General features: G+C 41.1%; 52 protein-coding genes and 5 pseudogenes (1 of these 57 only partly in view). 28 read left to right on the top strand and 29 right to left on the bottom strand.

All coding sequences use genetic code 11. The features are described 5' to 3' along the window. The first annotated feature begins 454 nt into the window (after positions 1-454). Complete coding sequence (locus MUS1_RS11865; protein ID WP_036162827.1) at positions 455-1,114, top strand: hypothetical protein; 660 nt, start codon at positions 455-457, stop codon at positions 1,112-1,114. A gap of 338 nt (positions 1,115-1,452) precedes the next feature. Here the strand turns inward: MUS1_RS11865 and MUS1_RS15725 are convergent, their stop codons facing one another. From MUS1_RS15725 to MUS1_RS11810, 10 genes are all read right to left on the bottom strand, one after another. Beyond that, positions 1,453-1,788: a DUF7079 family protein gene (locus MUS1_RS15725; RefSeq protein ID WP_051436239.1), complete on the bottom strand. Its 336-nt coding sequence runs from the start codon at positions 1,786-1,788 to the stop codon at positions 1,453-1,455. Between the two features lie 209 nt (positions 1,789-1,997). Further along, entirely contained in the window at positions 1,998-3,944 is a 1,947-nt protein-coding gene (locus MUS1_RS11855; RefSeq protein ID WP_036162826.1) for a MacB family efflux pump subunit, read from the bottom strand. A gap of 2 nt (positions 3,945-3,946) precedes the next feature. Further along, positions 3,947-5,110 carry an efflux RND transporter periplasmic adaptor subunit gene (locus MUS1_RS11850; protein WP_036162824.1) on the bottom strand — a complete coding sequence of 388 codons (1,164 nt, stop codon included), beginning with the start codon at positions 5,108-5,110 and terminating at the stop codon, positions 3,947-3,949. A gap of 712 nt (positions 5,111-5,822) precedes the next feature. After that, positions 5,823-6,068, bottom strand: coding sequence for an IS66 family insertion sequence element accessory protein TnpB (gene tnpB / locus MUS1_RS11840; RefSeq protein ID WP_051436238.1), 246 nt, complete (start codon positions 6,066-6,068; stop codon positions 5,823-5,825). A 196-nt stretch (positions 6,069-6,264) separates the two neighbouring features. Further along, positions 6,265-7,803, bottom strand: a complete 1,539-nt coding sequence (locus tag MUS1_RS11835; protein WP_051436241.1) for an aldehyde dehydrogenase (NADP(+)) — start codon at positions 7,801-7,803, stop codon at positions 6,265-6,267. Positions 7,804-7,951: 148 nt separating this feature from the next. Beyond that, the gene (locus tag MUS1_RS11830; protein WP_036162817.1) at positions 7,952-9,004 is read right to left on the bottom strand and encodes an Ldh family oxidoreductase; all 1,053 of its coding nucleotides are present in this window, start codon (positions 9,002-9,004) and stop codon (positions 7,952-7,954) included. Between the two features lie 11 nt (positions 9,005-9,015). Next, on the bottom strand, positions 9,016-10,500 hold the full coding sequence (locus MUS1_RS11825; protein ID WP_036162814.1) for a tripartite tricarboxylate transporter permease: 1,485 nt from the start codon (positions 10,498-10,500) through the stop codon (positions 9,016-9,018). 10 nt (positions 10,501-10,510) lie between these two features. Then, positions 10,511-10,975, bottom strand: coding sequence for a tripartite tricarboxylate transporter TctB family protein (locus MUS1_RS11820; RefSeq protein WP_036162809.1), 465 nt, complete (start codon positions 10,973-10,975; stop codon positions 10,511-10,513). 10 nt (positions 10,976-10,985) lie between these two features. Then, a complete protein-coding gene (locus MUS1_RS11815) occupies positions 10,986-11,966 on the bottom strand; it encodes a tripartite tricarboxylate transporter substrate binding protein (RefSeq protein WP_036162806.1) in 981 nt (326 codons plus the stop codon). A 181-nt stretch (positions 11,967-12,147) separates the two neighbouring features. Then, positions 12,148-13,275: an iron-containing alcohol dehydrogenase gene (locus MUS1_RS11810; RefSeq protein WP_036162803.1), complete on the bottom strand. Its 1,128-nt coding sequence runs from the start codon at positions 13,273-13,275 to the stop codon at positions 12,148-12,150. Positions 13,276-13,398: 123 nt separating this feature from the next. Between MUS1_RS11810 and MUS1_RS11805 the strand changes: the two genes are divergently transcribed. Further along, the gene (locus MUS1_RS11805) at positions 13,399-14,322 is read left to right on the top strand and encodes a LysR family transcriptional regulator (protein WP_051436237.1); all 924 of its coding nucleotides are present in this window, start codon (positions 13,399-13,401) and stop codon (positions 14,320-14,322) included. Between the two features lie 122 nt (positions 14,323-14,444). On the opposite strand, the pseudogene MUS1_RS11800 reads toward MUS1_RS11805, so the two are convergent. Next, positions 14,445-14,714, bottom strand: a pseudogene (locus MUS1_RS11800) (transposase); the annotation flags it as partial. A gap of 84 nt (positions 14,715-14,798) precedes the next feature. Between MUS1_RS11800 and MUS1_RS11795 the strand changes: the two are divergent. Together MUS1_RS11795 and MUS1_RS15950 are read left to right on the top strand one after the other, a co-directional pair. Continuing rightward, positions 14,799-15,167 carry a hypothetical protein gene (locus MUS1_RS11795; protein WP_036162798.1) on the top strand — a complete coding sequence of 123 codons (369 nt, stop codon included), beginning with the start codon at positions 14,799-14,801 and terminating at the stop codon, positions 15,165-15,167. Beyond that, positions 15,104-15,425, top strand: a pseudogene (locus MUS1_RS15950) (dihydroxy-acid dehydratase domain-containing protein); the annotation flags it as partial. The gene MUS1_RS11795 and the pseudogene MUS1_RS15950, both read left to right, overlap by 64 nt. 165 nt (positions 15,426-15,590) lie before the next feature. Here MUS1_RS15950 and MUS1_RS11790 read toward each other — a convergent pair. From MUS1_RS11790 to MUS1_RS11770, 5 genes are read right to left on the bottom strand one after another with little or no spacing between them, the layout of a single operon-like run. Next, the gene (locus tag MUS1_RS11790) at positions 15,591-17,168 is read right to left on the bottom strand and encodes an aldehyde dehydrogenase (NADP(+)) (RefSeq protein ID WP_036162796.1); all 1,578 of its coding nucleotides are present in this window, start codon (positions 17,166-17,168) and stop codon (positions 15,591-15,593) included. A 21-nt stretch (positions 17,169-17,189) separates the two neighbouring features. Next, positions 17,190-18,185: an AraD1 family protein gene (gene araD1 / locus MUS1_RS11785; RefSeq protein WP_036162794.1), complete on the bottom strand. Its 996-nt coding sequence runs from the start codon at positions 18,183-18,185 to the stop codon at positions 17,190-17,192. A gap of 6 nt (positions 18,186-18,191) precedes the next feature. Next, on the bottom strand, positions 18,192-19,454 hold the full coding sequence (locus MUS1_RS11780) for a TRAP transporter large permease (RefSeq protein ID WP_036162791.1): 1,263 nt from the start codon (positions 19,452-19,454) through the stop codon (positions 18,192-18,194). After that, the gene (locus MUS1_RS15720; RefSeq protein WP_051436236.1) at positions 19,448-19,942 is read right to left on the bottom strand and encodes a TRAP transporter small permease; all 495 of its coding nucleotides are present in this window, start codon (positions 19,940-19,942) and stop codon (positions 19,448-19,450) included. The genes MUS1_RS11780 and MUS1_RS15720 overlap by 7 nt, the downstream gene beginning before the upstream one ends. A 56-nt stretch (positions 19,943-19,998) precedes the next feature. Then, positions 19,999-21,015 carry a TRAP transporter substrate-binding protein gene (locus tag MUS1_RS11770; RefSeq protein WP_036162789.1) on the bottom strand — a complete coding sequence of 339 codons (1,017 nt, stop codon included), beginning with the start codon at positions 21,013-21,015 and terminating at the stop codon, positions 19,999-20,001. A 189-nt stretch (positions 21,016-21,204) separates the two neighbouring features. Here MUS1_RS11770 and MUS1_RS11765 point away from each other — a divergent pair, with 189 nt between their 5' ends. From MUS1_RS11765 to MUS1_RS16385, 6 genes and pseudogenes are all read left to right on the top strand, one after another. Further along, entirely contained in the window at positions 21,205-22,734 is a 1,530-nt protein-coding gene (locus MUS1_RS11765; RefSeq protein WP_036162786.1) for a UxaA family hydrolase, read from the top strand. 38 nt (positions 22,735-22,772) lie between these two features. Further along, positions 22,773-23,750: a GntR family transcriptional regulator gene (locus MUS1_RS11760; RefSeq protein WP_036162785.1), complete on the top strand. Its 978-nt coding sequence runs from the start codon at positions 22,773-22,775 to the stop codon at positions 23,748-23,750. A gap of 289 nt (positions 23,751-24,039) precedes the next feature. Then, the gene (locus tag MUS1_RS16185) at positions 24,040-24,159 is read left to right on the top strand and encodes an IS66 family insertion sequence element accessory protein TnpB (protein ID WP_211236460.1); all 120 of its coding nucleotides are present in this window, start codon (positions 24,040-24,042) and stop codon (positions 24,157-24,159) included. Continuing rightward, positions 24,110-24,490 carry an IS66 family insertion sequence element accessory protein TnpB gene (gene tnpB, locus MUS1_RS16395; protein ID WP_156924891.1) on the top strand — a complete coding sequence of 127 codons (381 nt, stop codon included), beginning with the start codon at positions 24,110-24,112 and terminating at the stop codon, positions 24,488-24,490. Before MUS1_RS16185 ends, tnpB (MUS1_RS16395) begins: the two co-directional genes overlap by 50 nt. Then, positions 24,375-24,662 (top strand): annotated as a pseudogene (locus MUS1_RS16390) (IS66 family transposase); the annotation flags it as partial. The gene tnpB (MUS1_RS16395) and the pseudogene MUS1_RS16390, both read left to right, overlap by 116 nt. Positions 24,663-24,685: 23 nt before the next feature. Beyond that, a pseudogene (locus MUS1_RS16385) lies at positions 24,686-24,907 on the top strand (transposase domain-containing protein); the annotation flags it as partial. A gap of 259 nt (positions 24,908-25,166) precedes the next feature. Here MUS1_RS16385 and fghA read toward each other — a convergent pair. Together fghA and MUS1_RS11740 are read right to left on the bottom strand one after the other, a co-directional pair. Then, positions 25,167-26,009 (bottom strand): S-formylglutathione hydrolase, encoded by an 843-nt coding sequence (gene fghA, locus MUS1_RS11745; RefSeq protein ID WP_036162781.1) that lies wholly within the window; start codon positions 26,007-26,009, stop codon positions 25,167-25,169. Positions 26,010-26,022: 13 nt separating this feature from the next. Then, on the bottom strand, positions 26,023-27,138 hold the full coding sequence (locus tag MUS1_RS11740) for an S-(hydroxymethyl)glutathione dehydrogenase/class III alcohol dehydrogenase (RefSeq protein ID WP_036162778.1): 1,116 nt from the start codon (positions 27,136-27,138) through the stop codon (positions 26,023-26,025). Positions 27,139-27,348: 210 nt separating this feature from the next. Here MUS1_RS11740 and MUS1_RS11735 point away from each other — a divergent pair, with 210 nt between their 5' ends. From MUS1_RS11735 to MUS1_RS11715, 6 genes are all read left to right on the top strand, one after another. Further along, positions 27,349-28,245, top strand: coding sequence for a LysR family transcriptional regulator (locus MUS1_RS11735; RefSeq protein WP_036162776.1), 897 nt, complete (start codon positions 27,349-27,351; stop codon positions 28,243-28,245). Between the two features lie 141 nt (positions 28,246-28,386). Then, positions 28,387-28,890: a hypothetical protein gene (locus tag MUS1_RS11730; protein ID WP_156924890.1), complete on the top strand. Its 504-nt coding sequence runs from the start codon at positions 28,387-28,389 to the stop codon at positions 28,888-28,890. Positions 28,891-28,953: 63 nt separating this feature from the next. Next, positions 28,954-30,309: a PepSY-associated TM helix domain-containing protein gene (locus tag MUS1_RS11725; RefSeq protein ID WP_036162773.1), complete on the top strand. Its 1,356-nt coding sequence runs from the start codon at positions 28,954-28,956 to the stop codon at positions 30,307-30,309. A 119-nt stretch (positions 30,310-30,428) separates the two neighbouring features. Continuing rightward, entirely contained in the window at positions 30,429-30,692 is a 264-nt protein-coding gene (locus MUS1_RS11720; protein WP_036162769.1) for a DUF3820 family protein, read from the top strand. A 15-nt stretch (positions 30,693-30,707) separates the two neighbouring features. Then, positions 30,708-30,833, top strand: coding sequence for a hypothetical protein (locus MUS1_RS16345; protein ID WP_281171204.1), 126 nt, complete (start codon positions 30,708-30,710; stop codon positions 30,831-30,833). Between the two features lie 9 nt (positions 30,834-30,842). Beyond that, positions 30,843-31,187: a GNAT family N-acetyltransferase gene (locus MUS1_RS11715; RefSeq protein ID WP_342665496.1), complete on the top strand. Its 345-nt coding sequence runs from the start codon at positions 30,843-30,845 to the stop codon at positions 31,185-31,187. A 140-nt stretch (positions 31,188-31,327) separates the two neighbouring features. Here MUS1_RS11715 and MUS1_RS11710 read toward each other — a convergent pair whose 3' ends face one another. From MUS1_RS11710 to MUS1_RS11690, 5 genes are all read right to left on the bottom strand, one after another. Next, entirely contained in the window at positions 31,328-32,704 is a 1,377-nt protein-coding gene (locus MUS1_RS11710) for a class II fumarate hydratase (RefSeq protein ID WP_036162767.1), read from the bottom strand. 15 nt (positions 32,705-32,719) lie between these two features. Further along, the gene (locus tag MUS1_RS11705) at positions 32,720-33,076 is read right to left on the bottom strand and encodes a hypothetical protein (protein WP_036162764.1); all 357 of its coding nucleotides are present in this window, start codon (positions 33,074-33,076) and stop codon (positions 32,720-32,722) included. A 257-nt stretch (positions 33,077-33,333) separates the two neighbouring features. Beyond that, entirely contained in the window at positions 33,334-33,813 is a 480-nt protein-coding gene (locus MUS1_RS11700; RefSeq protein WP_036162763.1) for an FKBP-type peptidyl-prolyl cis-trans isomerase, read from the bottom strand. A 120-nt stretch (positions 33,814-33,933) separates the two neighbouring features. Further along, positions 33,934-34,521, bottom strand: coding sequence for a DUF1439 domain-containing protein (locus tag MUS1_RS11695; RefSeq protein ID WP_036162760.1), 588 nt, complete (start codon positions 34,519-34,521; stop codon positions 33,934-33,936). Positions 34,522-34,526: 5 nt separating this feature from the next. Next, the gene (locus tag MUS1_RS11690; RefSeq protein WP_036162759.1) at positions 34,527-35,393 is read right to left on the bottom strand and encodes a mechanosensitive ion channel family protein; all 867 of its coding nucleotides are present in this window, start codon (positions 35,391-35,393) and stop codon (positions 34,527-34,529) included. Positions 35,394-35,520: 127 nt separating this feature from the next. Between MUS1_RS11690 and MUS1_RS11685 the strand changes: the two genes are divergently transcribed. From MUS1_RS11685 to MUS1_RS11675, 3 genes are all read left to right on the top strand, one after another. Beyond that, the gene (locus tag MUS1_RS11685) at positions 35,521-35,952 is read left to right on the top strand and encodes a YebG family protein (protein ID WP_036162757.1); all 432 of its coding nucleotides are present in this window, start codon (positions 35,521-35,523) and stop codon (positions 35,950-35,952) included. A 103-nt stretch (positions 35,953-36,055) separates the two neighbouring features. Beyond that, the gene (locus tag MUS1_RS11680; RefSeq protein WP_051436234.1) at positions 36,056-37,027 is read left to right on the top strand and encodes an aspartyl/asparaginyl beta-hydroxylase domain-containing protein; all 972 of its coding nucleotides are present in this window, start codon (positions 36,056-36,058) and stop codon (positions 37,025-37,027) included. 208 nt (positions 37,028-37,235) lie between these two features. Then, positions 37,236-39,071, top strand: a complete 1,836-nt coding sequence (locus tag MUS1_RS11675; RefSeq protein ID WP_036162755.1) for an ABC transporter ATP-binding protein — start codon at positions 37,236-37,238, stop codon at positions 39,069-39,071. A gap of 89 nt (positions 39,072-39,160) precedes the next feature. On the opposite strand, the gene MUS1_RS11670 is transcribed toward MUS1_RS11675, so the two are convergent. Together MUS1_RS11670 and MUS1_RS11665 are read right to left on the bottom strand one after the other, a co-directional pair. Continuing rightward, a complete protein-coding gene (locus MUS1_RS11670; protein ID WP_036162752.1) occupies positions 39,161-39,520 on the bottom strand; it encodes a DUF6172 family protein in 360 nt (119 codons plus the stop codon). A 119-nt stretch (positions 39,521-39,639) separates the two neighbouring features. Then, on the bottom strand, positions 39,640-40,710 hold the full coding sequence (locus tag MUS1_RS11665; protein WP_036162750.1) for a zinc-binding metallopeptidase family protein: 1,071 nt from the start codon (positions 40,708-40,710) through the stop codon (positions 39,640-39,642). A gap of 169 nt (positions 40,711-40,879) precedes the next feature. Here MUS1_RS11665 and MUS1_RS11660 point away from each other — a divergent pair, with 169 nt between their 5' ends. The 3 genes from MUS1_RS11660 (at position 40,880) to MUS1_RS11650 (ending at position 44,053) form a co-directional block, all read left to right on the top strand. Next, positions 40,880-41,896 (top strand): LacI family DNA-binding transcriptional regulator, encoded by a 1,017-nt coding sequence (locus MUS1_RS11660; RefSeq protein ID WP_051436233.1) that lies wholly within the window; start codon positions 40,880-40,882, stop codon positions 41,894-41,896. A gap of 199 nt (positions 41,897-42,095) precedes the next feature. Beyond that, the gene (locus MUS1_RS11655; protein WP_036162748.1) at positions 42,096-43,052 is read left to right on the top strand and encodes a sugar kinase; all 957 of its coding nucleotides are present in this window, start codon (positions 42,096-42,098) and stop codon (positions 43,050-43,052) included. A 26-nt stretch (positions 43,053-43,078) separates the two neighbouring features. After that, positions 43,079-44,053 carry a 2-hydroxyacid dehydrogenase gene (locus MUS1_RS11650; protein ID WP_036162747.1) on the top strand — a complete coding sequence of 325 codons (975 nt, stop codon included), beginning with the start codon at positions 43,079-43,081 and terminating at the stop codon, positions 44,051-44,053. A gap of 23 nt (positions 44,054-44,076) precedes the next feature. Here MUS1_RS11650 and MUS1_RS11645 read toward each other — a convergent pair whose 3' ends face one another. After that, on the bottom strand, positions 44,077-44,991 hold the full coding sequence (locus tag MUS1_RS11645; protein WP_036162744.1) for a LysR family transcriptional regulator: 915 nt from the start codon (positions 44,989-44,991) through the stop codon (positions 44,077-44,079). Between the two features lie 133 nt (positions 44,992-45,124). On the opposite strand from MUS1_RS11645, the gene MUS1_RS11640 reads away from it, so the two are divergent. Continuing rightward, a complete protein-coding gene (locus MUS1_RS11640; protein ID WP_036162743.1) occupies positions 45,125-46,273 on the top strand; it encodes an alpha-hydroxy acid oxidase in 1,149 nt (382 codons plus the stop codon). 220 nt (positions 46,274-46,493) lie between these two features. On the opposite strand, the gene modF is transcribed toward MUS1_RS11640, so the two are convergent. Further along, positions 46,494-47,963 carry a molybdate ABC transporter ATP-binding protein ModF gene (gene modF, locus MUS1_RS11635; protein ID WP_036162741.1) on the bottom strand — a complete coding sequence of 490 codons (1,470 nt, stop codon included), beginning with the start codon at positions 47,961-47,963 and terminating at the stop codon, positions 46,494-46,496. A 110-nt stretch (positions 47,964-48,073) separates the two neighbouring features. After that, the gene (gene ilvC, locus MUS1_RS11630; protein ID WP_036162739.1) at positions 48,074-49,549 is read right to left on the bottom strand and encodes a ketol-acid reductoisomerase; all 1,476 of its coding nucleotides are present in this window, start codon (positions 49,547-49,549) and stop codon (positions 48,074-48,076) included. A gap of 209 nt (positions 49,550-49,758) precedes the next feature. Here ilvC and ilvY point away from each other — a divergent pair, with 209 nt between their 5' ends. Together ilvY and MUS1_RS11620 are read left to right on the top strand one after the other, a co-directional pair. Beyond that, positions 49,759-50,643 (top strand): HTH-type transcriptional activator IlvY, encoded by an 885-nt coding sequence (ilvY, locus tag MUS1_RS11625; RefSeq protein WP_036162736.1) that lies wholly within the window; start codon positions 49,759-49,761, stop codon positions 50,641-50,643. 69 nt (positions 50,644-50,712) lie between these two features. After that, complete coding sequence (locus tag MUS1_RS11620; RefSeq protein ID WP_036162734.1) at positions 50,713-50,895, top strand: SEC-C metal-binding domain-containing protein; 183 nt, start codon at positions 50,713-50,715, stop codon at positions 50,893-50,895. A 119-nt stretch (positions 50,896-51,014) separates the two neighbouring features. On the opposite strand, the gene MUS1_RS11615 is transcribed toward MUS1_RS11620, so the two are convergent. Beyond that, the gene (locus MUS1_RS11615; protein ID WP_036162732.1) at positions 51,015-52,085 is read right to left on the bottom strand and encodes a Fe(3+) ABC transporter substrate-binding protein; all 1,071 of its coding nucleotides are present in this window, start codon (positions 52,083-52,085) and stop codon (positions 51,015-51,017) included. 614 nt (positions 52,086-52,699) lie between these two features. On the opposite strand from MUS1_RS11615, the pseudogene cynS reads away from it, so the two are divergent. From cynS to MUS1_RS11600, 3 genes and pseudogenes are all read left to right on the top strand, one after another. After that, positions 52,700-53,141: pseudogene (cynS, locus tag MUS1_RS11610) on the top strand (cyanase). Positions 53,142-53,196: 55 nt separating this feature from the next. After that, complete coding sequence (locus MUS1_RS11605; protein ID WP_036162730.1) at positions 53,197-54,009, top strand: formate/nitrite transporter family protein; 813 nt, start codon at positions 53,197-53,199, stop codon at positions 54,007-54,009. A gap of 106 nt (positions 54,010-54,115) precedes the next feature. Then, positions 54,116-54,605 carry the 5' end (the start) of a bifunctional protein-serine/threonine kinase/phosphatase gene (locus MUS1_RS11600; RefSeq protein ID WP_036162728.1) on the top strand. It continues 1,223 nt past the right edge of the window, so only the first 490 of its 1,713 coding nucleotides appear in the window; it begins with the start codon at positions 54,116-54,118; its stop codon lies off the right edge, out of view.

The following is a 54,605-nucleotide window of genomic DNA, read 5'->3' as shown; positions in this document are numbered from 1 at the left end:
AGTCCAACTATTGGGGGTCACTTCAGAGAGCGTAATTTATACTGATTTTTTATTAAATAGATTGCTTATTAGTGTCACTACTAAAAAACATAATCCACCAGAAACCAAGCCCACAAAGCCGGTTAATATACTGGGTAATATTGAGGCTAAAAGGGCTGGCATCGCAGTGAATACCTGACGAAAAGTATTGGACAGTCACTTGGTTACTTTTACGTAATATCAAATGTATGGATGTCACGTGTTTTTTTAGAATGGCAAGAAACAAGACCTGACCCTCGATTTTTTTCATCTATGGATTTGTTATTTGAAACCTTTAGAGAAAATTATCTACTGGGGAAAGAGCGTAAACAGCTACCCGATGATGCAACGCAATATCGGCTTGCCAAACGATTATAAAACTAAAGTTAATAAGCTTATTATATAATTATATTTTTGTATTTTATGGATAATTAAAATGAATCGATTATTAGGCTTTTTTATATTAACCTTAGCTAGCTTTACGGCAAGTGCTTCAACGTTACCTGTACAATGGAAAGTAAACAATCAAGTTATACCCCCACAATGTTTTACTCGAATTTGGCAATCAAGTGATAACTATGAGGCGTTTGAAGATCAATTTAATATTAAAACAACCAAAGATTTTGAAAGCAACCCAGGAAAATATTTCGGAAAAGAGATCTCATCCCTAGAGCCTATCGACCCAGGTTGGGGTGAGTTGCATAAAGAACTCTCCTTAGCGGTTAATCTAAAAGACTGCTTTGCACGAAACTTAAAAACAACCCTTTATTCAAATCAAGTAAAAAGCAAAGAGTTCTATTCTGCTGACCAAAATGTTGAGTTGAATTATAAATACACTATTATTGATAAATTATCACAAAAACAATGCAAAGCCCTGTCCCCAAATATGCCAGGAACCTGTGTTAATGCTTATGTATTAATCCTTGAGGATTATACGGTAGATTACAATGTAAGCAGAACTTTTGGGCCGTTTACTGATTACGTGGTTTATGCCGAGTATGTTCTTAAAAATAAAGAGCATTATATTATTCCCTTAAAAAACTTATCTAAACAAGTTAACCCTTCTAAATTTTCAGAAACATTCAGTAAAAAATAACGGTTAAAAGCTACTTAACAATTCTATCCTAGGTTGTTAAGTAGCTATCTAACTTCCGGTGCAGTGTCCGCATAAAGGGATAAAATTTTAATGCCACATCAAAGATGGTGATACTAAATACCATGATAAATGGTGCATCGATGTAAATTAACAGCGCACAAAGTGGTAGCACGAAAAGTATTGGACACTCACTTGGCTCATTTTAGTAAAAAGGTATGGATGTCCCATACTTTGTACTTTTACCAGAATAGCCACCATTTTCTATTAGTTAATATTTTGCTACTTGCTAAAAGTAACGGCTCACTGAAGTCTTTTGGTAGGAAGCTACAAACCCTTGATCACTCTTCTTTAGTGAAATCAATAACTGATGCTACTGAAATGAACCCGTAACCTGATAAGGTGGGTTGCTCCTGCGTTACCGATAAAATCCTTTCCTTTAACCATTCAGAATTGAAACCTGCCCACTCGCCAGCAACACACCGAAGATTATCACCAACTGCGGGAAATACCTCTTTCCATAGAATGTTGTGGACTTCTTCTTGTTTGAAGCCGGATTCCATAATTATCCTAGCGATAGACTTGTGAGTAATCTCATCTACTTGCGAGCGTCGCAATCGCTTCAAAGCGAATAGGAAAATCGAATCGCTTGCTAGATTATTTTGCGCCGACTTCATTTCTATTTATTTTGTGTTTTCTTTTCTTGCTCGATCTAGAGCAAGCGAGCTGCTAACGCCGCCAGCCGCCCATGGGTTGAATAATGATCTGGACATCGCGACAAGTCCAAATCGGCCACGGCCCTTTGGGCGCGGCCGATTGAAGCCCATTCTTCACCACCTGAGATGTAAGGCGTTCTCTCCGGACCCGTCACATCACCCGGTTTCTCTCACGCGTGGTTAAGCGCGACCACCGGGTCGAGCCTTGCCGCCGCCCGCGCTGGCAAATAGCCAAAGGTAATCCCGATCAGGGTCGAGGACAAGAAAGCCACAACAATCGCCGTAGCCGAGAAGCTCAACTGCACATCGGTCGAAAAATACACCACCATCTGCCCGCCGATCAGGGCTCCGGCGATCCCAATGACGCCACCTGTCAAGCAAACTAGAACGGCTTCGATCAGGAACTGCGCCACAATATCCGACCGCCGCGCCCCGATCGCGATGCGCACGCCGATCTCTTTTGTGCGCTCGGTGACGGATACCAGCATGATATTCATCACCCCGATCCCCCCGACAATCAGCGAGATCACAGCGATCATCGAAACTAGCAAGGTCAGCGTTTCCGTGGTCGAGGTCATCGTGTCGCGGATCGTGTCAGAGTTTGTTAGGAAGAAATCCTTGGTGCCGTGGCGGGTGGTCAGCAAAGCGTTGATTTCTGTCTCGGCAAATGAGGTGTCGTAATCATCGCTCACCCGCACCTCGATGCTATCAAGGAAATTCTGCCCGGAAATCCGCGTCATCACCGTGGTATAGGGAACCCATACATTCAGTGATTCCGGGCCAAAACTTGCCCCGCTGGACCGCACTACCCCAATCACCCGCACCGGCACGCCACCCAGAAGCAGAACCTTGCCAACCGGGTCGTCGCTCGCGTCGAAAAAGGTGTCGCGCGTATCCTCGTCGATCACCGCGACTTGGCTGCGGTCGATAACATCGTCGGACGCGAATGTGCTGCCGGTCAAGGTGTTGTAATTGTGGACCTGAAAATAATCCCCGCTCACACCGTTGATCGACGCATCCGAAGCGGTACCGCTATAGACAACGTTGCGCTGGGTCGCGACCGAAGGCGAGGTGCTGTCGGCATAGGGTTGCAATGCCAGTGCATCCGAATCCGAAGGCACTAGCGTTTCCACCTTGGCCGCATTACGCGCCCCGAAGCCTGTACCCGAGCGAACGGTGATCGTGCTGGTCCCAAGCGATGAAATACTGTCGAGCACCTTTTCTTTGGTGCCTGTTCCCAACGCGACCACCAGTACCACAGAGGCGATACCGATGATGATGCCCAGCATCGTCAGAACTGAGCGCACCCGATGGGCCAAAAGCGCTTTGAACGACATTTCAAACGCCTCGCGCAGTCGCAACAGCGCAGCCCCGGTGCCCGTTTTCCGCGGGGCGTGCTCCAACCGGTTGGCATCTTTGACATCATTGGCGGCCGCCTGTGTATCCGAGATGATCCGGCCATCACTGATTTCGATCGTGCGATGGGCATGCAGGGCAACCTCGGGGTCATGGGTAACCATGACGATGGTGTGGCCTTTGCGGTTCAATTCCAACAGCAAGTCGATCATTTCTTTGGAACTTTTTGTATCAAGCGCGCCGGTGGGTTCATCCGCCAGGATCACCTCACCGCCATTCATCAACGCGCGCGCCACGGAAACCCGTTGCTGCTGGCCCCCTGAAAGCTCACCGGGGCGGTGATCCAAACGGTCTGCCAAGCCAAGCTGGCCTAGCAGATCAGAGGCGCGCTTGTGCCGGTCTGCTCGGCTCTCACCGGCATAGATCGCGGGCACCTCGACATTGCCCACCGCGTCAAGATCGGACAAAAGTTGATAGCGCTGGAAGATAAAGCCGAAATGCTCGCGCCGCAGTTGGGAAAGCTGATCGGGTCCGAGTTCGCTCACATCCTGACCGGCAAAGCTGTAGCTGCCCGAACTGGCGCGGTCGAGGCAGCCAAGGATGTTCATCAGCGTTGATTTACCCGAGCCAGAAGCCCCGATGATCGCCACCATCTCACCCGACCTAATGTCAACGTCAACATCGCGCAAGACAGTGATGGTTTCATCGCCAGCCTGAAAGCTTCGCGAGATCCCGCGTGCGGAAATCAGCGGTTCGTTCATCTTCACAGCCTCACTTTAGGTGTGCTGGTATTGCTCTGTGAGGCAGAGGGGGCCGTCACCGCGGTGCCCGTTACCACTATGTCGCCTTCAGCCAAGCCCGATTTAATCTCGGCCCTGATCTTGTTGTTCAGCCCGACCTCAACCGGCACAGTCGTCGTTGTGCCGTCTGCGGTATCATACCGTTTGACGGTATAGCCATCAGCGTCTTTGGTCAGCGCCGAGGACGGCACAGTCAACACGTTTTCCGCCTTGTCCAGAATTATCGAGACTTCAGTCGTCATGCCGATGCGCAGCAGATGGTCTGGATTGTCTACCTCCAGCAACCCATTATAATAGATCGCCACATCGGTTGAGATGGTGTCGCTGGTCTCAATTGCCGAAGGCGCAGGCTCGACAGCGCGCACAGTGGCAGAGAATTTGTAATCCGGTTCTCCCAAGATAGTAAAGAACACTTGCTGCTCGGGTTTCACATGCACCACGTCAGCCTCGGATATCTCCGCCTTCACCACCATACTGTCCAAATCGGCAAGCTTGACGATTGTCGGCGCGCTTTGTGAGGCGTTCACCATCTGGCCTTCGTCATTGACGATTGCCACAACCGTGCCGGAAATCGGCGCAACGATATTGGTCCGTTCAAGCTCGATTTGCGCAGTTGAGACGGTGACCTCAACGCTGTCTTGTTGTGCGGCCAGCGCGTCAAGCTCAGCCTTGTAGACATCAACTTCGGCCTGAGCTGACTCAAGATCCTCTTTCGATACATAATCCGAGGTGGTCAGCTTTCTCTGCCGGTCCAGCGTCCATTTGGCCTTGATCAGACTGGCATTCTTGGCGGCGATCTGGGCCTTTATATTGGCCAGGTTCGCCTTCGCCGTCAACACGGCATTCTGCTGGTCCTGACTGTCGATCTGCGCAATCAGGTCACCCCTCTCGACCTCGTCGCCAAGGGCGACCGCCAGTGTTTCGATCTGACCCGAGACACGTGCGCCAACGCTGACCAATTGTTTGGCCTCCATCGTGCCCGACGCCAGCACCGTCTCTTCAACGGTGCCAAGTCTGACAAGAGCCGTCGTCGGAGGGGCCTCGGGTTCGTTCTGGGCCAAATAGAACCAGCCTCCAACTGCGGTCGACAACAACACAATCGGGATCAAGATGCGTAATGTTTTCATAAAAGAAGTCCTTTCTGGCTGAAACTGTGGCAACAAGCCGTTATACGCCGAAGCGTGATAATTCCGTCGTCAGTTTTTCGGGTATCGCCCCTCCAAACGGCAAAAAGCCTACGGACACCCAAGTTTACGCCGCCCGAAATTGCCTGCCCATTGACTATCAGGCTCATCATTCGCACACGTAGCAATGAAATTTTTTCTGTTAAAAAACGCTCTAATACTACTTCTAGATTTAACTTTATTTCATCGATATACATCTACACATTTCCCATTGCGTATCAGCCACCATAACTCATTGCACCCATCATTTTCTCCGACCCCTCACTTCAATCGATGCAATTCTTGATAAACCTGCACACATACCAATCTTGTGATTGTGATCAAATACTGAAATAGAAGCGAGTGTTGGAAAAGTAATTAAAATACCCAGAAACGTTGTAATTAATGGTATTTTCATACCAAGCCCTGAAGATAGTAAAGTTCAATAATATATTGAACGACGACCTATAACATTGATATAAGACATAAAGAGCTTATTGGTTAGGAAAACAGCTAACGAGGCTGTAGAATTTGTCATTCTCAGCCTACCTCATTAATATAAATCCACAATATTTCACATACTTCTAAGATTCAATAGACCATTTTATTTTAAATCATAGATTTCTGATATCGAGTCGTAAATGAAGTGTAGGCTTAAGGATCGAGCTGTGAGTAGCTAAGTTAAATGCGGATGAGCGGCTTGTACATTGAGCGAAAGACCATCCAACAACCAATTTAACTGACGGGGTGATACTTGAATAGACAGTTGTTCGTCATCAATGCCAGGCCACTGAAAATGCCCTTTTTCAAGACGTTTATAATGTCGCCAGAAGCCATTCGACGCCCATTGTAAGGCTTTGACTTTATCGCGTGCGCGACCACAAATGAGAGTCACATTACGTTGAGGGGAAGCGGTAAACATGAGTCTTTTATCCCAATTAAAAAATAAAAGACTTTATCGTTTTTGGAAAGAACTACTATGTGGGGTTTAAGCGACGCTCACTACCAATAAACCCAACTTTTATCTGCTTTTTCATAATCATCGCCTCACTATTGATAATAGTTGAAATAAGAATGCTCCTACATCAACTTTACTTATCATCCACTCTTAGTAGGAATTAACTTTCACGTTTTCCATTAACTAGCCGTTTCAATTTTAACGGATTGCTATTTCTAATCGCATCAGGACGTAACAGATCAGGTAGATCCTGATAACAAACCGGACGAAGAAAACGAAAAATTGAAGCAGTTCCTACTGAGGTGCTACGACTATCCGATGTGGCTGGAAAAGGTCCTCCATGTACCATCGCATTACACACTTCAACTCCTGTAGGCCAGCCATTGACCAGAATTCGTCCTGCCTTTCGTTCCATTATTGGTAAGAGCTTACGTGCAATATCAATATCAAGATTATCCATCTGTAGTGTCGCAGTAAGTTGGCCTTCTAAGTGCTCTGCAATATGAGCAACATCATCATCGTCATCGCATTCTATAATTAGGGACACCGCTCCAAATATTTCCTCCTGCAGATCTTTATCATTAAGAAAATCATGAGCACTAGTAATGAAAAGTCTCGACTGGCACTGATTTAAACTGTTTTTCACCTTTCCACGTGCAACTTCTCGCACTTTACTATTGGATGAAAGACGACTAACTCCTTTTTGATATCCATCATAAATACCTTCTGTCAACATGGTTTGAGAAGTATTTTCTTTAAGTGCCTTACTAGCTACTTGAACAAAACTGTCTAAAGCTACACTTTTATGAGCAATCAACAAACCTGGGCTAGTACAGAATTGGCCTGCACCCATTATTAATGAAGCCACATAGGATTTTGCAATTTCATCACCGCGAGACTCAAGAGCATGTTGAAGTACGAATACTGGATTAATACTACTCATTTCTGCATAAACAGGTATCGGCTCATTACGACTCTGGGCAATCTTCATTAAAGCGCAGCCTCCAGAGCGTGACCCGGTGAATCCGACTGCTTTTATTCGAGCATCTGCCACTAGCGCTGCACCCACTTCCCTTCCCGATCCATACATCAATGAAAAGACGCCTTCAGGCAGCTTACATTCAATAACGGCTTTCTGAATTGCATTTCCAACTAACTCTGATGTACCAGGATGAGCTGAATGTGCTTTTACAATTACCGGACAACCTGCCGCAAGGGCTGATGCGGTATCTCCACCAGCAACAGAAAATGCCAATGGAAAGTTACTAGCACCGAATACAGCAACTGGACCTAATGGAATATGACGTTGGCGTAAGTCTGCACGTGGCATGGGATTACGATCAGCTAGTTGCTCGTCAATACGAACATCCAGCCATTCACCTGATCTAACAACATTGGCAAACAATCGTAATTGGCCGCAAGTACGTGCGCGTTCACTTTCAAGACGTGCCTTTGGAAGCCCACTTTCAGCCATGGCTCTATCAATTAACATTGGGCCTATCATTTCGATTTTATTAGCAATAGTTTCTAAAAATATAGCTCGCGTTTCGAGGCTTATCTCTCGATATATATCGAACGCCTTCCAGGCTAGTTGGCAGGCCTCTTCTACCTCATAAGCACTACCTCCTGGATATGGAGGCTCGAGTTTAAGGCCTGTTGACGGATCAATTGCTAAGATACTAGAACTTTGACCAAACATAGCCTTTTGGCCAATAAGAAGTTTTCCTTGTAGCACACTCAATTTGATCTCCCTTTCATGTGTAATTGTTTTACAAACTATTTATGACTATTTCGTTAGAAACAGAAAGTATTTTGGCAGTAATTTGATTGCATTTATCGAAACAAAATCAGCCATCCATACAACCCTTAAGTGAGGAATTATCTATAGCTTTTTTCAACTCATCTACTACATCACGAGGTAATAACACACCTTCTTCAAGATAATTTCTACGACATTTAAGTCCTGATTGACCAGGCATACGTACAGGAGATTGTGGATTAATTGATCGGCTTTCTAGACATGCTTTCACTAAAGTATCTGTCTCATTAAGAAATGATTCTGTACCAGAAAAAAGTGAGGGATCAATTACTAAAACTGTCACCGATGCCCCCCAACCAGTTGGTTCATCCTTACGCCCGAACCCCCCCAAAGCAGAAGTAAGTGCTTCAACCATTAGGCCCATGGCAAAACCTTTATGGCCAAACTCAACTCCCCCCAGTGGTAAAATACTACCTTGTGGATCACTGAAGAAATCTGCTGGATTGACACTGGTCTTCCCTGTATTTGTCAAGATTACAGGATGCGATAACATCTCATTTTGAAGATTAGCTTTAGCAACACTGCCGTTCGTGACCGTAGACATACTTACATCCATGATGATTGGCTGTTCACGACTAGGTATACCCATTGCTATTGGGTTAGGTGTATAAACTGGAGTTATACCGCCAAAAGGCGCCACTGACTTAACGGCCGGATCTGATGTCATTATTATTGGTACTAAATTTTGATCTACATAGCTCTGTAAATAAGCAGCCAAGCATGCGATATGATGGGAGCGCTTTATAGTTACAATTCCAATCCCATGCTTTCGAGCAGAACTAGCACTGTTTTCTAAGGCTTTTTGTACTAAATATGGACCTAGTATGAAGTTGCCATCAAAAAGTTCGGCGACAGGGCTGATAATTTTAGACGTTAAAAGTTTGTGGTCACCTTTAGCGTGACCCGATTTCAAGTCTTGAAAATACCCATTCGCAAGCTTAACGCCATGAGTATGATGACCTAATAAATCACCCTCAATAAGGATGTTACTTGTGACTTCACTGACTTCTTGTGAAGCGCCAGCCTCCATAAAAAGATTCACTAGTGTGTCGTTTAACCACGTAGTTGTGTAACGTTTCATAAAATTATCCTTTATTTTTTTATTTTTTTATAAGCCATAGCGAGTAATGGAAAAAGCCATAACAATATAACGAGCACCCCAAGAAAAGCACTGATAGGACGAGAAAAAAAACTAAATATATCTCCATCTGCTTTAAGCATTGAGCTCATGAAATTATTTTCTAAAGTAGCCCCTAAGACTAAACCAAGAATTGCAGGAGCCATGGGGAAATTACATCTACTAAGAATTGAAGCAACGAATCCTACCAGTAACATAATCCATACATCAGTTACGGAGCTATTTATAGAAAACGCACCAACAATACAAAAGCAGAGTATTATCGGCATGAGAATTTTACGCGGAGTTAATATAAAAACCTTAGCAAATTTTATTGCAATAAAACCAATCGGCAGCATAATCAAATTGGCTACAAAAAATACGATAAATAAGGCATAAATTAAACCTGTACCATCCATAAAAATAGTTGGGCCAGGGTTCATACCTTTCATATACAGCACGCCAATAACTATAGCTGTTATTGAGTCACCTGGAATACCAAATACTAATGCGGGAACCCAAGCACCACTGATACCAGAGTTATTGGCTGAACTAGCATCAACAATACCTTCAATATGACCTGTGCCATATAAATGCTTTTCTTTAGAGCGGCTTTTTCCAACAGCATAAGAAATCCAAGCTGCAATATCTGCACCTGCACCAGGTAACGCTCCAATTAATGTACCAATAGAACTACCACGTATCATATTTGGCCAATATGCTTTTATATGTCTTGGAGTATTCGCAACAACGCTGTCTTTAGATAAAGGAGGTAATTGTGTCCCTTCTCCGCTTGAGCCATAGAACAACATCAGTTCTTTTAATGCGAACATACCAATCATGACTGGAATAAAATTAATTCCTCCCATTAAATCAGGTACACCAAAAATGAATCTAGGGGTTCCACTCATCATATCTAAACCTACTGTAGAGAGGAGTAGGCCGATCATCAAAGATAAGAAAGCTTTTACTCTTGAACCAATAGCGATAAAAATTGAGCAACTTAACCCAAGTAGTGCCAACCAAAAGTATTCAAAAGAACTAAATTGAAGCGCCACTTCAGCCAACGAAGGAGCGACAAAAATCAGTATAAACGTTCCAAATAAACCACCAAAAACTGAACAAACTAGGTTGATTCCCAATGTTTCTCTAGAGCGACCTTTTTTTGCTAACAAATATGAGTCACCAACATAAGCTGCAGAAGAAGGTGTGCCTGGTATATTCAAATATGTAGATGGAATATCTCCTGCAAAAATAGCCATAGCCGATGTTGTTACAATTGCAGCAATAGCGGGAATAGAATCCATATAGAATGTAATCGGCACTAATAACGCAACAGCCATTGTTGCACTCAAACCAGGAACTGCTCCCACAAATATGCCAAATACAGCGGCAGCCAAAACTACCATTATTGTTTCTATATTAAAAACAAGATGCAATCCTAATAAAAATTCATTCATAAATTAACCCTTAAAAATCTAAAAGCCCTTCAGGAAGTGGGACCAACAAATAATGTGAAAATAAGAAATAAATTATTAATGCTGAACTTATTGAGGTAATTAATGTGAAAATTAAGGGGACTTTCCTAACTATCATTAGTATAAAAATCATAATACTCATGCAAATCAAAGCACCTAGATACTCACTAAAAAGGATATAAAATATCATTAAAGCACAGGGTGAAAGTGACATTAATATGGAGTTTAAATTGGTCTCTTTATTTAAACTAAATTTCATTTCTTTTATGTGTTTTTTTAAAATATGCAATTGGGATACTGATATTACTAGTCCTCCGATAACAATCCCCCCCCCTATGAGGGAGGGAAATAGAGATGGACCATATTGTAAACTAGACATCGTAGGATATTGGCTGGCAACCATAAGAACCACACCACCAAGCATAATAAAAGCTAGTCCTATAAGGAAATCTCTCATTGCTAACCCCTTATTTACTTAGACCAACTTTTTCAACAATAGCGCCATATACAAAATCCATTTTTTCCATTTGTTTAGCGAAATCTTTAGAATTACGCCACTCAACTCCAAAGCCTTGCTTGCTCATAAAACCTTGGTAGATATTACTGTCATAGGCGGCTTTAAGGGCTTTTTCAAGAGTAGCAACAATCTTAGGGTCCATGCCTTTAGGGCCAACGATGCCTCTCCATTCTCCAGCTAGATAGGAACTTCCTATGGCTTCGTTGATAGTAGGTACATTCGGAAAACTGTTAATACGCTCAGGAGACATTATTCCTAGACTTTTAACTCGTCCAGCTTCAATCATAGAACGACCTTCTGGAATGGAACTAGAAACTATACTGATGCCACCGGAAACAAGCTCGACCATAGCTGGTGAAGCTCCTTGACTAGGAATAAATTTAACTCTATTTGCTTCAATTCCCTGGTCCATTAACAGCCCTGCAAAAGCTAGATGCCATACACCACCTAAACCTGTTCCTGAGTTTCTGAACGAACCTTTAGGTTGCTCTCGAATAGCATCAATAAGCTCTTGTACTGTATTGTATGGCGAGTTAGCTGCTACTTGGATTCCTGAGTAGTCAAAGTTAATCTGGCCTATTGGTGTAAAGTCTTTATAAGTTAAATTAGTTAAACCTTGCCAGTGCATCATATTGATTTCACCAGTCGCTAAACCTAAGGTATATCCATCCGGCTTAGCTGTTGCCATAACGGTATGGCCAACAACACCACTACCGCCAGTTCGGTTAACCACATTGATATTCTGTCCCAATTCTTCTTTGAGAGCGGACGCTATCGTTCGGGCAGTGGCATCAGTACCACCACCTGCAGCCCACGGAACAACAAGAGTAATTGGCTTTTCTGGGTAAGCTGAAAATACAGCACTAGAAGTAGCTAGCAATAGCAATGTAGTAAAATTTTTGAACGGTTTATTTATTTTTATAGTTTTCATAATAACCCTTATTTAGTTTTTATTTTTTTACTTTTTTGGTATATATAGCGATTGCACTTAACAGAAATGATCTTATTAAAATTACACGCCAAGTCAATTTAACTCATTCATCAAATCAATTTTAATACGATAAATTCAAACAAGTCTTTTTATATAATATAAACCTCCTTTCACTTTTTCATCAATATACTGTTTTCAGAATTCCAAGATAGTCTTCAATTGTACATTTTCTTGGATTCGTTGGATTGGAATGGTCAAGAATGGCTGCTTTAGAGATATCTTCTAAATCTTTATCCTGTACGCCAATATCACGTAGTTTAATGGGAAGCCCTAATCGGATATTTAAATTTAAGAAGAAATTTGACAGCGATGCATCATTATCTAAATTCAATCTTTCACGAATTATTCTATATTTTTCCTTACAACAATCTTTATTAAAATCGAGAACTGCCGGTAAGAAAATTGCATTAAGAGTTCCATGATGGAGGTTGATGTTTTTTAGACCACCCAGGGGATGCGATAAAGCATGAATGGCCCCTAAACCTTTTTGAAATGTTAAACCTCCTTGTAAAGAGGCCATCATCATCTCCCAGCGACTTTGTCTATCATTGCCATTTAATACTGACTTTTCTATATATCCAACGGCTCGAACAAGTCCATCAAGCGCAATTGCATCTGCCACTGGGTTTACTCTAGGGCTAAGGTAGGTTTCGATACAATGTGAGATTGCGTCTAATCCAGTTGCAGCAGTTAAATACGGAGGTAAGCTGAGAGTTAGCTCTGGATCACATATAGCAGCTTTAGGAATTAAATTTTGCGAAATCAAACCAAGCTTGCGGCCGTCATTTAAAGTAATTAATGTGGCACGACCAACCTCACTTCCTGTTCCTGAGGTTGTTGGTATTGCAATTAATGGTGAAACAGGTCCAATTTTTTCCCCACCGCCGTCAATAGCGGCATACTGTGCGAGTGGTCCTTTATGCGTGGCAAGAATAGATATAGCTTTGGCTAAATCAATAGATGAACCGCCTCCTATAGCAATCAGTCCATCACATCCTTCATCACGATAAAGTTCTAATGCTAATAAAGCTGCCGATTCTGTCGGATTCGAAGGCGTTAGATCAAAGATAACAACTTTTACTAAATCGTTAAGAGCGTGTTTAATATTTTCTATCACACCAAGTGAAACAAGACCTTTATCTGTGATAATTAGAGGTCGGTTGATAGAGTTATTGAGCGCTAACTTTTGAAGCTGGGAAACAGCGCCAAACCCAAACTCAATCTGAGTCAAATAATTTATTGTTATCATTCTAATGTTTAATCCTGCTTATTATTATTTGAATTCATTAATCTTACATACAATGACTAGATGCAGGGATTGATAAGTTATGATACAAGTATAACCAATGGTTATACTTTGAGGTGGTGGAAAATGTCTATTACGCAAAATTTTATTACATCTAGGTTACGTTTAAAGCACTTTCGTTTACTTATCGCAATTGATGAAAAAAAATCATTATTGAAGGCTGCCGACTTCATTTCTATAACTCAACCTGGGGCATCGAAGCTTCTAAAGGAAATTGAAAGTACATTTGGTCACGAACTATTTGTCCGTTCTAAGTATGGCCTTGTAGCAAATGATATCGGTGATTGCGCAGTCAGGTATTCTCGTTTAATTCTCAACGACCTTGATCATCTAAGAGATGAGCTATCAGACATCACAAAGGGTTATGGTGGTTATTTATCGGTTGGAATGACAATGGGTTCAACACCTATTATGTGCGACGGAATATTAAAGTTTCAGAAATCAAGACCAAGTACCAAAATTCAAATACTAGAGGGAACTAGTATCCAATTGTTAAAATGGCTTGATGAAGGGCGAATTGAACTAGCAATTTGTCGAACCAATATCAGCTCAAATCCTAACAACTACTCTGCAGATCAATTAGATTATGAAGATATTATTATTGCAGCAAACAGTAAACATCTGAAAGCGCAATCTTCAAAAATCACATTATCTGAAATATCATCAGATCTATGGTTGATGTTCGGGTCGAACACACCTTTAAGAAATTTTATCACTCGAAAATTCCATCAAATTGGATGTCCTGTACCCTCAAATATAATTGAAACAACATCTATTTTAGTTATAATGCAACTACTTAAAGGTAACACTAAGTGTTGCGTAGCTATCCCGAAGACAGTTGCTCAAAGTATTTTTAATGATTCAAAAATCACACAACTTAATGTAAATATGGATTCAAATTACGAAAGAACTCTATTAGTTCGTCTAGCAAATAGACCTTTATCGCAACAAGCAAAGTTTTTAAGGGATCTCATAATAGAAAATATCTGAATAAATAACCCCCTTTGCTAGGGAAACTGCGATCAAGAAGTCACAATGCACTAAACTTCTTGCATTCAAGGAAAAAAGCACAAGATGTCACTCATTTTAGTATTTTTCCTCACTAAATAAGACTAATTCGGCTTATTTAGTGAGGTTTGAACGCCCCCCCCCCTTGCCGCTCGTATCATCTGGTCAATTTTAAACACATTAGCTAAGGCAAACAGCATGGCCAATTTGTTGTCATTTTTATCCAAGCCCCGATAGATCGCTTTCCTAAAACCAAACTGACGCTTAATGATCCGAAATGGGGGTTCTACTTTTGCTCGAATGCTGGCTTTAATGTATTCCGTTTCGATAGATTGCTTGTTTATTCTCAGGTGCTTCTTGAGAAGACGCACCTTTTTAGCTTGGAAGATATACATTCCTGTGATGTAACACTGAAAGTAGAAGGCGAAGGTGGCAATATTCTACAAGGCCTGTCTTCAATGATTAAAATTAGTCGTTCCCCTTTAAGCCTTGTAAATCAAACTATTAACGAAAACCACCAATATCCAGATGGATTTTTATTATTTTTGGGGACTCTATTCACTCCAACTCAAGATCGTGATCATATTGGCGCAGGTTTTACACATAAGCTAGGTGACTCGGTAACAATTAGCGCTCCAAAACTTGGAACGCTTCACAATACCGTCACCCATAGCAATAGTACAAAACCCTGGGAGTTTGGGATTAGCTCACTTATCAGCAACCTAACTCGTCGCGGTTTACTAAAAAATAAAGAAGCAGTCAAATGGATAGTAAAAACAAACTTCACTTACGTAGCCAGCAATGGATTGATGATCCTAGTCATGTAGACGTGACTGCTCTGTATGTAGAACGCTACATGAACCAAGCGTGAAGAGCTGCAATCAGATCACCCTATAATCGGAATTGCGCAGACAGGTAGTGATCTCACTCCTTGCAACCGCCATTATGTACAGCTCGCTCAGAGAATAAAAGATGGTATTCGTGATGCGGGTGGTATTCCAATAGAGTTCCCAGTACACCCCATTGCAGAACAAAGTCGTCGCCCTACTGCCGCACTAGATAGAAACTTAGCCTATCTAGGATTGGGATAAATACTATGTGGGGTTTAACCGACGCTCACTTGGAACATGTTGAGATGGTTATAGTTAAAAGTGATTATGGTATAAGAAAGACCTAAAACAGAATGACGCTTCTTGCTTGAAACGCCATTCTTCAAGGGCAACTAATTACATTTTGATTACATTGTAGTTTTATCCATTTAGTTTCCCATCTACTAACTGAGGAACACTATCCGGATTTGAACTCTGTAATGAGGAATGCAATAGCTCTTCTGGGAAGTCTTGATAACAAACAGGACGAAGGAACCGATTTATTGCAGAAGATCCTACCGATGTTGTTCTACTGTCTGAGGTTGATGGATATGGTCCACCATGAACCATAGCATGACACACCTCAACACCAGTCGGAAATCCGTTGCAAAGAATACGCCCTGCTTTTTTCTCTAGAATTGGCATTAATGTAGACACTTCACTCACATCTTCTTTATCAAGCTGAATTGTTATTGTCAGTTGACCCTCTAGAGCGAGCGCAACCTTTTTATATTCACTTAGATCATCACAGATAACAATTAAAGAGCTTGCTCCAAACACTTCATTTTGTAAGCTTAGATCTTCTAGAAATGATTTTGCTGTTGTCGAAAACAGTTTAGGCTGGCAAAGATTCTTATCAAGGTTTGGTTTTCCACTGGCAATTTCAACGACAGAATCATGTATTTTTAAAGCGTTTATACCTTCTACATATGCGGCATGAATACCTGATGTCAGCATCGTTTGAGCAACCGTTTCATTCATTGCAAGTTCTGCAGTTGTTATGAAGTCATTCAGAGCATCGCCTTTACAAGCAATCACTAACCCAGGGTTCGTACAGAATTGTCCTGCTCCCATATTCAATGAGCCAACAAAGCCTTTTGCTATTGAAGCGCTTCTGTTTTGTAAGGCATTAGGCATAAGAAACACAGGGTTACTAGCACTCATTTCTGCATATACAGGTATCGGAGTTTCTCTATTGAAAGCCAGTTTCATAAGAGCCTCACCACCGGATCTTGACCCTGTAAACCCAACCGCTGAAATAGCTGGATTCTGAACGAGCTCCGTACCAATCGTTCTACCTGAACCGTAAATAAGAGAAAATACTCCTTCAGGTAAATTGCAGCGTTTTACTGCACGCTGAATTGCCTGACCAACAAGTTCAGACGTTCCTGGATGAGCGGAGTGAGCTTTCACAATAACAGGACAACCAGCAGCAAGTGCCGATGCCGTGTCTCCTCCAGCAACAGAGAAAGCAAGAGGGAAATTACTTGCTCCAAATACAGCAACAGGCCCTAATGGAATATTCTTCATTCTTAAATCTGAGCGAGGTAATGGCATTCTTTCTGGTTGAGCCGGATCGATTCGTGCGTCAAGATGAATGCCATGACGAATTACATTTGCAAACAATTTAAGCTGGCCACAAGTTCGGCCTCTCTCACCTTCGATTCGTGCTTTTGGCAGCCCTGTTTCAGCCATCGCTCTTTCTATTAATTGATCACCAATCAACATAATTTCTTCTGCACACACTTCTAAAAAAATGGCTCTTTTTTCTTCAGGCTGAGCTCTAAATGCATCAAAAGCGTCGCTTGCGAGTTTACAGGCGTGACGCACTTGATCAATGGTTGCACCAGAATATCCTGGTAACAGTTTTTCTCCTGTGGCAGGGTTTTCGCCATAAATCACTAGATCATCATGCCCAATACTTTTTTCCTGCCCAATTAATTGCATTCCGGTTAACATTTTTGGGTTTCCTTAATCTAGTTATAGTTTCGTAATATTTAGTTCGGACTGCTTCAATATACCCACTCCGTTTTTAAGTGGTCGGGTCATAAAGTCACATTGAATGGTAATTTCGTCCCCTTCTTGGATTTTTACTCCATCGGAGAAACTCAGTACAGCGGCACCAAAAAAGTGGATGTGAAGTTGGCCCGGAACACGAAATTGATCGTACTTAAAATGATGATATTCTAAGTTAGCAATGGAATGGCACATGTGCTTTTCACCACTTAAAAAATCACGTTGCCAATAATTTTCACCATCTCTTTTTAAAGTAACAGTACCAGTCACTTCCGTTGGTAAATCATCAATTAAGATTTCTGGTCCAAAACTACAGTTTCGCAGTTTTGAATGGGCCAAATACAGGTAGTTTTGCTTCTCTGTAACGTGATCAGAAAATTCATTCGCCAATGTATAACCGACACGAAATATTTTTCCTGAATCATTAATAATGTAGATACCAGCCAGTTCTGCTTCTTCACCAGCATCGAGAGAAAAGTCAGGCATAGTGATTGTTGAAAATGGGTTGTTTACACTTTCTCCTGTCCCTTTATAGAACCATTCAGGTGCGACACCTGGATCACTCAGAGAGCCTTTTCCACCCTCAACACCTAATTGAAACATACGCTCAGTATCGGTTAATTGATCTTTAACGCTGTTGCTTTCCACAGTAGAGTGCATCTTACTGCGAGGCGCTGCACTACCTAGATGGGTAAGTCCTGTTCCACTTAGAATTTGTTTATGGCTTTCTGGGTGAGAGATAGGAGCTATAATATTTCCTGAGTTTATAGCGTCATCATAATTGATCACTTCTTGTGTTTTATGTGACTCAATTATAGAAGCGATGGACACATTATTATTAGCGGCTTCTAAAGCCAGCTCATAAACACTCACATCAAGTAAGTCTAATGATTCGCCACGAACGATGGCACCGACAATGAATCCAGATTTATTGTTAAGTTGAACAAGATTAAAAGACATTATAATTTACCCAATTAATGTTAATGACAGCCATGGTACATAAGTGATAATCACTAATGCGGCTAAAAGTACAAAGAAGAATGGTGCTGAAGAGCGAATAAACTCGACTGTTTTTAGCTTTGCTATATCGCAGCTTACAAACATAAGAACACCTAAGGGTGGTGTGATTTGCCCAATTAAAAGATTAATCAGCATGATCACACCAAAATGAACCAATGAAATATCCATAGCATGGAGCAAAGGCACAAGTATTGGCACAAGAACAATGATTACAGCAATGGTTTCCATAAACATGCCAATGACGAGCAAGGCGACATTCAATAGCAACAAAGTTACCCATGGGCTATCAGTCAAACTTGTGACAAAACTAATCATTTGCTGAGGTGCTTGAAGAATACTAAGTGACCATGCCAAAGGTGAAGAGGCCGCAATAATAAAGAGAATTGTCGCCGCCTCTCTGCCTGTTTTTGGTAATAACTCGAGCATGTCACTCCAGCTCAGCGTCTTATATATGAACTTCCCGACAATAAAAGAATACACAACAGCAATAGCTGCAATTTCCGTAACTGTAAATATCCCCAGTCTAAAACCAACTATTATTATAATAGGCATCAGTAACGCCCAAACAGATTGCTTAAGCTTTGCATATGCGATTGCTTTACTAAATGAATCATCCTTTGGATAATTTTTTCTAATACTAATAAAGACGATTAATATTGTGAGTGAACACGCGATTAACAACCCAGGTAAAATACCTGCTAGAAAAAGATCACCGATGGATATATTGGCTTGCCAGCCATAGATGATCATTAGAATAGATGGTGGAATAATAGGCGATAAGGTCGCTGAAGACGCAGTAAGAGCAACGGCAAAGCCTTTGTCATAACCATGCTTTACCATTTGTGGAACCATAACTCGAGTTGTTGCAGCACAATCAGCAAGAGATGAGCCGGATATTCCTGCCATTAAGACACTAGACAACACATTTACATGGGCTAACCCCCCCCTTAAATGCCCTACTAAAGACCGACAAAAATCAAATAACCTTTCACTTATTCCGCTTCTATTCATGATGGCACCAGCCAACATAAACATAGGAATAGCAAGTAGAGGAAACGACTCAACTCCTGATGAGACCCTCTGAGCGAGTACATTCATAGGAATATCTAGGGATATAATAGCCATGACAGATGCCCCTAGCATTGCAACAGCAATAGGGGTACCTAAAAGTATAGAGATAAAGAGAAGCGCAATAATTAGAGCTAACATGTCTGAGTCTCCTCAGATTTATCTATATTACTAATGTAATTTACTAGAATATGAAAAACTGAAAATGCGAATAATATCGGCATTCCAAAAGAGAAATACCCTATAGAAATACCCAAAATAGGAGATGTTGACGTTATGGTGGTTTCAAAATAAATAAAGCCTAGATACCCCATGTATGCAACAATAGAAACAGTAAACAGTTCAACAATGTGCTTTATTATTTGTCGAGCCTTAAAAGGAAAGTAATCAACCAACGAATCGACTCGAATGTGACTCTTTTCAGAGAAGGCGATGCTCGCTCCTAAAAAAGTCATCCAAACAATTAATAATTTGGCAATGCTCTCACTCCATACAATAGGGTCATTCAAAACGTATCTGAAGAAAACCCCAGCAGACAGTAAAGTAACCATCAAAGCTAAAGAAAGACCAAGAAAAATTTTCTCAAGACGAAAAACTATGTTATTGATTACAATGAGTTGTGTTTTCATACATTATCTCCATTAGGCTCTTCCGATCTAGAAAGAGCCTAAAATTTGATGAATTATTAATTGCGATATTGTTTTATCGAATCCAACACTCTCATATAGTTTTCTTTCCCCCAGCGGCTGACTAAATTCTCACGACCTAATGAAGCAGCGTCTTCAAATGACTTTCTATCAATATCGGTAACAACATTGATCTCACCGCCATCTTTAAGCTCCTGCAACATGGACTCTTCATTTGAAGTTTGAAGTGTATAGTTTTCCTGAGCCGCTTCTGAAATAGACTCTTTAAGGATACGTTTCTCTGTATCAGTCAAAGAATCCCAGCGCTGGGAATTCATCAATACAACCTGACTTTGAAGCATGTGTTTAGTCATGATGAGCTGATCTTGAACCTCGTAGAACTTACGAGAATAAATAGTAGGAATTGGGTTTTCTTGACCATCAACCGTACCTTGTTGAAGAGCCAGGTATACTTCGCTAAATGGGATTGGAGACGGTGAGCCATCAAATGACTTGATCATTTCAACCCAAATTGGAGATTCAGGGACTCTAATTTTCAAACCTTTTAAATCTTCAGCTTTATTGATTGGCTTCCCATTTAACGTCAGATTACGCCAGCCCCAATACCATGTTTTTGAGATTGGGATAAGGTTACTGTTTGCTTTGAGCTCATCGAACATCGGAGTGTATGCATCACCTTCAATGACATATTTGGCCTCTTCCCAACTTTGGAACATAAAGGGTGCATTAGATATTTCTAAGGCTGGAACCAAAGTACTTGCACCTGAGTACCCAGGCACAACAATATCAATTGAACCATTTTTGGCCTGTTGAAGTAGTTGTACTTCTGAACCTAGTTGCTCACTTGGAAAAACTTGAATTTTAAAATCTCCGTCACTTTTCTTTGCGACGGTATCACTTAATCTTTGAAGAACTTCATAACTGGCCTCACCTGGATTAAACGTGTGAGCCAACCTAAGCGTAGTTGCTTGTGCTTGAAAAGAAGATAAAAGGAGCGCACCAGCTAATGCAGAAGCACCTATGTTGAGAACGATTTTATTAGTTTTATTGTTCATGATTTAACCTATTGTCATTATTATTCAATCATTTTTACGTCAGTGACTGCACCGAGTAATTTCAAAGTTACAACAAATGAACATTGTACGCAATAGACATTTATGCAATCATTGCTTTGAAAAGTTTTCGCCAAAATTTTTGGTGAAAGGTCAAAGCCATTAAAAACAATTAAAATAAGAGGTTTTAAAATGAAACAAATTGCGTCGACAAGTGTGGTTAAAAGACTCAATGAAATTGATAATGTAGCAATCGCTGTTACCTCATTACCTTGTGGTGGGGTGGTTGAAATAGACAATATTGTTTCTAAAGAAAATATTCCTGCAGGACATAAATTTGCACTTCAAGACATAGGCGAAGGCGAAGATATCGTCAAATATGGACAAGTAATTGGTTATGCTACTCAGCCAATTAGTACTGGCTCTCATGTTCATACTCATAATGTATCAATGCGTGAGCGCTCGTCATCATTAGATAATTTTAAACCAGCTAAAGAAACTCAGATTACTTCAGGCGATAGAACATTTCAGGGTTATGTAAGAAGCAATGGACAAGTAGGAACTCGAAATTACATTGGTATATTATCTACCGTCAATTGTTCCGCCACGGTCTCAAAAGTAGTGGCGGATCAACTTAACGCCACTGATGAATTAAAGGCATTAGGTTATGACGGTGTGGTGGCTATAACTCATGGATCAGGTTGTGCAATTAACACTGACGCAGAAGGCTACACTTTTCTCGATAGAGTAATGAGGGGCTATGCTTCTCATCCTAATTTTGCTTTTGTACTGGTCATTGGTTTAGGTTGTGAAACTTACCAAGTGAAGGACATGATAAGCCGACACGAAAGTGAGGGGTATAAAAACGTATCTTACTTCAATATACAAGACGCTGGTGGCACAAGAGCAAGTATAAAATTGGCGAATGAAAAACTTCTTACTCTGGCCAGTAACACTCCTATTGCACAACGCAGTTCAGTATCGTTAAACCACCTTTGTGTTGCACTGCAGTGTGGGGGTTCTGACGGATACTCTGGAATTACGGCTAACCCTGCATTAGGTTATGCTGCTGACTTATTAGTTAAACAGGGAGGTAGCGTTATATTAGCTGAAACACCTGAAATTTATGGCGCAGAACATTTATTAATTGATCGTGCGATTAGTGAAGATGTCGCTTCAAAATTGTTAGCGAGGATAGACTGGTGGAAACACTATACAAGCATTAATAATGCTGAGTTAAACAATAACCCCACACCTGGAAATAAACAGGGAGGACTTACAACCATATTAGAAAAATCATTAGGGGCAGTTGCGAAAGCTGGTACTAGCAGTTTAAACGATGTCCTTCAATATGCTGAAAAACGCGTTGTACCTGGTTTTAATTTTATGGATAGTCCAGGCTACGATCCTATATCTGTTACAGGACAAATAGCTTCCGGAGCAAATATAGTATGCTTTACTACTGGACGAGGCTCAGTAGCAGGATTCAAACCTGCTCCTTGTATAAAGTTAGCAACAAACTCCGTTATGTATAACCGTATATCTGAAGATATGGATATTAACTGTGGACAAATAGTCGATGGTAACAGCACTATATCTCAAATTGGCGAAGAGATTTTAGAAAAAATTATTGAGATTGCCTCTGGTAGCCAAAGTGCTAGTGAGGAACTGGGTTATGGAAACAATGAATTTGTTCCATGGCCAGTCGGTGCAGTAACCTAATTATAAAATATTCTATAAAATAAAGGTGAAAACCAATTATGGCTGAAACTTTAAAAGATCAGCTTTATGAAGCATTAAAAAGCAGTATTCATACTGGTACTTTTGAACCCGGTCTCGTTTTACTTGAAAGCCGCATTGCGCGGCTTTTTTTAACGAGCCGCTCGCCTGTACGTGAAACGCTTCAGCAATTATGCAATGAGGGAATTATTTGCCGTTTTGATGGCCGCGGCTACTTAGTTGGTCAAAAACCAGGGAAAATAATAAGGCGTGAAATAAGTTCAAAAGAGATAAAGAAAGATGGCGATACCTCAATTAACCGTGAAAAATCTTGGTTAGATTTAGTTAGACAAGTCGAGAAGGATACTGTTCTTTGCTCCATGTCCGGTCGATGGGAAGTCAATGAGTTAAAGCTGGCCAAATGTTTAAAGGTAAGTCGAGCTGTTACTCAGCACATCCTTGTTAGCTTACAGTATATAGGTGTAGTCGAGCATGAAAAATACAGTGGTTGGCATGTTGTTCCGTTAAATGATCAACGTTTAAATGCATTGTATGAAGCTAGGATGCTGCTAGAACCATTCATGGTAGAAAGAGCTACTAAGTTAATCCCAACTGAAACGTTAGAGCGTTTTATAAATGAACTAGATAATGTATCCCGAGACTACCCAAACATAAAACCTGACCGTTTAGATGCTTTGGAACAAGACCTACACAATGAGACTCTGAGGTATGGCGGCAATAATGAAATTCTCACAATGCTTGGAAGAACGATACCAATTTTACTTATTAGTAAGCATTTATTAGGTGGGCACGTTCAGCTGCCAACCAATGATCCATTTTTACAAGAGCACCGTATCATATTTGAATTAATGTTGGAGCAAAAAGGGAAGGAAGCGGGCCAAGCTTTACGACAACATTTAGCAGATTCTAAAAATAAGGTTCTAGAACGGTTGGAGGAATATAGGCTAAAAGGTCTGAACCATTCTGCAGAATATTTAAGATGGATTTCATATAACTAGTCATGGTATGACTGAGTACCTTATTCATACAAATTAATTAATCTATTGAAGATTTTCGACCTTTAAAATTTCTTAACTTATTGAATTTATATAAGATATTATCTCATGCGCGGGACTTATTCGCATCTTCCTTAACCGCGAATTCAGCTCCGAAGTGCACCAGCCCTCTAAACGCTTCGTAGTTCATCGAACACGACTGCAGGTTAGTAAGAGCCCGGTAAACCACACCTATTAATTATCCCCAAAAAACATAAAGTCTTTTATTTTCTCTTTCAGGAACAAAAGACTTATGTTTACGGCTTCTTCTCAACTAAATGTGACCCTCATTTGTGGGCCAACTGACATGCGTAAAGCCATTGATGGTTTGTGTAATATTGTCGCGTACGATTTGGAAAAAAGAGCCTTGTAGTGATTATGTTTTTGTCTTTTGCGGTCGAGCACGAGATAAAGTCAAAATCCTCCAATGGTCTCATAATGGTTTTTGGTTGCATTATAAGAGTTTGGAAAAAGGCATTTTTCAATGGCCGGGGATTGACGATGAGAATCTATCGATTCAAGTATCTTCTCGTCAGCTTAATTGGCTGCTAGATGGACTTCCAGCAAACGAGAAAAGCGCAATGTGCGATCGACTTTTTACAAGGCTTCGACGGCTACTTAAATGTGGATGGTTATCAAGCATACGAATCGACCAACGCAACCCTTGCAGGTTGTTGGGCACACGCACGTCGAAAATTCGTTGAAGCAGAAAAAGACATGCCCAAAGGGAAAGCGGGAAAAGCCCAAATGGCGATTAGCTACATCAAAAAGCTCTACGCCATCAAATCACTAGCAAAGCAAGAAGAGACAGTAGAAGACGCGTTCCGAATCAGAACAGAAAAAGCCCCTGAAATACAGGCGGCCTATAAAGCATAGTTGGAGAAATCAGCCCAACAGGATCCATCAAACCCTTTGTTATCGGACGTAAAAACTGGTTATTCTCAAACACAGGCAATGGCGCGAGATCCAGCGCCATACTTTACAGCATCATCGAAGCCGCCAAAGCGAATGGATTAATACCATACGACTATCTGGTGACACTGTTTAAAGAATTACCAAAATTAAACGATGGGAATAAAGAACACGAGTTAGAAAAGTTACTGCCGTGGCATATTAAGTAGAGAGAACTGAAAAGAGTATTTTCCGCTGCCTCCTTGCAGCGCAGTATCATCCTGAAAGCGTCTAAGATCAGAATCAGTACAGAAAACGACCAAGTTCAAGTGCCTATTTAATTAATACGTGTGGTTTATCGGACGCTTACGGTCGGTATAAAACGAGGTACGAGGCGTGATCCGACGCATTGCCAATCGCCATTCTTCAAAACAAAAAAAAGCGAGCCGAAGCTCGCCTTTCTATTACTGATTCAGAACACGTTAACCGTTAACTTAATGCTTTAGAGTGGTGTTCTAAATGCTCATCAATGAAGCTGGCGATGAAGAAGTAGCTGTGGTCGTAGCCTGCTTGACGACGCAAGGTAATGGCGTGTCCGGCTTTTTCACAAGCGGCTTCTAACGCTTCTGGTTTTAGTTGTTCTACCAAGAAGTTATCCGCTTCGCCTTGGTCGATTAGCAGAGGTAAACGCTCTTTTGCGTTCTCACCTAAACTTTCAATCAAACAAGTAGCATCCCATGCTTTCCATGTGGCACGGTCTTCACCTAAATAGCCAGTGAAGGCTTTTTCGCCCCAAGGGCAATCCGTTGGATTAACAATGGGCGCGAACGCGGAAACAGATTGATAAACACCCGGATTTTTCAAGGCACAAATCAGCGCGCCATGTCCGCCCATTGAATGACCAGAAATAGAACGCTTGTCTGTCACAGGAAAATTTTCTTCAACTACTGTTGGCAATTCCTGAACCACGTAATCGTACATATGGTAGGTATTGGAATATGGCGCAACGGTGGCATTTACATAGAAACCGGCACCAGAACCAAAGTCGTAACTTTCATGTTCATTCGGATAATCCGTTCCACGCGGACTGGTGTCTGGACAAACAATGGCCAAACCCAATTCCGCGGCTTTACGAAACGCGCCCGCTTTCTGCATGAAGTTTTCATCTGTACAGGTCAAGCCTGACAACCAATACAACACAGGGACGCTTTGTGTTTCTGCTTGTGGCGGCAAGAAAATCGCAAACGTCATCTCACCTTTTACCGATAAGCTTTCATGACAATAGCGTTTCAGCCAACCGCCGAAGCTTTTTGTACTCGATAGTAATTCCATTGCTCTATTCCTTTTACTTGTCGAAAAGAATAACAGTTCGAATACTCTTACCTTCGTGCATCAAATCGAACGCGTTATTGATGTCTTCCAAGCCCATAGTATGGGTCACGAATGGATCGATTTCGATTTTGCCATTCATGTAATCTTCAACATAACCTGGTAATTGGCTGCGGCCTTTAACACCACCGAATGCTGAACCTTTCCAGACTCGTCCAGTCACTAACTGGAACGGACGGGTTGAGATTTCTTGACCTGCGCCAGCAACGCCGATGATGATGGATTCGCCCCAACCTTTGTGACAACACTCAAGTGCTGAACGCATAAGGTCAACGTTACCGATACACTCAAAAGAGTAATCTACGCCGCCGTCTGTCATGTCGACAATCACTTGTTGAATCGGTGCGTCGAATTTTTTCGGGTTAACGCAATCTGTCGCGCCGAATTGTTTCGCCATTTCAAATTTTGATTCGTTAATGTCGATTGCAATAATACGACCCGCACCGGCCATGCGTGCACCCTGGATAACCGACAAACCAATGCCACCCAAACCAAACACAGCAACGGTTGCGCCTTCTTCAACTTTCGCGGTATTTAATACGGCGCCGATACCCGTTGTGATACCACAACCAAGTAGACAGACTTTTTCTAGTGGTGCATCAACATGAATTTTCGCAAGCGAAACTTCTGCTACAACACTGTATTCAGAAAAAGTTGAGCAACCCATGTAATGAAAAATTGGTTCGCCATTGATGCTAAAACGGCTTGTTCCGTCTGGCATTAAGCCTTTGCCTTGAGTTTCACGAACCGCTTGGCACAAGTTGGTTTTGCCAGACAAACAGAACTTACATTCCTTACATTCTGCTGTGTAAAGCGGAATAACGTGATCGCCAACGCTAAGCGATGTGACTCCTTCGCCGATGGCTTCAACAATGCCTGCGCCTTCGTGACCTAGGATCGCAGGAAAAATGCCTTCTGGATCTTCGCCAGATAAGGTGAATGCATCGGTATGACAAACGCCCGTCGCGACCATACGAACCAATACTTCACCCGCTTGCGGATCTTGTACATCAACTTCTTCGATTTTAAGTGGTTGGCCTGGACCCCAAGCAACAGCTGCTTTACATTTCATAGTGCTCTCCAAAGTATGTGTTTACTTATCAATAAAACCGTTATCAATAGCACAAAGCTTAGTCTTAAATAATTAAAGCGATAATAGCCATTTCAGAAAATGATTATTGTCATACAGCAACAATCATTTCAAAAACGTCAAAAATAGTTATAATGTAACACTATATTTTCTTCACACCTTTACCCTAAACCTAACTGAAAAGAGCCACATATGAAAAATTGGGAAGCAATGGAAGCCTTTGTCGAGGTAGTTCGCCAAGGCAGCTTTTCTGCGGCAGCCATTCAGCTTGGCGTTTCTGCGTCACACATTAGTCGTCTGATTTCTCAGCTCGAAGCGGAGCTCAATACAACTCTATTATTCAGAACCACACGCCGTATTCGTTTGAGTGAATCAGGCGAGTTGTATTATCAACATTGTCGAGGTTTACCCGAAGCCCTCAGTAGTGCCGAAGAAGTGATTTCCTCTCTAAACCAAGCTCCCATTGGTTTGTTCAAAATGACGTGTGCGACGACGTTCGGTGAGCGCTATATTGCCCCACTGATGAATGATTTTTTATTGGATCATCCAAAAATCGAGTTAGATTTTCATCTCACAAACCGCTCTGTAGACTTAATCGAAGAAGGTTATGATTTGGCAATTCGCATGGGGGCAATGAAGGATTCCAGTCATCTGTCTCGTCGATTATGTAATCGTGTGGAATACCTTTGTGCTTCCCGTGACTACATAGATCAACACGGCATGCCACATACGTTAGCAGAACTCAGTAAACACCATTGCTTGATTGGCTCAAAAAATCATTGGTTATTTCAGCAAGATGGACAGCGTAAAGAAGTAAAGGTGTCTAGCCAATGGCGTAGCAATTCTGGCGTAGCCTTGCTAGATGCGGTTAGAAAAGGTTTGGGAATCGCGCAATTACCTGACTATTACGTTGCAGACGATATCGCCAGTGGCAAATTAATCGCCCTGCTTCCCCAGTATCAATACCCTTATAGTGGTGTTTGGTTGGTTTATCCAAAAGCTCGTCAAGCCTCTCCAAAACTAAAAGCTATTTGTGATTATTTAATACAACGATTTAAGCAAGACACCTTTTTCAAAAGCGCGGTCTAATTCACGTACAATCTAATCCACAGACAACCAATAAATCAAAATAAGAAATTAAAATGTGCATATAAAGTGAACAAGTTTGCTTGATCTTTTATACATAGCTAGGTAAATTCGCTGGCAAATCTTCACTTCATGACAGGATTTATGAATCGCAAGACCTTCTATTTACTCACTATTTGTTGGCTGGCCTACTTCACAGTGCCGCTGGTAAACAACATTGGTGTGTTTAATGGTGTCTATGTCATGTTATGTGCGACAAAAGGCGTGATGATTCATGACGCTAACCCTCCAGTATCAAATACCGCTCATTTTCATCATTCTAATCCCCACGCTCACCATCAAATGGGGGAACATTCAAATCACAAAATGAGCCAGAGCACCAATCATCATGCTCACCATATGAGCTTGGTTGATTCAGAACCACAGGCTCAAACAAACGCAGAAGATCATGAGGCAGAAGGCTGCCCTTGTATTCATTTTTTCTTTGACACAAAGTTTCACCTAGAACCCAATAGCGCCTTAGTAAAAGCTTCCCAACCTATTATTGATAGTATTCAGGCCTCGCCTACCTCTACGGTTTATGCTGCTAAAGCCAGAGGCCCGCCGGTTGTTCGTTTCATACATAACCCATTTACAACATTTACATGATGTCCTGATCTGAGATTGGGGCATGATGCTTTTTTATGCCCAAATCTAACAAGGATTTAATAGATGATTGGCTCAAAATCTTTTTACATGTCAGTCTGGCGCTGGCATTTTTTCGCAGGTCTTTACGTCGTTCCATTTTTAATTATGCTGGCGACCACTGGTCTTATTATGCTGTATTCAACGATTCTTGAGCGTTTTCAGAATCCGGATTTATACCAAGTTGAGCATGTCACTGATCAGGCTATTTCTTACGAAGCGCAATATGAACTCGTTATGGCGAAATACCCTGATGACTCGATTTCACGCTTTTACCTTCCAGCGGCACCAGAAGAAGCGACTCGTTTTCAAGTACAAACAGAGGATGGCACTCTTCAGGTGTTTGTCGACCCATATAAAGGTGAAGTCTTAGGAGATCTAAGTATTTCAGAGTCTTTATATTCTTGGGCAGACAATACTCATGGCACTTTTATGATCGGCCTAACTGGTGATCGAATGATCGAGATTGCTGCCAGTCTTACCGTGCTTCTCATACTGACAGGTGTGTTTTTGTGGTGGCCAGCAAAAGGCCAATCAAAACTGAAAGCAGCAACGACGATCAGCAAAAAAAACGGCCGTGTTTTTTGGCGTGATTTACACAGTGTTATCGGTGTGTGGGTTGCTATCATTTTGCTTTTTTTCTGTATCTCAGGCTTGTCTTGGGCAAGTGTCTGGGGCGGAAAACTCACACAAGCGTGGAGCACATTTCCGATGGCGAAAAGTGCATCAAGTGTCTCTTCTACCCTGACTCATGAAGATCTAAATGTTAAAGGTTTGAAGCAAATCCCTTGGGGGCTTGAACAAGCACCCTTGCCTGAATCAACCGCAAAGGGCCCAACCAGTATCACGCTTGACCATGTTATTGCTGATGCAAAAACAATGGGCTTTACGCAATTTCAAGTGCATTTCCCAAGAAATGATGTTGGAGTCTATACCGCCACAGCGTCCACTATGGGGAAAGATATTAAAAATGCGTGGGACGATAGAACCATACATTTTGATCGATATTCAGGTTCTGTTTTAGCCGATGTGGGCTTTATGGATTACAACTGGTTTGCAAAATCCATGGCAGTGGGCATTGCTCTACACATGGGTTTATTTGGTGTATGGAATCTTATCCTTTGTACTATTTTTGCATCATCTGTGATTCTATTATGCGTTTCTGGTTTGATCATGTGGTGGAAGCGCCGCCCAAATGCGAGCCTCACATTATCCCCCCCTCCAATGCCAAAAAATTTCGCTCGTTGGAAACACGCTGTTTGGTTTTTATTACCTATTTCGTTTCTTTTTCCAATGGCGGCCATCGCAATAATAAGTGTGGTAAGTCTGGATAGAATTACCAATTTTGTAGCACCAAAATTTCGTAATCTTTGGGCTAAATAAATTTAAACTGAATTAGAAACATTAAAATGAAAACCGCCTTCTCTTTCATAAGATAGAAGGCGGTTTTTTTTGATCCGTTATGTTTAAATACATCTAACTTTAGACAATTAAGTAACGCTATGTTTTCTCAAGAAGATCTTATCCAAGTCGCTCGCCAAACCATGCCTTTTGGTAAATACAACGGTCGTATTTTAATTGATTTGCCAGAAGAATATTTATTATGGTTTTCTCATAAAGGCTGGCCGAATGGTAATTTAGGACAATGGCTACAGTTAGCTTTGGAAATTAAAATCAATGGATTAGAACAAATTGTTGATCCACTACGGGAACCAACAAAAAAGAAAGCAGACGGTCCCAAAGTCCGCATTAGCTTTGATGATTAAACAGAGAAAGATTATATGGAAATTAAAATCGACAACTTAAGCGGTCCAGAAGTAAAACAACTCCTAACGGAACACCTTGATGACATGTACGCAGCGTCACCTGCGGAATGTGTTCATGCATTGGATTTAACCGAACTTTAAAAGCCGAGCATTACTTTTTGGACAATCTGGGAAAGCGACCAACCTCAAGGAAAAAACCAATTACTCGGCTGTGGCGCACTGAAAAAATTAGATGATAAACATGGTGAAATAAAATCCATGCGCACCACCAGTGCCGCCCGAAATAAAGGCGTTGCTTCTACCCTACTGAATCACATTCTTGATAACGCTAAGCAAAAGAAACTCACACGAGTCAGTTTAGAAACTGGCCCGCAGGACTTTTTTGCTCCTGCTAGAAAGCTCTACAGTAAACATGGCTTTGATATCTGCGGATCTTTTGCGGACTATAAACTAGACAAATACAGCGTATTTATGACGAAAAAACTTACGCCTTAAAACGCTCTTTTCTATTTCAGCCTAAAGCCAACTTAAAGCCCTATTTACCTCTCAAAATACACACAAAAAAAGCCAGCGAAAACGCTGGCTAATTTCATTATTCAACAAGTAAAAAATCAAATAACTTGGTTATGATGAAACTACAACCCACCATGGGTCAGTTTGGCTGGATCAAGTAAAGCCAACAATTCATCTCGACTTAAGTCTGTATTTTCTTCCGCAACATCCACAACGGGTCGCCCTTCTTTATAGGCTTTTTTAGCAATTTCTGCGGCTTTCCCGTAACCAATAATGGGGTTAAGTGCAGTAACCAAAATAGGATTTCGGTGTAATGCTTCGTTCAGTTTATTTTCATTGATCGTCAAGGTAGCAATAGCGTTATCTGCCAATAATTGCCCGCTGTTCGCCAATAGCTTAATGCTGTTTAGTAGGTTCTTAGCAACCATAGGTAACATAACATTCAGTTCGAAATTACCAGACTGGCCGCCAATCGTAATCGCAGCGTCATTACCAATGACTTGCGCTGCAACCATAGCGGTTGCTTCTGGAATCACTGGATTTACCTTACCTGGCATAATGGATGAACCCGGTTGCAAAGCCTCTAAAGTGATTTCACCTAAGCCTGCTAAGGGACCAGAATTCATCCAACGAAGGTCATTGGCAATTTTCATATAAGTTACGGCAACGGCTTTTAACTGGCCAGATAAAGCAACAGCCGTATCTTGTGAGCCAATCAGAGCGAAAAAGTTTTTACCTGGAGTGAACGTTACTTTGGTTAAATCAGATAACTCTTTCGCGAATGCGGCGGCAAATTTAGAGTCAGCGTTAATACCTGTACCTACCGCAGTGCCACCTTGTGCAAGCTGAGTTGTTTTGCTTTCTAGATAATGCAGGTTATCAATATTGTCCTGTAGCTGAGCAGCCCATGCATGGAAGGTTTGATCAAATCGAACTGGCATCGCATCCATTAAATGAGTGCGTCCTGTCTTGGTAAAGCCAGCCAGAGAGTCGCCTTTTTTAATAATGGTTTGTTTTAAATGTTCCAACGCTGGAAGCAGGTGCCCAGTTAATTCCAATGTGGCGCTCACATGAATGGCACTTGGAATTACATCGTTACTGCTTTGGCCAAAATTCACATGGTCATTCGGATTCACTGGCGAACCATGGTATATGCTAGCCAATGTGGCTATCACTTCATTAGCATTCATGTTCGAGCTGGTACCAGAGCCTGTTTGGAAAACATCTACAGGAAAGTGCTGCATTAGATTATCGCCATCTAACAATTCATTACAGGCGTTTTGTATCGCTTTGGAAAGTGCTGGTGTTAAACATCCCAAAGATTCATTAGCTCGCGCTGCAGCAGCTTTGATTAATATAAGAGAACGAATGAAGGCTTCAGGAAGTGCTTCGCCACTGATCGGGAAATTATTTATGGCTCTTTGAGTTTGAGCACCATAAAGGGCTTTTTCAGGTACATCCAATTCACCCATACTGTCTTTTTCAATACGCATTTTCATTATTAAATTTTGTCCTTATTGCTCAAAAGAAGAAATGAAGTAATGGCTCAAAGTGCGAAGACTGTGCTCCATCTTGAAATAATTGCGCGCGTCTTGATAGGTAACGATTAAACGCTTGAGTTGCGATAAAGGCAAATACACTTTGTCCAAACAAGTTTGTCGCCAATGAGGCGCAAGACTGGTGTCACACACTGTGTCGAGTAGTACATTAAACACTCGTTTGTGTAATAAAGCCGCATCAGGGATACTTAGGCGTTCCGCATACTCTTCCGTAAGTTTTAAATAGTGGTAAAGCACTTCTGGTGAGTCTACACACTGACCCGCCTGAATGGTTTGTTCAAGAACTGAGAATGGCACCAAATAGCGAGTCATTATTTTCCCCTTCATAAAATATAAATGATAACTATTATCAATATGTATGTAGATGAGGTTTCTGTCAAGCTGGTTGATAACGATTCTTATTAATTTTTATATATTTACATATCAAGGTGATTTAAATCAAAAAAACTATCGAGCTTCCTTTCATTGCCTCAAAACAAAAAAGCCCTTTCTACTGTATTGGTAGAAAGGGCTTTCAAGGTACATTCTTTTTAAACGTTCAAGTTTAAGAGCTCATTTAAAATCAAAGCTTAGTGGTGATGACCACCTACCCCATGGGCATGACCATGAGCGATTTCATCATTGGTTGCTTCACGAGCATCAACAATTTCAATATTGAATGTTAGATCTTTTCCTGACAACGGATGATTAAGGTCCACAGTTGCATGCTTTAAGCCTGCTTTGATAATCGTTACTTGGCGCATCCCTTTATCTGTTTGAACCATAGCGACCATTCCCGCCTTCCAACGCTTTGCACCTTGTAAATGCTTAATTGGCATCTGTTGAGTACGGTCTTCATGACGTTCGCCATAAGCGTCTGCACTAGGCACTGTCACTTCAAATTCAGCGCCTACTTCTTTACCTTCCATTGCTTTTTCAAGGCCTGGAATAACATTTCCATGACCATGAAGGTAGGCCGCCGGATCTTTACCTGCAGAAGTTTCTAACAATTCTTCGCCGTGGCGTAAAGTGTAGTGAAATTGTACGACTTGATTATCAGCAATCGTCATGGCTGTTTCCTTTTTAAAAATTCAATGATTAAGCGATACCGCTTATTTTATGGCGGCATTATAAAGGCTTGATAGAAAGTTACCTAGAAAAAACACGATAGAAGAACGATAGGAAACGCTTTAGAAAATTGAAAACTCCAACGCGCCTTCCGTGATGACGATGCTTTTCACTAAAGACGCAGCGCTTTTTTCAAATGGCGAATGATCCAGCACATACACAGGATTTTTATCAAAATACTGAACCAATGCCTTTTCAAAATCATCATGTAAGGACCCAAGTGTAGAACGAAGGATTTGCTCATTAAAACTAGAACCCTCAACGCTTATTTGGGTTATTTTTGGAGCGACCAAATAGACTCGATTTTCTTCAAGCCGAACGCCTGATTCAAAAGACGGTTTTAATTGTGTCGTGATAGAGAACGCTTGTCCAAATACCATAAGCTGGCCTGTCATATCAGAGACGAGATCCACCAACACCAAGCCGCCATCACGTTCTGTTAACTGAATATCAGCGGACTTTACCAATAAATCTAAATTTAATGTATTACCTTCTAAGGTTAAGTCAATTTGATTATTTTGAGGTTCTTCCAGACGATTAGCGACTTCTTGATTCAATTCTTCTTCACTAATATGAAAACTGTTACAGCCTATTAAAAACAAAGAACTGAACAATAAAGTACCTAGAGCGAGCTTCTGTGATATTTTCATTTTTCTCATTTACTCTGTTGTTTATTTAGCTCACATCGCTCGTACCAAAACCGCATAAAGTCTTCTGTGACTTTTTGCTCAATTACGACCGCTTCATCTGTCGGACAAAATAACGAGACCGTAAATACATTATAACCATCTTGTGTTGTGGTGATACGAACGCGAGGTTCAGGACCTGAAATATTGATGTCCAGCCGTTTCTCAATAAGACTGTTATAACGAATCGCCACCTCATGAAAATGCTCGCTGTATTCTCGTATGTTAGTCAAAATCTGCTCTTTAATATCGAACAGATTTACTGTGTCTGTATTACGTAAAATAGAAAAAGTATGGGTTACATATCGACGCATGTAATTTAAATTTTGCACTGTATGAACCAAGAGCACACTATTTGGCACAACCGTAGTTCGCCCTGTATAAGCATAACTCCCGCCTTTTAAATCGACCTCAAATAAGGTTGTCGACAGCCAATCACTGTCTGTTACTTCGCCTTCATAATTAGCAATTCGTATCCAATCACCCACTTGATAAGGACGGGTACTAGCGCGATAAAAAGCACCAACAATGCACGCAATAAATTCTTTGGTTGCGATAACCAAGGCCACCATAAAAGCGGCAATAGAAATGGCAATATTTTGCAGTTCGGATGACCAAATTAAAATAAAACCAATGACCAAAAAAAGGTTAAAAATATTATCGACTGTATTGATACGCTGACGTTTTTTGTCGTGCTCAATATTTTGATTCAAGCGAATTAAACGTTTCGTATAACGGCGTACGATATAAAACAACAAAGCCCAAGCAATCGTTAATGCCACTTCAACATGATCTGTAAAGATTGATAAATCTAATTGGGAAAAATCGAATTGCATAAATTGTGTTCCTTTCTCTGGATCGCCACTTTAACAAGCATTCCAGTGTTCAACAAACAAAACCACTAGACAAACCAAAAAACAATACTGTATATTTATACAGTATTATTTTCTCATGAGGTGGATCATGCCTGTAGTTATTCAATATGTTGTAGAACGCGATGGAATCGAAAAAATGACTTTTATTTCAAAAGCAGATGCTGATGCCTACGATAAGCTGCTAGACACAGCGGAAATGCTTTATTCAATTTTAGATCAAAGTAATCTAGCGGGCGATCAGAACCAAAAAGAAGCACTGTCTATGTATCTCGCAAAGAACAAAGACGCGCTTTTAGATGCTTTAGGATCAAAGAAAAAAAACAGCCCGAAAGCAAAAAAGACCGATAACAAAGAAGCAGACACTGCGATACAACTTGATTTAGCTGACGCAGCACCTAAGAAACCATTGGAAGATTTAATCATAGAACCAGATGAAGAAAACCTGTACGAAGAAGAGGAAAACATTGTTCTTTTCGATCAAGATGACACTGATAACTTAATCGAAAGCGATGCTGCGTAACGCAGTATTGCTTTTCTTTTCATAGATTGGCTCAACACTGTTCACATTTAATCCAATTTAGTAAATACTAAGTAAATACTAAGTAAATACATGGATTATTAGAATGAACATTGCAGTCATGTTGCTCATCATCGCTATTTTTAGCGTTTGCTCTATGCTTTATATTTACACATATCGAGGTAATACTCGTTACCTGTCCTGGACTGAATACCTTCGTAAAGGCTGGCCGATTTTTGCACCACTTAACTGCCTTTTGTATTTATTTTCAAACAATAAAGTTCGTCGTCCTATTATTGATACCCTTCAATACAAAGATTTAAATGAGTTAAGAGCAAACTGGGAAGTCATTCGCGATGAAGCTCTAGCGCTTCAGAACGAGGGTAAATTAGAAAGCATTAATGTCCTTGGGTCTGATGCCTATTATGATGTGGGGTTTAGAACATTCCATAAATATGGCTGGCGTAAATTTTACCTGAAATGGTACGGCTATACTCATACATCAGCACAAAATCGTTGCCCAAAAACTGTTGAGATTCTTAGTAAAGTTAAAAACATCAATGGTGCTATGTTTGCCTTTATGCCAGCCAACTCAGAACTCACTCGCCACCTTGATCCTGTTGCTTGTTCTTTGCGCTACCATTTGGGTTTAGAAACACCAAACAGTGATGATTGTTTTATCAACATTGATGGTGAGCAATATTCATGGCGTGATGGTAAAGACCTTTTATTTGATGAAACCTATTTGCACTTTGTAAAAAACAACACAGAGCAAAGCCGACTCATCTTAATGTGTGATTTTAATCGCCCTGTTAATATCTTCGGTAAAATCATTAACTTCTGTTACAAGGTTCTAATGCGAGCTTCGGTTGTACCTAACACCAACGAAGACAAAGGGGGCTTGGCGAACAGAATATTTAAATCTGTAGCGCCTATTCTACAAAGAAGTAAGGAACTCAAAAAAACAAACCGGAAAGCTTACAAACGTCTAAAATGCCTCGTTAACGGCACTATTATTCTGTTGCTAGTTGGGTTGATCATTGGACTCTTCCAGCTTATTTCTTGGCTAGTTTTATAAAACGCATAATAAAGATATATTGAGAGTCATGGGGAAAGCTAAATTGGTGCTTTATCTATGGTTCTCTTTATTATCCTCACAATCAAATACCTTTCCTTTCTCTATTCAGTTCTCCTAATTAGTGCTAAAAGTGTTTTACATAGCTAAAAACACACGTACGACATTATAATATTCACCATCTCATCTCTTTATTACCAGAAGGTCATTCATGAAACCTGCTGCCTCGCCTAAAAATTCTGTCGATAAGAATATGTTAGGTGTTTTCCGTTACAGCCGCCGAGCAATTGAATTGGTTTGGCAAACTTCACCAGCGTTAACGATTGGTTTAGCCATCGCCACTTTCATTGCAGGTGTTTTACCTGCAGCAATGGCGTATGTTGGGCAACTGATCGTTGATGCCGTACTTGCTGCAATGGAAAACTATAAAGAAGACCAAGTCCTGCATTATCAAGCGGCTTTAAATTATGTGGTGCTTGAAGGTATTTTGGTCTTGATCATTGCTGCAGCACAACGAGCACTCACCGCTCAGCAAGCAATCCTGCAAGGTTTATTAGGTCAGAAAGTAAACATGCTGATCTTAGAAAAAGCGCAAAACCTCACTTTATCGCAATTTGAAGATTCCGAGTTTTACGACAAGCTGGTTCGCGCACGCCGTGAAGCATCCAGTCGACCACTTGCCTTGGTTAATAAAACATTCTCTTTACTGCAAAATGCGATTTCTCTTTCTAGTTTTGCGGTTCTTCTCTGGCACTTTTCTCCTTGGGCATTGTTATTACTCTTTTGCGGTGCATTACCTTCTTTTATTGCCGAAGCGAAGTTTTCTGGCGATGCTTTTCTTATGTTTCGTTGGCGCTCTCCTGAAGTACGCCAACAAAATTATTTAGAAACCTTGCTAGCACGAGAAGACCACATTAAAGAGGTCCGTCTTTATCAGTTAGGCGAGCGCTTTTTAAAGCGTTATTCAGATATCTTCCATAAGCTTTTTAAAGAAAGTAAGCGCCTCATTCTTCGTCGAGAAAGTTGGGGCTTTATCTTAGGTGTTATCAGTACTTTGGTATTTTATGGTGCTTATGGCTGGATCGTCAGTGATACCATTATTGGTGCCATTACTTTAGGTCAAATGACCATGTATTTGCTGCTTTTCAAACAAGGTCAAAGTGCTGTCTCGGCATCGCTTACCGCTATCAGTGGAATGTACGAAGATAACTTGTATCTGTCCAATCTCTATGAGTATTTAGAACAAGAAACGCCCTCTTCGACAACAGGTTTAACTGTTGGGCCAAAAGCCAATGACGGTATTCGTTTCGAAAAAGTGTCGTTCGAATATCCTGGCAGCCAGACACCGGCCTTATCGAACATTAACTTACACATAAGACCAGGCCATAGCCTTGCGATTGTTGGTGAAAATGGATCAGGAAAAACAACACTAATAAAGCTGCTGACTCGTCTTTATAACCCAACCGAAGGGCGGATTTTATTGGATGGTTTGGACTTAGTAGAATGGGATGAAACTGCACTATTAAAACGTGTTGGAGTAATTTTTCAAGATTTTGTACGCTATCAGTTTATCCTTGGTGAAAACATAGGCGCAGGCGATAACGATAGATTCGATGATGAGCCAGGTTGGCAAAAAGCGGCTGAACTTGGCAAAGCCACAGATTTTATCGATCAATTAGAAAATGGATATAGCACACAATTAGGACGTTGGTTCAAAGGCGGGCAAGAACTTTCAGGTGGGCAATGGCAAAAGATCGCTTTAGCACGAGCTTTCATGCGACAAGAAGCTGATATTCTAGTGCTCGATGAACCAACAGCAGCAATGGATGCTCAAGCAGAAGCCAATATATTCGAGCATTTTCAAGAACACACCAAGGATAAAATGGCGATTCTCATCTCCCATCGATTCTCTACTGTTCGTCTCGCCCATGAAATCATTGTTATGGAACATGGGGAAATTAAAGAACGCGGCACTCATGAAGCTTTATTGGCTCAACAAGGCCAATATGCACACTTGTTTTCTCTACAAGCTCAAGGCTATCGATAAACATCAAAAAAAAGGCCAGATCAATTACTAATCTGGCCTTTGATATTAAATTTAAACACACGGAAATATTTTAAAAAATCAGTTTTTTTTTACTCGTCTTCACTTTCAATATGATCAATTTCAACGTCGTCATCACCGTCAAAATCATCTTCTGAGTCTGAAACAGAGCGTTTAGTACGTTGAGCTGGCGTTGCCAGAATTTCTAAGTAGAATGCCGACCATTCTTGGCTTTCGGCAAAGCTGATTTTTTCATTTATCTGAGCAACATGAATCACTTCAGCAGCTTCTTCACTTTGACCAAACTTACAATCAAAGCCCCAAAAATCGGCATATTCAGGCAAGGCTTTATTACGCTCTCGCTTAAGGTATTTTTTCACTTCGTTTTTTGTTGCTTCAATTAAACGAGGGTAAGCGATTTTTGGGTGAGATAATTCAAATGTCTTTTTCATTAGGGTCCTAAAAAATTAAATGTTAGAAGGCAGGCTTACCTGCTCCTATTAACGGGCATAATAACGGATCATCCGCGTTACAGCTATGAATAAGTGCCAACACTGAACTAGCATTCAAATTAATTCGACCTAGCATGAAGTAAGCGATGAATAAAAGCCAACTTTTCACGAACGGCAGGCACAAGAATAAATGGGTATAAATCGGGTTGCCCCATGCCTCGATTTAAGTTATTCACAGCAAATGTCAACGGTATATATTGGGCTAAAATTTCGTCAAAATTATCATGATGATAAGGATCAATATTCACCATAATGGCTAGATTTTGTCGATTAGAACCCACTGGCTGAAAACTCAAGCCAAGGTCGCTCGCCGTTTCTAATGTATCAGCAATATGCATGTAATGAGCCCATGTTTCAGCCCAATCTTCCCATGGGTGAGAAGACGCATAAACACTGACAAAACTCTTCTGCCACTCTGTGTTGGGCGTTTCATAATGTGCTTTTAGAGCTTTCCCATAATCAACACTGTCGTCACCAAATAATGCTCTAAAATCAGCCAAGATGTTCTTGTCAGTAAACACTAATTGATCCCAATAATAATGACCAATTTCATGTCGAAAATGACCAATGACCGTTCGATAAGACTCGTTCATGTCTTCTCGCATTTGCTCTCGATCTGCTGCATTCGCTTCCGCAGCATTGATCGTCACTTGGCCAGCAGCATGACCTGTCATGGCATTTGCATCTTCAGGGACTACATTGTTTTCCGATATGAAGTCGAACGATAAGCCTTCCTCTGGTGCATTTTGTTTATTCACTAAAGGTAATTTAAGGCGTAATAATGAATATACTAATCGATGCTTAGCAAATTCCAATTGTTGCCAGGCTTGGCGTTCTTCTATCTGTCCTAAATGAGGAATATGACGGTTCAACTCACACGCCATACAAAATGAACTCCCGCCTTCCTCTACCAACCAATTACACACATTATGTTGATGATTTTCACAGTAGTACCAACGCTTAGCAGGAATCGATTTATCTGCCATGGCATACCAAGTATTATCAACCGATTTTAAGGCACTAATAACCAGCTGTTCTGGTAAAAAACCCAAAGGCGATGAACACTGCTCACAATATGTATTTTCGAATAAAACGGTTTGTCCACATTGCTGGCAACTGAAAATTTTCATAATGCTCCTGCTATCTAAAGACAGCCAATAATGAAGAGAGACAAGGTTCCATCACTATGACGGAATTGCGCCCTACTAGGATCATAGTTTACAGTACAGGCAAAAAACCACCTATATACTTGCTCCTAAAAGAGCATTATTTACTCCTATTTAATGAAGAGACAAGACATTGCTGAAGAAAAAAAACAAAAGTTTCACAACCATTTCTGATGTTGCGAAATATGCAAAAGTCGGCAAAACGAGTGTTTCACGCTACTTAAACGGCGAACAAGATAAGCTATCAAAAGATCTCTGTGCAAAAATAACTGAAGCCATCGCTCACTTGGATTTCCGCCCAAATCATTCTGCACGCATGTTAAGAGCAGGACATTCAAAATTAATTGGACTGATGTTTGCCGATGTCACTAACTCTTATTCTACCGATGTACTTAAGGGCATAGAGCAAGTTTGTCGACGTGAAGGCTATATGCTCATGGTATGCAACACTGACAACGAAAAAGACTTGCAAGATCGCTATTTAAATTTACTGGAAGCACACAGAGTAGATGGCATTATTATCAATACTGCTGGTATGGCAAACGAACAAATCGACAACCTCAACAAACTCACTTGCCCGCTCGTACTTATTGACCGGATTAACACGTCTCTTGGATTCGACTCTGTTGGTTTAGACAACAAAGTGGCGGTAGATGAAGCTGCTGAGCATTTAAAATCGAAGTCTTATGAATCTATTCTTGTGATTACTGAATCCATCATCATTGACCCTCGCCAAGCTCGAATCGATGCAATCAAATCTTTCGTGAGTCAAAACACAGACATGACCTGCGATATTATCGAGGTGGAAAAAATGAGTGGAACAGCTACTATAAACGCCATTAAAACTTTTTTAGAAACTCATTCCAATCGTAAAAAAGCCATTTTCACGACCAATAGTGCAACCACATTACTGGTCGCCAAAGCACTTAAAACCCTCAATATACGAGTAGGTTCGGAGATAGGTTTAATTGGTATTGACGATCCAGAATGGGCGCAACTCTTTGAAGGCGGCATTACTGTGATGAAGCAACCAACTACATTAATTGGTCAAACGGCTGGTGAATGTCTACTCGCCAGAATTCAGGGCAACGATGAGCCGCCACAACATATACAATTGCCAGCAGAATTGATTATTCGTCAATCAACTTAAATTAAAGTACTTACAAAATATAGAACTGTTTGGTCTTATCTGACTTTTTTTGGAATCGTTCCCATGATATCTTTTAGCCAACTGATCTTTGCTAACGATGGTTATTAATTACGAATAACACCCAATGCAAAATAATAGAAGTCTTTGGTCGAAGCAACGAGCGAAGACCTCTAATAATATCTAATAGGAATAAAGCATTATGCAAAATAACCAAACACAATCTTTTGTCACTTTAGGTGAAGCGATGGCGCTGTTTGTTGCAAAAACACCAGGACCTCTTGCTGACGTTGAAGAATTTAGTCGCTCTTTAGCTGGCGCTGAAGTCAATGTGGCAATTGGTATGGCTCGTTTGGGTTTTGAATCTACCTACATAAGCAAAGTCGGCACAGATTGCTTTGGTCAATTTGTTAAAAAAGCCATCAGTAAAGATAACATCCGTACACAGTGGATTTCTGAAAGCAAAGAACAACCGACTGGTTTCATGATGAAAACCAACCAAACAGATGGCAGCGATCCTGCGGTTGAATATTTTCGTCGTAATTCAGCGGCTTCTACCTTAAGTGCAAAGGACATTGATGTTAGCCTTTTTAAAGCAGGTACTCACTTACACTTAACCGGCGTTGCTGCAGCCGTTTCTAGCTCAATGCGCGAAGCCGTTCAACAAGCGTTGGCCTTCGCTAAACAGCAAGGTTGTAGTGTCACATTTGATACGAACCTAAGACCATCTCTATGGCCCGATGCTGAAACAATGGTTTCGACCATTAACGAGCTTGCTTTCGCAAGCGATGTTGTTTTGCCTGGCATTGAAGAAGGTAAAATATTAATGGGAAGCGATCAGCCAGAAACCATTGCGGATTTTTATTTAGCGCGTGGCGTAAAAGCTGTTATCGTTAAACTAGGTAGTGAAGGCGCTTATTACAAAACAATCGATGGTAAATCTGGCACAGTTACAGGCTTCCCAGTTATAAAAGTAGTGGATACTGTTGGCGCAGGTGACAGTTTCGCAGTCGGTGTTATTTCAGCATTGCTTGATGGTAAATCCATTCCTGAAGCCGCGAAACGAGGTAACTTGTTAGGCTCTATTACAGTACAGGTTCGTGGCGATAGCGAAGGTTTACCAACCAGAGCTAAGCTTGAAAGTTTAGAGGCAAACTAACCTTCTACAAGATTTAGGATAAAACGATGAAAAAAGTACTCTTGTACAAACCAATACCCGAACAAGAATTAAAACGGCTTCAAACTCATTTTGATGTCATTCAATTCGACGGGGTAAATACGTTAAACCAAGAGGCTTTTCTCACAGCTCTTTCTGAAACTGAAGGGCTCATTGGCGCTAGTGCTGATATGAGTTCAAGCGTTTTAGAACGAGCACCAAAACTCAAAGCAGCTTCTACTATTTCAGTCGGAACCGATCAATACGATCTGGCTTATTTAGCAAACCGAAATATTCCATTGATGCACACCCCAGGTGTTCTCAATGAAACCACTGCCGACACTATTTTCACTCTTATCATGTGTACTGCTCGTCGAGCTGTAGAATTATCTAACATGGTTCGAGAGGGCCGTTGGACAAAAAGCATTGGTGAAAACCATTTCGGGACAGATATTCATGGCAAGACCTTAGGTATTATTGGTATGGGTCGCATTGGTTATGCCATTGCAAAACGTGCTCACCTTGGTTTTGATATGAAAATTCAATACAGCAATCGAAGCCAAAAACCAGACGCAGAGCAAGACCTCAACGCCACTTACATGGATATGGAATCCTTACTTAAAACGTCTGATTTTGTGTGTGTCATGACACCTTTGACACCAGAAACAGAAGGTTTAATTGGCAAGGCTGAATTTGCCATGATGAAGAAAAGTGCCATTTTCATTAATGGATCTCGCGGTAAAGTCATTGATGAATCCGCCTTAATAGACGCATTAGAAAATGGCGTTATTCGTGCTGCTGGATTAGACGTCTTTGACGTTGAGCCCCTACCAGCAAGCTCACCTTTATGCAAAATGGACAACGCCGTTGTGTTTCCACATATTGGCTCTGCCACATCCGAGACTCGCTTAGCCATGGTGACATGCGCAGTAGATAACTTGATCAATGCCTTGAATGGCGATATTTCTGAAAATTGTGCCAATCTGCATTTACTAGAAAAGTAATTATTTGGGTCTTCTAGAGCCCTTCAAAAATATTCTTTTTTATCTTGATAAGCCTGTCTAATGTGCTCTATGAGTAACTTTAATTTTTCAGGTAGATACTTGGTAAAAGGATAAATGGCATAGACACCCAATTGCCTTGGTTTGTAATCTGTTAAAATGACCTGCAAGGCCCCTTTCTGTAAATCTTCATAAACACAACAACGTGGTACATAAACGATACCAAAGCCTGCTAAAGCCGCTTTGCGTAGCGCTTGAGCATTATTGGTCGCTAAACTACCACTGATTCGAACACTCTCTTCTATTGAATCTTTACCTATTTCATTCTTAACAAAACGCCAATCAAATGAGCCTTGTGCCTGATAAGTATAAGCAAGACAGTTGTGCTCTTTAAGCGCTTCAAGACAGGTGACTTCACCGTATTTCTCAATGTAGCTTGGTGAGCAGCATACAACCCAATTGGATTGAATTAACTTCTTAGCAATCAAGCTTGAATCTTCCAGCTTTCCCGTTCGAACCGCCAGATCTAGACCCTCTTCAACCAAGTTAACAAAATCGTTTTCAAGGCGCATATCAACTGTAATATTCGGGTACATTTGGCAAAATTCAGCAATGGCTTCAGCCAGTAGTAACTCTCCCGATATGGTTGGCACAGAGATTTTTATGTTGCCGCTCAATCCATGGCTAAAAGCCGATACGGAAGCAACAGCATCACTGACTTGCCCTTCTATATTTTTAGCGTGAACATAAAGACTCTCACCCGCTTCTGTTAAGTTGAGCCGCCTTGTTGTACGGTGAATCAATTGCACACCAAGATCTTGCTCAAGACGGCTGATGCGCTTGCTTAAAGCAGGCGTCGACAACCCCGCTTGCTGGGCCGCTTTATTAAACGACCCCGCATCGGCAACATTCACAAATAATGTTAAATCAGCTGCATTCAATTTTTTATCTCTTTTTATTAAGACGTTTTAGGAAATAGTTTATTACTTTGTGTCATATTTATTATAAATCAATCTCGGACTATAGTAGTGATTGGATTCATCAAATGAACAATTAAAAACAAGGGATACAACGATGCGACTAAAAGATTGTCATAATTTTCACGATTTTCGGATTTTGGCTAAGAAGCGTTTACCTAGCCCAATCTTTAATTACATTGATGGTGGCTCTGACGATGAATCCACCTATCGACGTAATACAGAAGCCTTTGAAACGTGTGATCTAGTACCGAGTGTCTTAACAGGCGTAAAAGATGTAGACCTTTCTGTCACTATTATGGGTCAAAAACTCGATATGCCGGTTTATTGCTCACCGACAGCTTTGCAGCGTTTATTTCATCATGATGGTGAACGTGCCGTTGCAGGCGCAGCGGAAAAATACGGCACCATGTTTGGTGTGTCTTCCCTTGGTACCGTCAGCATGGAAGAAATTGCCAAACAAACGAACACACCTCAGGTTTACCAGTTTTATTTCCATAAAGACCGCGAATTAAACCGTGCCATGATGCAACGAGCAAAAGACGCAGGCGTACAAGTCATGATGCTAACAGTCGATTCCATCACTGGTGGCAACCGTGAGCGAGACCTACGAACAGGATTTTCCATTCCTTTTAAATTGAACTTGAAAGGCATGTTGCAATTTGTTTTGAAGCCTATGTGGGGCATTAACTACGTCACACACGAACCTTTCAGTTTGCCACAACTGGATGAACACGTTGATATGGGTAATGGCGCAACTTCGATTGGTGATTACTTTACCAACATGCTCGACCCATCAATGAACTGGGATGACGTAGCCGAAATGGTGAAGTTCTGGGACGGTCAATTTTGTTTAAAAGGCATCATGAGCCGAGAAGATGCACGTAAAGCCGTCGAGATTGGCTGTACTGGTGTCATCATTTCTAACCACGGTGGACGTCAACTAGATGGTTCTCGCAGTTCATTTGATCAGCTTGAAGAAATTGTCGACGAAGTCGGTGATGAAATCGATGTGATTTTTGACAGCGGCGTACAGCGCGGCACTCATGTATTAAAAGCGTTATCCCTTGGTGCAAAAGCCGTCGGTATCGGCCGTATGTATCTTTACCCTCTTGCTGCTGCTGGACAACCAGGTGTAGAAAGAGCCTTGGGATTGATGAAAGCCGAACTCGAACGCGACATGAAACTCATGGGGAAAACATCTGTTGATCAGCTTTCTAAAGAGAACTTACGCTTTAGATCTTAGCCCTCTAACGCGCCTTCTCTTACAGGTAAGAGAAGGCTATTTTCCTATCATTAAAAAGAACCGCTTATTTCTCCTCGACGGTTTATTTTGCTTTCTGTGTGACATCAGAGTCGGAGTCATAAAACACATCAACACCTCGCTTCGACGTTAGGTAAGAAGCTAGAAATCCGTCTAGTGTAGATAATCCACATGGGGTTCTATTTATTATAATTCGTTCATATTACTGCTTCTTCACCAACTCCAAATAATGCTCTATACCGCTAATTCGATCTTCCGCATGATGATTCACATACAAAACCGTAGTTTCTGAGCCTGCGCAGATTTTCTCGATTAGGGCGAGTACTAGCTGGCGGTTCATGTCGTCTAGACCTAGGCAAGGTTCGTCGAGTATTAATAACGGTGGGCGTTTTACCATGGCGCGGGCTATGAGTAATAAGCGTTGGTCACCGTAAGACAGTTTGTTAAAAGGCGAATCCGCGCGGTCTTTCATTCCAAGTAACTCCAACCATTCGTCGGCGATTTTCTTTTGGCTGTCGGTAGCTTTGGAATACATGCCGATGCTGTCGTACAAACCAGAGACAATCACGTTACGACAACTGGTGCTGACACGATATTCCCATTGCAATGATGTGGAAACGTAGCCGATAAATTGCTTAATTTGCCAGATGCTTTCGCCGTTGCCACGCTGGAACCCAAAGACAAAAATATCGTTGGTGTAACACTGTGGATGATCGCCGGTAATGAGTGATAAAACACCCGTTTTACCACTGCCATTGGGGCCACTAAGTTGCCAGTGTTGGTTGGGTTCTATGGTCCAATTTAGTTTATCGACAATGATCGTATCGCCGTATTTGATCGTCGCGTTTTTTAAGCATACAAGTGGTTGGCTTGGATCAAGCTCTGGTAATTTATTGGCAGCATCGATTTCTGGAATGTTCAAATCTGTGGTTTTTAAATGTAGTAACTGATAGAGCTCGTTAAATGCAGTTTTGTCTTGGCGGTCTATGATTAAAGTCAAATGACCTGCATCGTTTTTCCCTTCATTGCCTTTTTTATCAATAACCGTTTTATCCATATAAGCCACATGGGTAATAAAGTCTGGCATTTCATCAAAGCGATTCAGCACCAACACCATAGGAACTGTACTAATTAAGGTTTCAAGGTGCGCTTGCAACATCGCCAAAGCGTCAACATCTAAACCATCAAAAGGCTCATCTAAGATAAGTAAGTCTGGCTTGCTCGACAAAGCACGAATCAACATGACTTTACGAGTTTCACCTGTAGAGAGCTTACGAAAGGCGCGATCTAATAATGCACTTAACCCGAATTTCTCTACTAATTGCGTGGCGAGTTCAGGGTCTGCGCATTGATCAAAAATCATTTCTCGAACAGGTGTGCCGACAGAAATAACATCCATGATGTCAGCATCGTCTTTCTTCAGTTCTTGAGCGATTAGCTCGGCTTGCGCTTCAAAAGACACCAAGCCTACATTTTTGGGTAAGCCTGAGATTTGGCCCGTAGTGATTTCTCCCATACCCGCCAGCACCGCTGCCAAGGCGGATTTTCCTGAACCATTTGAACCTGTGATCATCCAGTGTTGGCTTGGTGTAATGCTCCAATCAATTTCAGTTAACGTAAAACGCTCATCAAACGCCACCGTTGCTTTTTTTAAAGAGATTGAGTTACCCATTACATCGCTCCTAAACACAGATAAAAAAATAAAAATAGAAAATAAAAATAGAAAAACCGAGTATTCGATTAAGAAAACTCGGTTTTTTGAAGTTTAAATTCTAATAGAAATTAAACGATTTTTTTCATGTCAGCCATGTGGCCGCGAAGAACGCTACCAATTGCTTCAACTGGGTGAGAACGTAGTGCTTCGTTCACTTCGATCAAACGAGCATTATCTACACCGTTATCGTCAGTAGAAAGACCTTTACCGATTACGTCGGTTTTGATGTCTTTCATGAAGTCTGCTAGCAATGGTAGGCAAGCGTGGTTGTAAAGGTAACAACCGTACTCAGCTGTATCAGAGATAGTCGCGTTCATTTCGTACAATTTCTTACGAGCGATTGTGTTGGCGATAAGTGGTGTTTCATGTAGAGATTCGTAGTATGCAGATTCCGCAATGATACCCGCAGCCGTCATTGTTTCGAAAGCAAGCTCAACGCCGGCTTTAACCATAGCCACCATCAAGATACCGTTGTCGAAGAATTCTTGTTCAGAAATCTCAACATCACCAGCAGGTGTTTTTTCGAAGTTTGTTTCTGCTGTTTCTGCACGCCAGCCTAAAAGGTTAACGTCGTCATTTGCCCAGTCTTCCATCATGGTTTTAGAGAAGTGACCGCTGATGATGTCGTCTTGGTGTTTGTTGTACAAAGGACGCATGATCACTTTAAGTTCTTCAGAAAGGTCAAACGCTTTGATTTTAGCAGGGTTAGAAAGACGATCAAGCATGTTAGTCACGCCGCCGTATTTCAATGCTTCTGTTACTGTTTCCCAACCGTATTGGATAAGACGAGATGCGTAACCAGCGTCGATGCCTTCTTCAACCATTTTGTCGAAACAAAGGATAGAACCCGTTTGCAACATACCACATAGGATTGTTTGCTCGCCCATAAGGTCAGATTTTACTTCCGCGATGAAAGAAGACATTAGAACGCCTGCTTTATGACCGCCAGTACCAACCGCGTACGCTTTTGCTAGTGCAAGACCTTCGCCTTTAGGATCATTGTCTTCGTGAACAGCGATAAGCGTTGGAACACCGAAACCACGAACGTATTCAGCACGAACTTCAGAACCTGGGCACTTAGGCGCAACCATGATTACTGTTAAATCTTCGCGAATTTGCATGCCTTCTTCTACGATGTTGAAACCGTGAGAGTATGACAAGCAAGCGCCTTTTTTCATAAGAGGCATGATTTCTTTAACAACTGGAGTGTGTTGCTTATCAGGTGTTAGGTTCAATACTACGTCAGCAGTCGGAATAAGCTCGTCGTAAGTGCCAACAACAAAACCGTTTTCTGTTGCGTTTTTCCAAGATTGGCGTTTTTCAGCAATCGCAGCAGCGCGCAATGTGTAAGAAACGTCTAGACCTGAATCACGTAGGTTCAAGCCTTGGTTAAGACCTTGAGCACCACAACCAATAACCACAATTTTTTTGCCTTTAAGCGCATCAACGCCTTCAGGGAATTCAGAAATGTCCATGAAGCGACATTTTGCTAATTGAGCCAATTGCTCGCGTAGTGGCAAAGTATTGAAATAGTTATTAGACATGGTTAAGTACCTGTAATTTTAGTTGTTAGCTTAATGGGTTGACCAATGAGAAGGTATTCTCTAAGTCAGTGGCGCTACTTTATCTAATATAGGTGATTTCGTAAATTGATATATTTGCAATGTAATGTCCCATTTTATGAAACGATAAGGTATTCTCTTTATTATTGTTTTTAATGAAGACAAAACAGATTGTTTAGAATGAGAACGGCATGAATATAAAGATCCTAAAACACTTCTTATCTTTGGCAGATAACCTGCATTTTGGTCGCGCCAGTGATGAATGCCACATTAGCATTTCCGCCTTGTCTCGTAATATACGTCAACTGGAAGATGAGCTGGGTGTGGCGTTATTTAACCGTGATAATCGTACGGTGACATTAACGCAAGAAGGGAGAAGGTTTGTTGATTATGCTCGTGAAACCAGCAGTCAATGGAACTTGATTCGACATGAATTAACCGACAATTCTGATCAGCTTAAAGGTGAGATAAGCTTGTATAGTTCAGTCACGGCCAGTTACAGTTTCTTTTATGATCTACTGAAACGTTTTCGTATTGCTCAACCAGGGATTGAAATTAAACTGCGAACAGGCGACCCAGAACACGCCATTGCACATATTTTAGATGGCAAAGAAGACATCACTATTGCAGCGCGCCCACCGAGCTTTTCAAATAGTTTGGTTTTCAATCAGATTGCCACATCACCATTACTGTTTATTGCACCTATTGAGCAACAAGTCCCCAATGTGCCGACTAATTCGCCGACGACTGTACAAGAGTGGTCTGATATTCCCATGATATTGTCAGAAGGTGGTGTCTCTAGAAAACGCGTAGAAGAATGGTTTAGCGAGAAAGGCATTACACCAAAGATTTATGCTCAAGTAACCGGCAACGAAGCGATTGTTAGCATGGTGAGTTTGGGGTTTGGTATCGGCGTCGTGCCGAAAATTGTATTGGAAAACAGTCCACTGCTGGATCGAATTAAAGTACTTGATGTGCAACCCGAACTCGCGCCTTACGACATCGGGTTGTTTGCTTTGAAAAAGAGCCTCAAAAATCCATTAGTGGAAGCCTTTTGGAATTTAATTGAAGAATAGACGAAAATTTTTGTGATGTTATAATATATCTAATTAAGCCATTTAATTTAAAAAGGTTATAACGTCGATATGGTCGAAAGCAATCAAACGCCAATGAGTGAAATGCCGGAACCTACTCAATCATCTGGTTGTGGCTGTTGTGCTGCACCGAAAAGTCCTGTGATGCGTGATGCGCCAAAAATAGGACGTAATGATCCTTGTATTTGTGGTAATGGTCGTAAGTTTAAAAAGTGTTGTGGAAAGAACTCATAGGATTTTTTCTTGAGGCTAGTAAGGGCAAATAGAATGTCCTCTACAGTATTCAGTATGAGAAAAAGAAGAGACGCAATAGCGTCTCTTCTTTTGTTTTTGTTGGTATAAAATACGTTACCTTATTTCCAACCACCTTGGTCCATTAATTTAACTGCTTGACGGTTATTCTCGCCCAACACACTTAATGAAATGCTATCAGATTTGAATTCGCCAAACTTCTCTAGGTTCTTAGGTGGTGCTACCCCTTCTACAACTGGGTATTCGTTGTTTATGTGAGCATACCATTCTTGGCTATTTTTGTTTGTTAGAAACTCGATCAACTCTTTTGCGTTGTCCGTGTTTTTAGATGCCTTCGTGATACCGATACCACTTACGTTAACATGAACTCCACGCTCTCCAGATGCCTGATTTGGCCAGAATACGCCCATTTTATCGTAAACTGCACGCTCTTGCGCTTCGTCACTTGAACCAAGACGGCCAAAGTAATAGGTGTTGGCAACGGCAATGTTACATAGGCCAGCTGCTGCAGCTTTAAGTTGGTCTCTGTCGCCGCCTGCTGGTGGACGAGCGAAGTTCGCTACAAAGCCTTTAATCCATTCTAAGGTTGCTGCTTCACCTTTCGCGTCAATCATAGAAGCAACAAGAGATTGGTTGTAAATGCTGCTTGAAGAGCGAATGCAGATTTGCCCTTTCCATTTTGGATCTGCTAAATCTTCGTATGTAGATAAGTCATCAGAAGACACTTCTTCTGGGTTGTAAAAAATCACACGAGCGCGCTGAGAAAGGCCGTACCAGTAACCATCACGGTCATGTAGATGTTCTGGAACAACTTTGTCTAAATGTTTTGTTTCGAAAGGCTGAAGTACACCGGCTTCTTTTGCACGATACAGGCGACCTGCATCAACAGTAATGAAAACATCAGCAGGGCTAGCAGAGCCTTCTGATTGTAAACGGCTCAATAATGCGTCCGCTTTACCTGTGATTAAGTTTACTTTTACGCCATGTTCTTTCGAATAGATGTCTAAAAGTGGAGCGATAAGTGCCTCACTGCGAGCAGAATACACATTAACTTCACCGCTTGCATGGGCAGGCAAGCTGCTTAAAGCCAATAAAGCTGATGTGGCTGTTAAAGTGAAAAGAGAAGTGCTTTTACTTGAAATAGAGAGATTTTTTTTTATTGAACGCTTCATTTATAAGTACCTATTTATCGTAAAGAAACTGTCTTAATGGGTTAACATTCTCTCAATAGACAAACAGTAATGCAAATCGTTCCTGTTATTATGTTCTTTTTTATATTTTATTATAAATACCGTTAAACACTTAGAAAACCAAGCTCCCTCTATTGAATTTCTGAGTGTACAAAACCTTGTTTATCATTTCTAACGCTAATGTTTTGTTTTGGTGCACTTTTATGTGTATTTAAAGTGCGCAACATTCATATATTGAAGCATGAGGCTATATATACTGAATCACGTAAAAATTTATTTGTTATAAATCATAGCCTTATGAAACTCCCTATCATTTCCTTTAGATTTTAATTTTCTGGCACTTCTTTTGCTGATTATTTAATACATTAATACTTTCTCAATTTGTATTAACTGCATCGTTGACCAACGCCGGTCAGCATCATTAATGGCAACGTCGCCCACTGCTGTACCGCTCAGTAGTATCTGATTAGGTTCCTGTAATAAGGGAGATCTGGTTAAGAGCAGACGTGTGTCTATCTATATCATTTTCTTCTTACACGATCACTTAGCTCAGTTTCTATTGTTAAGTTGTGGCCATTATTTGTGGAGAAAAGCGCATGAAAAAAATCGAAGTAACCGAAGCTATTTTTGCTATTAAAAAAAGAGAAAAATCTTACATGGGAAGCCATCGGAGAAGCCGTAGACATGACCCATGTTTGGATCACATCAGCGTGTTTAGGCATGAATAGCTGCACACAGGAAGTCGCAGAAAAATTAGTTACATTTCTAGGTTTGCCAGAAGCAGCCACCGCAGCCTTGATGGAAGACCCAACAAAAACATGGAATCAAGCGGTCCCACAAGACCCTTTAATTTATCGTTTATATGAAGTGGTTGGTGTTTATGGGCCAACGCTTAAAGAAGTCATTCAAGAGAAGTTTGGTGACGGCATCATGAGTGCGATTGATTTTTCTATGTCTGTAGAAAAAGAAGAAGAACCAAAAGGTGATCGTGTTGTTCTGACCTTAAACGGTAAGTTTTTACCTTATAAATCTTGGTAACGAGTACGAACAAAAAATTCAATTTAAGTAATTATCAAAATAAAGAGAGGGTGTTATGGCTTATATAGAACCAAGTGAATTCGTAACAAAAATGGTCGATTCCGGTGAACAAAAAGTTTACATGTCGACAAAAGATACACTTATACGCGCGTTTATGGCAGGTGCTATATTGGCGCTTGCTGCTGTGTTTGCAATTACCGTCGCGACACAAACTGGCAGTCCATTACTAGGTGCAGTATTGTTCCCTGTTGGTTTTATCATGCTGTATTTAATGAAGTTTGATTTGCTAACAGGCGTATTCACATTAGTGCCATTGGCATTACTTGATAAACGTCCTGGTGTCACGCCAGGTCAGGTGATGCGTAACTGGGGCTTAGTCTTCATTGGTAACTTTGGCGGCGCGTTAACAACGGCTTTTCTAATGTCTTTCATTCTAACTTACGGTTATGCAACGGATGGCGGTGTCATTGCAGAAAAAGTCAGCACAATTGGTGAGTCACGAACTTTAGGTTATCAGTCTCATGGTGTTGGTGGTTGGTTTACTATCTTCATTCGTGGCATGTTATGTAACTGGATGGTGTCTATGGGTGTGGTTGGCGCGATGATTTCTACTTCGACAGGAGGGAAAATGGCCGCTATGTGGATGCCGGTTATGGTCTTCTTCTATATGGGCTTCGAGCATTCTATTGTAAATATGTTCCTATTCCCATTCTCTATGATCATGGGTGGCGAGTTTACCTTTATGGATTACATTGTTTGGAATGAAATCCCTACCGTTCTTGGTAATTTAGCGGGTGGCTTGTGCTTGGTTGGCTTACCGCTCTATTACACTCATGTAAAAACATCTAAAGTTCGCAAATTGGCTTAATTTTTTATATTAGATAGGCTTATGGAAAGCCCTGTTTTATTCGTAACAGGGCTTTTGTCTTATCATTTTGATATGGCTCTTTTATAAAAAACCATTAAGGAACTCTATGAGCAAGCCATTAAGCGTTAATACTGGTTATGCGACCAATAAAGGTAGGAAAGAGATAAACCAAGACTTCATTGGGAGCCGTATTCCAAAAGAACCTTTATTGAGCGCAAAAGGCATTGTTTTAGCCATTGCCGATGGCATCAGTTCAAGTAATGTAAGCCAAGTTGCAAGCCAAGCGGCAATCACTAGCTTTTTAGAAGATTATTATTGTACGTCTGATGCTTGGTCAGTGAAAACGTCTGGCCAAAAAGTGGTTAAATCAATTAATGCTTGGTTGCATGCTCAAACACAAAATAGTCCTTATCGGTTTGAGAAAGATAAAGGTTATATTTGTACCTTCAGTGCTCTTATTTTGAAATCAAATACAGCGTACTTATTCCACTCTGGCGACAGCCGTATTTATCGATTGAATGGATCCACCTTAGAGCAATTAACACAAGATCACCGACGAATTGTTTCGGAAAACGTCAGTTATTTAACCCGTGCTT

The organism is Marinomonas ushuaiensis DSM 15871, assembly GCF_000521805.1.
GTDB lineage: Bacteria > Pseudomonadota > Gammaproteobacteria > Pseudomonadales > Marinomonadaceae > Marinomonas > Marinomonas ushuaiensis.
This window is presented reverse-complemented; position numbering and strand designations above follow the sequence as displayed.

Bases quoted from the DNA above. Each gene is read 5' to 3' on its own strand.
- MUS1_RS15725 (WP_051436239.1), bottom strand. From the start codon at position 1,788: ATGAAGTCGGCGCAAAATAATCTAGCAAGCGATTCGATTTTCCTATTC.
- MUS1_RS11655 (WP_036162748.1), top strand. From the start codon at position 42,096: ATGCAAAATAACCAAACACAATCTTTTGTCACTTTAGGTGAAGCGATG.
- tnpB (WP_156924891.1), top strand. From the start codon at position 24,110: ATGGTTTGTGTAATATTGTCGCGTACGATTTGGAAAAAAGAGCCTTGT.
- MUS1_RS11835 (WP_051436241.1), bottom strand. From the start codon at position 7,803: ATGTTTGGTCAAAGTTCTAGTATCTTAGCAATTGATCCGTCAACAGGC.
- MUS1_RS11640 (WP_036162743.1), top strand. From the start codon at position 45,125: ATGCGACTAAAAGATTGTCATAATTTTCACGATTTTCGGATTTTGGCT.
- MUS1_RS11830 (WP_036162817.1), bottom strand. From the start codon at position 9,004: ATGAAACGTTACACAACTACGTGGTTAAACGACACACTAGTGAATCTT.
- MUS1_RS16345 (WP_281171204.1), top strand. From the start codon at position 30,708: ATGGAAATTAAAATCGACAACTTAAGCGGTCCAGAAGTAAAACAACTC.
- MUS1_RS11780 (WP_036162791.1), bottom strand. From the start codon at position 19,454: ATGTTAGCTCTAATTATTGCGCTTCTCTTTATCTCTATACTTTTAGGT.
- MUS1_RS11705 (WP_036162764.1), bottom strand. From the start codon at position 33,076: ATGACTCGCTATTTGGTGCCATTCTCAGTTCTTGAACAAACCATTCAG.
- MUS1_RS11725 (WP_036162773.1), top strand. From the start codon at position 28,954: ATGATTGGCTCAAAATCTTTTTACATGTCAGTCTGGCGCTGGCATTTT.
- MUS1_RS11820 (WP_036162809.1), bottom strand. From the start codon at position 10,975: ATGAGAGATTTCCTTATAGGACTAGCTTTTATTATGCTTGGTGGTGTG.
- MUS1_RS11665 (WP_036162750.1), bottom strand. From the start codon at position 40,710: ATGAAAATTTTCAGTTGCCAGCAATGTGGACAAACCGTTTTATTCGAA.
- MUS1_RS11790 (WP_036162796.1), bottom strand. From the start codon at position 17,168: ATGTTAACCGGAATGCAATTAATTGGGCAGGAAAAAAGTATTGGGCAT.
- MUS1_RS11740 (WP_036162778.1), bottom strand. From the start codon at position 27,138: ATGAAATGTAAAGCAGCTGTTGCTTGGGGTCCAGGCCAACCACTTAAA.
- araD1 (WP_036162794.1), bottom strand. From the start codon at position 18,185: ATGTCTTTTAATCTTGTTCAACTTAACAATAAATCTGGATTCATTGTC.
- MUS1_RS11865 (WP_036162827.1), top strand. From the start codon at position 455: ATGAATCGATTATTAGGCTTTTTTATATTAACCTTAGCTAGCTTTACG.
- MUS1_RS11730 (WP_156924890.1), top strand. From the start codon at position 28,387: ATGAATCGCAAGACCTTCTATTTACTCACTATTTGTTGGCTGGCCTAC.
- MUS1_RS11795 (WP_036162798.1), top strand. From the start codon at position 14,799: ATGATTAAAATTAGTCGTTCCCCTTTAAGCCTTGTAAATCAAACTATT.
- MUS1_RS11680 (WP_051436234.1), top strand. From the start codon at position 36,056: ATGAACATTGCAGTCATGTTGCTCATCATCGCTATTTTTAGCGTTTGC.
- ilvY (WP_036162736.1), top strand. From the start codon at position 49,759: ATGAATATAAAGATCCTAAAACACTTCTTATCTTTGGCAGATAACCTG.
- MUS1_RS11615 (WP_036162732.1), bottom strand. From the start codon at position 52,085: ATGAAGCGTTCAATAAAAAAAAATCTCTCTATTTCAAGTAAAAGCACT.
- MUS1_RS11815 (WP_036162806.1), bottom strand. From the start codon at position 11,966: ATGAAAACTATAAAAATAAATAAACCGTTCAAAAATTTTACTACATTG.
- MUS1_RS11700 (WP_036162763.1), bottom strand. From the start codon at position 33,813: ATGACGATTGCTGATAATCAAGTCGTACAATTTCACTACACTTTACGC.
- MUS1_RS11720 (WP_036162769.1), top strand. From the start codon at position 30,429: ATGTTTTCTCAAGAAGATCTTATCCAAGTCGCTCGCCAAACCATGCCT.
- MUS1_RS11825 (WP_036162814.1), bottom strand. From the start codon at position 10,500: ATGAATGAATTTTTATTAGGATTGCATCTTGTTTTTAATATAGAAACA.
- MUS1_RS11735 (WP_036162776.1), top strand. From the start codon at position 27,349: ATGAAAAATTGGGAAGCAATGGAAGCCTTTGTCGAGGTAGTTCGCCAA.
- MUS1_RS11770 (WP_036162789.1), bottom strand. From the start codon at position 21,015: ATGAACAATAAAACTAATAAAATCGTTCTCAACATAGGTGCTTCTGCA.
- MUS1_RS11695 (WP_036162760.1), bottom strand. From the start codon at position 34,521: ATGAAAATATCACAGAAGCTCGCTCTAGGTACTTTATTGTTCAGTTCT.
- MUS1_RS11760 (WP_036162785.1), top strand. From the start codon at position 22,773: ATGGCTGAAACTTTAAAAGATCAGCTTTATGAAGCATTAAAAAGCAGT.
- MUS1_RS11855 (WP_036162826.1), bottom strand. From the start codon at position 3,944: ATGAACGAACCGCTGATTTCCGCACGCGGGATCTCGCGAAGCTTTCAG.
- MUS1_RS11685 (WP_036162757.1), top strand. From the start codon at position 35,521: ATGCCTGTAGTTATTCAATATGTTGTAGAACGCGATGGAATCGAAAAA.
- fghA (WP_036162781.1), bottom strand. From the start codon at position 26,009: ATGGAATTACTATCGAGTACAAAAAGCTTCGGCGGTTGGCTGAAACGC.
- MUS1_RS11675 (WP_036162755.1), top strand. From the start codon at position 37,236: ATGAAACCTGCTGCCTCGCCTAAAAATTCTGTCGATAAGAATATGTTA.
- modF (WP_036162741.1), bottom strand. From the start codon at position 47,963: ATGGGTAACTCAATCTCTTTAAAAAAAGCAACGGTGGCGTTTGATGAG.
- MUS1_RS11805 (WP_051436237.1), top strand. From the start codon at position 13,399: ATGTCTATTACGCAAAATTTTATTACATCTAGGTTACGTTTAAAGCAC.
- MUS1_RS11670 (WP_036162752.1), bottom strand. From the start codon at position 39,520: ATGAAAAAGACATTTGAATTATCTCACCCAAAAATCGCTTACCCTCGT.
- MUS1_RS11810 (WP_036162803.1), bottom strand. From the start codon at position 13,275: ATGATAACAATAAATTATTTGACTCAGATTGAGTTTGGGTTTGGCGCT.
- MUS1_RS11850 (WP_036162824.1), bottom strand. From the start codon at position 5,110: ATGAAAACATTACGCATCTTGATCCCGATTGTGTTGTTGTCGACCGCA.
- MUS1_RS11765 (WP_036162786.1), top strand. From the start codon at position 21,205: ATGAAACAAATTGCGTCGACAAGTGTGGTTAAAAGACTCAATGAAATT.
- MUS1_RS11605 (WP_036162730.1), top strand. From the start codon at position 53,197: ATGGCTTATATAGAACCAAGTGAATTCGTAACAAAAATGGTCGATTCC.
- MUS1_RS11690 (WP_036162759.1), bottom strand. From the start codon at position 35,393: ATGCAATTCGATTTTTCCCAATTAGATTTATCAATCTTTACAGATCAT.
- ilvC (WP_036162739.1), bottom strand. From the start codon at position 49,549: ATGTCTAATAACTATTTCAATACTTTGCCACTACGCGAGCAATTGGCT.
- MUS1_RS16185 (WP_211236460.1), top strand. From the start codon at position 24,040: ATGTTTACGGCTTCTTCTCAACTAAATGTGACCCTCATTTGTGGGCCA.
- MUS1_RS11650 (WP_036162747.1), top strand. From the start codon at position 43,079: ATGAAAAAAGTACTCTTGTACAAACCAATACCCGAACAAGAATTAAAA.
- MUS1_RS15720 (WP_051436236.1), bottom strand. From the start codon at position 19,942: ATGAAAACACAACTCATTGTAATCAATAACATAGTTTTTCGTCTTGAG.
- MUS1_RS11710 (WP_036162767.1), bottom strand. From the start codon at position 32,704: ATGAAAATGCGTATTGAAAAAGACAGTATGGGTGAATTGGATGTACCT.
- MUS1_RS11620 (WP_036162734.1), top strand. From the start codon at position 50,713: ATGGTCGAAAGCAATCAAACGCCAATGAGTGAAATGCCGGAACCTACT.
- tnpB (WP_051436238.1), bottom strand. From the start codon at position 6,068: ATGTTTACCGCTTCCCCTCAACGTAATGTGACTCTCATTTGTGGTCGC.